56 protein-coding genes, 1 tRNA gene and 1 other annotated feature (2 of these 58 cut by a window edge) are annotated in these 57,671 nt (G+C 40.2%); of the genes, 11 read left to right on the top strand and 46 right to left on the bottom strand.

Going from position 1 to position 57,671, the window contains the following annotated elements; genetic code table 11:
- Nucleotides 1-148, bottom strand: partial view of a YueI family protein gene (locus tag FFM63_RS04680; RefSeq protein ID WP_137609162.1) — the beginning only. It extends 299 nt beyond the left edge of the window; only the first 148 of its 447 coding nucleotides appear in the window; its start codon is at nt 146-148; the stop codon falls past the left edge of the window.
- A gap of 216 nt (nt 149-364) precedes the next feature.
- On the opposite strand from FFM63_RS04680, the gene FFM63_RS04675 reads away from it, so the two are divergent.
- The 4 genes from FFM63_RS04675 (at nt 365) to FFM63_RS04660 (ending at nt 4,049) form a co-directional block, all read left to right on the top strand.
- Entirely contained in the window at nt 365-2,005 is a 1,641-nt protein-coding gene (locus FFM63_RS04675) for a SulP family inorganic anion transporter (RefSeq protein ID WP_137609241.1), read from the top strand.
- Nucleotides 2,006-2,340: 335 nt separating this feature from the next.
- The gene (locus FFM63_RS04670; RefSeq protein ID WP_137609161.1) at nt 2,341-3,030 is read left to right on the top strand and encodes a phosphatase PAP2 family protein; all 690 of its coding nucleotides are present in this window, start codon (nt 2,341-2,343) and stop codon (nt 3,028-3,030) included.
- 78 nt (nt 3,031-3,108) lie between these two features.
- Nucleotides 3,109-3,423, top strand: a complete 315-nt coding sequence (locus tag FFM63_RS04665; RefSeq protein WP_137609160.1) for a PadR family transcriptional regulator — start codon at nt 3,109-3,111, stop codon at nt 3,421-3,423.
- A 167-nt stretch (nt 3,424-3,590) separates the two neighbouring features.
- Nucleotides 3,591-4,049 carry a hypothetical protein gene (locus FFM63_RS04660; RefSeq protein WP_171000191.1) on the top strand — a complete coding sequence of 153 codons (459 nt, stop codon included), beginning with the start codon at nt 3,591-3,593 and terminating at the stop codon, nt 4,047-4,049.
- A 275-nt stretch (nt 4,050-4,324) separates the two neighbouring features.
- On the opposite strand, the gene FFM63_RS04655 is transcribed toward FFM63_RS04660, so the two are convergent.
- From FFM63_RS04655 to rpoN, 7 genes are all read right to left on the bottom strand, one after another.
- Nucleotides 4,325-4,696: a hypothetical protein gene (locus FFM63_RS04655; RefSeq protein WP_137609158.1), complete on the bottom strand. Its 372-nt coding sequence runs from the start codon at nt 4,694-4,696 to the stop codon at nt 4,325-4,327.
- A 170-nt stretch (nt 4,697-4,866) separates the two neighbouring features.
- The gene (gene eno / locus FFM63_RS04650) at nt 4,867-6,180 is read right to left on the bottom strand and encodes a phosphopyruvate hydratase (RefSeq protein ID WP_137609157.1); all 1,314 of its coding nucleotides are present in this window, start codon (nt 6,178-6,180) and stop codon (nt 4,867-4,869) included.
- Between the two features lie 112 nt (nt 6,181-6,292).
- Nucleotides 6,293-7,048 (bottom strand): triose-phosphate isomerase, encoded by a 756-nt coding sequence (gene tpiA / locus FFM63_RS04645; protein ID WP_137609156.1) that lies wholly within the window; start codon nt 7,046-7,048, stop codon nt 6,293-6,295.
- 104 nt (nt 7,049-7,152) lie between these two features.
- Nucleotides 7,153-8,343 carry a phosphoglycerate kinase gene (locus FFM63_RS04640; RefSeq protein WP_137609155.1) on the bottom strand — a complete coding sequence of 397 codons (1,191 nt, stop codon included), beginning with the start codon at nt 8,341-8,343 and terminating at the stop codon, nt 7,153-7,155.
- Between the two features lie 150 nt (nt 8,344-8,493).
- Complete coding sequence (gene gap, locus FFM63_RS04635; protein WP_137609154.1) at nt 8,494-9,495, bottom strand: type I glyceraldehyde-3-phosphate dehydrogenase; 1,002 nt, start codon at nt 9,493-9,495, stop codon at nt 8,494-8,496.
- 40 nt (nt 9,496-9,535) lie between these two features.
- Nucleotides 9,536-10,573 carry a sugar-binding transcriptional regulator gene (locus FFM63_RS04630; protein WP_137609153.1) on the bottom strand — a complete coding sequence of 346 codons (1,038 nt, stop codon included), beginning with the start codon at nt 10,571-10,573 and terminating at the stop codon, nt 9,536-9,538.
- Nucleotides 10,574-10,750: 177 nt separating this feature from the next.
- Nucleotides 10,751-12,052, bottom strand: a complete 1,302-nt coding sequence (gene rpoN / locus FFM63_RS04625; RefSeq protein ID WP_137609152.1) for an RNA polymerase factor sigma-54 — start codon at nt 12,050-12,052, stop codon at nt 10,751-10,753.
- A gap of 53 nt (nt 12,053-12,105) precedes the next feature.
- On the opposite strand from rpoN, the gene FFM63_RS04620 reads away from it, so the two are divergent.
- A tRNA-Arg gene (locus FFM63_RS04620) sits at nt 12,106-12,177 on the top strand.
- Nucleotides 12,178-12,332: 155 nt separating this feature from the next.
- Here FFM63_RS04620 and rpoE read toward each other — a convergent pair.
- Together rpoE and FFM63_RS04610 are read right to left on the bottom strand one after the other, a co-directional pair.
- Entirely contained in the window at nt 12,333-12,938 is a 606-nt protein-coding gene (gene rpoE / locus FFM63_RS04615) for a DNA-directed RNA polymerase subunit delta (RefSeq protein ID WP_137609151.1), read from the bottom strand.
- Nucleotides 12,939-13,011: 73 nt separating this feature from the next.
- Nucleotides 13,012-13,446 carry a YwiB family protein gene (locus FFM63_RS04610; protein WP_137609150.1) on the bottom strand — a complete coding sequence of 145 codons (435 nt, stop codon included), beginning with the start codon at nt 13,444-13,446 and terminating at the stop codon, nt 13,012-13,014.
- A gap of 141 nt (nt 13,447-13,587) precedes the next feature.
- Between FFM63_RS04610 and FFM63_RS04605 the strand changes: the two genes are divergently transcribed.
- Entirely contained in the window at nt 13,588-14,397 is an 810-nt protein-coding gene (locus FFM63_RS04605; protein ID WP_137609149.1) for a lipoate--protein ligase family protein, read from the top strand.
- Entirely contained in the window at nt 14,387-15,736 is a 1,350-nt protein-coding gene (locus tag FFM63_RS04600; RefSeq protein ID WP_137609148.1) for an HD domain-containing protein, read from the top strand. Before FFM63_RS04605 ends, FFM63_RS04600 begins: the two co-directional genes overlap by 11 nt.
- A 73-nt stretch (nt 15,737-15,809) precedes the next feature.
- On the opposite strand, the gene FFM63_RS04595 is transcribed toward FFM63_RS04600, so the two are convergent.
- Complete coding sequence (locus tag FFM63_RS04595) at nt 15,810-16,253, bottom strand: NUDIX hydrolase (protein WP_137609147.1); 444 nt, start codon at nt 16,251-16,253, stop codon at nt 15,810-15,812.
- Between the two features lie 136 nt (nt 16,254-16,389).
- On the opposite strand from FFM63_RS04595, the gene gloA reads away from it, so the two are divergent.
- Entirely contained in the window at nt 16,390-16,758 is a 369-nt protein-coding gene (gene gloA / locus FFM63_RS04590; RefSeq protein WP_137609146.1) for a lactoylglutathione lyase, read from the top strand.
- A gap of 71 nt (nt 16,759-16,829) precedes the next feature.
- On the opposite strand, the gene FFM63_RS04585 is transcribed toward gloA, so the two are convergent.
- The 10 genes from FFM63_RS04585 to FFM63_RS04540 form a co-directional block, all read right to left on the bottom strand.
- Nucleotides 16,830-18,188: a TrkH family potassium uptake protein gene (locus FFM63_RS04585; protein ID WP_137609145.1), complete on the bottom strand. Its 1,359-nt coding sequence runs from the start codon at nt 18,186-18,188 to the stop codon at nt 16,830-16,832.
- Nucleotides 18,189-18,219: 31 nt separating this feature from the next.
- Nucleotides 18,220-18,852, bottom strand: a complete 633-nt coding sequence (locus tag FFM63_RS04580; RefSeq protein ID WP_137609144.1) for a V-type ATP synthase subunit D — start codon at nt 18,850-18,852, stop codon at nt 18,220-18,222.
- A 4-nt stretch (nt 18,853-18,856) separates the two neighbouring features.
- Nucleotides 18,857-20,233 (bottom strand): V-type ATP synthase subunit B, encoded by a 1,377-nt coding sequence (locus FFM63_RS04575; RefSeq protein ID WP_137609143.1) that lies wholly within the window; start codon nt 20,231-20,233, stop codon nt 18,857-18,859.
- Complete coding sequence (locus FFM63_RS04570) at nt 20,226-22,007, bottom strand: V-type ATP synthase subunit A (RefSeq protein ID WP_137609142.1); 1,782 nt, start codon at nt 22,005-22,007, stop codon at nt 20,226-20,228. The genes FFM63_RS04575 and FFM63_RS04570 overlap by 8 nt, the downstream gene beginning before the upstream one ends.
- Before the next feature lie 13 nt (nt 22,008-22,020).
- Nucleotides 22,021-22,332, bottom strand: a complete 312-nt coding sequence (locus FFM63_RS04565) for a V-type ATP synthase subunit F (protein WP_137609141.1) — start codon at nt 22,330-22,332, stop codon at nt 22,021-22,023.
- Entirely contained in the window at nt 22,322-23,317 is a 996-nt protein-coding gene (locus FFM63_RS04560; protein WP_137609140.1) for a V-type ATPase subunit, read from the bottom strand. Before FFM63_RS04560 ends, FFM63_RS04565 begins: the two co-directional genes overlap by 11 nt.
- A gap of 97 nt (nt 23,318-23,414) precedes the next feature.
- Nucleotides 23,415-23,999: a hypothetical protein gene (locus FFM63_RS04555; protein ID WP_137609139.1), complete on the bottom strand. Its 585-nt coding sequence runs from the start codon at nt 23,997-23,999 to the stop codon at nt 23,415-23,417.
- 11 nt (nt 24,000-24,010) lie between these two features.
- Nucleotides 24,011-24,481, bottom strand: a complete 471-nt coding sequence (locus FFM63_RS04550) for a V-type ATP synthase subunit K (RefSeq protein WP_137609138.1) — start codon at nt 24,479-24,481, stop codon at nt 24,011-24,013.
- Nucleotides 24,482-24,499: 18 nt separating this feature from the next.
- A complete protein-coding gene (locus FFM63_RS04545; protein WP_137609137.1) occupies nt 24,500-26,461 on the bottom strand; it encodes a V-type ATP synthase subunit I in 1,962 nt (653 codons plus the stop codon).
- Nucleotides 26,451-26,771 (bottom strand): hypothetical protein, encoded by a 321-nt coding sequence (locus FFM63_RS04540; RefSeq protein ID WP_137609136.1) that lies wholly within the window; start codon nt 26,769-26,771, stop codon nt 26,451-26,453. Before FFM63_RS04540 ends, FFM63_RS04545 begins: the two co-directional genes overlap by 11 nt.
- A 45-nt stretch (nt 26,772-26,816) precedes the next feature.
- Nucleotides 26,817-26,864: a sequence feature (sodium ion sensor (DUF1646 type); this cis-regulatory element may regulate processes involved in with the transportation of sodium ions), on the bottom strand.
- Between the two features lie 216 nt (nt 26,865-27,080).
- Here FFM63_RS04540 and FFM63_RS04535 point away from each other — a divergent pair.
- The gene (locus FFM63_RS04535; protein WP_137609135.1) at nt 27,081-27,806 is read left to right on the top strand and encodes a gamma-glutamyl-gamma-aminobutyrate hydrolase family protein; all 726 of its coding nucleotides are present in this window, start codon (nt 27,081-27,083) and stop codon (nt 27,804-27,806) included.
- 101 nt (nt 27,807-27,907) lie between these two features.
- On the opposite strand, the gene FFM63_RS04530 is transcribed toward FFM63_RS04535, so the two are convergent.
- From FFM63_RS04530 to zapA, 11 genes are all read right to left on the bottom strand, one after another.
- The gene (locus tag FFM63_RS04530; RefSeq protein WP_137609134.1) at nt 27,908-29,353 is read right to left on the bottom strand and encodes an alanine/glycine:cation symporter family protein; all 1,446 of its coding nucleotides are present in this window, start codon (nt 29,351-29,353) and stop codon (nt 27,908-27,910) included.
- A 151-nt stretch (nt 29,354-29,504) separates the two neighbouring features.
- Nucleotides 29,505-30,320: an aldo/keto reductase gene (locus tag FFM63_RS04525; protein ID WP_137609133.1), complete on the bottom strand. Its 816-nt coding sequence runs from the start codon at nt 30,318-30,320 to the stop codon at nt 29,505-29,507.
- 87 nt (nt 30,321-30,407) lie between these two features.
- Entirely contained in the window at nt 30,408-31,664 is a 1,257-nt protein-coding gene (locus tag FFM63_RS04520; RefSeq protein WP_137609132.1) for an ABC transporter permease, read from the bottom strand.
- Nucleotides 31,657-32,556: an ABC transporter ATP-binding protein gene (locus FFM63_RS04515; RefSeq protein ID WP_137609131.1), complete on the bottom strand. Its 900-nt coding sequence runs from the start codon at nt 32,554-32,556 to the stop codon at nt 31,657-31,659. Before FFM63_RS04515 ends, FFM63_RS04520 begins: the two co-directional genes overlap by 8 nt.
- 11 nt (nt 32,557-32,567) lie before the next feature.
- A complete protein-coding gene (locus tag FFM63_RS04510; protein WP_137609130.1) occupies nt 32,568-33,032 on the bottom strand; it encodes a DUF6442 family protein in 465 nt (154 codons plus the stop codon).
- On the bottom strand, nt 33,029-33,238 hold the full coding sequence (locus FFM63_RS04505; RefSeq protein ID WP_137609129.1) for a helix-turn-helix transcriptional regulator: 210 nt from the start codon (nt 33,236-33,238) through the stop codon (nt 33,029-33,031). The genes FFM63_RS04510 and FFM63_RS04505 overlap by 4 nt, the downstream gene beginning before the upstream one ends.
- Before the next feature lie 86 nt (nt 33,239-33,324).
- Entirely contained in the window at nt 33,325-35,100 is a 1,776-nt protein-coding gene (gene uvrC, locus FFM63_RS04500; protein WP_137609128.1) for an excinuclease ABC subunit UvrC, read from the bottom strand.
- Nucleotides 35,101-35,222: 122 nt separating this feature from the next.
- Nucleotides 35,223-35,537: a thioredoxin gene (gene trxA, locus FFM63_RS04495; RefSeq protein ID WP_137609127.1), complete on the bottom strand. Its 315-nt coding sequence runs from the start codon at nt 35,535-35,537 to the stop codon at nt 35,223-35,225.
- A gap of 114 nt (nt 35,538-35,651) precedes the next feature.
- Nucleotides 35,652-38,012 (bottom strand): endonuclease MutS2, encoded by a 2,361-nt coding sequence (locus FFM63_RS04490; RefSeq protein ID WP_137609126.1) that lies wholly within the window; start codon nt 38,010-38,012, stop codon nt 35,652-35,654.
- A gap of 61 nt (nt 38,013-38,073) precedes the next feature.
- Nucleotides 38,074-38,622, bottom strand: a complete 549-nt coding sequence (locus FFM63_RS04485; RefSeq protein ID WP_137609125.1) for a CvpA family protein — start codon at nt 38,620-38,622, stop codon at nt 38,074-38,076.
- A 12-nt stretch (nt 38,623-38,634) separates the two neighbouring features.
- Entirely contained in the window at nt 38,635-39,069 is a 435-nt protein-coding gene (zapA, locus tag FFM63_RS04480; RefSeq protein WP_137609124.1) for a cell division protein ZapA, read from the bottom strand.
- Nucleotides 39,070-39,204: 135 nt separating this feature from the next.
- Here zapA and rnhC point away from each other — a divergent pair, with 135 nt between their 5' ends.
- The gene (gene rnhC / locus FFM63_RS04475) at nt 39,205-40,104 is read left to right on the top strand and encodes a ribonuclease HIII (protein ID WP_137609123.1); all 900 of its coding nucleotides are present in this window, start codon (nt 39,205-39,207) and stop codon (nt 40,102-40,104) included.
- A gap of 96 nt (nt 40,105-40,200) precedes the next feature.
- On the opposite strand, the gene FFM63_RS04470 is transcribed toward rnhC, so the two are convergent.
- The 7 genes from FFM63_RS04470 to FFM63_RS04440 all read right to left on the bottom strand — a co-directional run bounded on the left by FFM63_RS04470 (nt 40,201) and on the right by FFM63_RS04440 (nt 48,984).
- Nucleotides 40,201-41,391 (bottom strand): amidohydrolase family protein, encoded by a 1,191-nt coding sequence (locus FFM63_RS04470; RefSeq protein ID WP_137609122.1) that lies wholly within the window; start codon nt 41,389-41,391, stop codon nt 40,201-40,203.
- Nucleotides 41,392-41,492: 101 nt separating this feature from the next.
- Nucleotides 41,493-42,953, bottom strand: coding sequence for an amidase (locus FFM63_RS04465; protein ID WP_137609121.1), 1,461 nt, complete (start codon nt 42,951-42,953; stop codon nt 41,493-41,495).
- Nucleotides 42,954-43,508: 555 nt separating this feature from the next.
- Nucleotides 43,509-44,168 (bottom strand): amino acid ABC transporter permease, encoded by a 660-nt coding sequence (locus FFM63_RS04460; protein WP_137609120.1) that lies wholly within the window; start codon nt 44,166-44,168, stop codon nt 43,509-43,511.
- On the bottom strand, nt 44,168-45,004 hold the full coding sequence (locus FFM63_RS04455) for a transporter substrate-binding domain-containing protein (RefSeq protein WP_137609119.1): 837 nt from the start codon (nt 45,002-45,004) through the stop codon (nt 44,168-44,170). The genes FFM63_RS04460 and FFM63_RS04455 overlap by 1 nt, the downstream gene beginning before the upstream one ends.
- A gap of 289 nt (nt 45,005-45,293) precedes the next feature.
- The gene (gene abc-f, locus FFM63_RS04450; RefSeq protein WP_137609118.1) at nt 45,294-46,757 is read right to left on the bottom strand and encodes a ribosomal protection-like ABC-F family protein; all 1,464 of its coding nucleotides are present in this window, start codon (nt 46,755-46,757) and stop codon (nt 45,294-45,296) included.
- A gap of 261 nt (nt 46,758-47,018) precedes the next feature.
- Nucleotides 47,019-48,122 carry an alpha-hydroxy-acid oxidizing protein gene (locus FFM63_RS04445; protein ID WP_137609117.1) on the bottom strand — a complete coding sequence of 368 codons (1,104 nt, stop codon included), beginning with the start codon at nt 48,120-48,122 and terminating at the stop codon, nt 47,019-47,021.
- A gap of 541 nt (nt 48,123-48,663) precedes the next feature.
- Nucleotides 48,664-48,984, bottom strand: a complete 321-nt coding sequence (locus FFM63_RS04440) for a DUF4180 domain-containing protein (protein WP_212741165.1) — start codon at nt 48,982-48,984, stop codon at nt 48,664-48,666.
- A 304-nt stretch (nt 48,985-49,288) separates the two neighbouring features.
- Between FFM63_RS04440 and FFM63_RS04435 the strand changes: the two genes are divergently transcribed.
- On the top strand, nt 49,289-50,773 hold the full coding sequence (locus tag FFM63_RS04435) for an aldehyde dehydrogenase family protein (RefSeq protein WP_137609116.1): 1,485 nt from the start codon (nt 49,289-49,291) through the stop codon (nt 50,771-50,773).
- Nucleotides 50,774-51,089: 316 nt separating this feature from the next.
- Here the strand turns inward: FFM63_RS04435 and FFM63_RS04430 are convergent, their stop codons facing one another.
- The 7 genes from FFM63_RS04430 to hflX form a co-directional block, all read right to left on the bottom strand.
- Nucleotides 51,090-52,445: an alanine/glycine:cation symporter family protein gene (locus FFM63_RS04430; protein WP_137609115.1), complete on the bottom strand. Its 1,356-nt coding sequence runs from the start codon at nt 52,443-52,445 to the stop codon at nt 51,090-51,092.
- A 516-nt stretch (nt 52,446-52,961) separates the two neighbouring features.
- Nucleotides 52,962-53,267 (bottom strand): DUF1292 domain-containing protein, encoded by a 306-nt coding sequence (locus tag FFM63_RS04425; protein WP_137609114.1) that lies wholly within the window; start codon nt 53,265-53,267, stop codon nt 52,962-52,964.
- A 15-nt stretch (nt 53,268-53,282) separates the two neighbouring features.
- Nucleotides 53,283-53,711, bottom strand: a complete 429-nt coding sequence (gene ruvX / locus FFM63_RS04420; protein ID WP_137609113.1) for a Holliday junction resolvase RuvX — start codon at nt 53,709-53,711, stop codon at nt 53,283-53,285.
- Nucleotides 53,708-53,977, bottom strand: coding sequence for an IreB family regulatory phosphoprotein (locus FFM63_RS04415; RefSeq protein WP_137609112.1), 270 nt, complete (start codon nt 53,975-53,977; stop codon nt 53,708-53,710). The genes ruvX and FFM63_RS04415 overlap by 4 nt, the downstream gene beginning before the upstream one ends.
- 393 nt (nt 53,978-54,370) lie before the next feature.
- Nucleotides 54,371-55,711 carry a type I glutamate--ammonia ligase gene (glnA, locus tag FFM63_RS04410; RefSeq protein WP_137609111.1) on the bottom strand — a complete coding sequence of 447 codons (1,341 nt, stop codon included), beginning with the start codon at nt 55,709-55,711 and terminating at the stop codon, nt 54,371-54,373.
- A 47-nt stretch (nt 55,712-55,758) separates the two neighbouring features.
- Entirely contained in the window at nt 55,759-56,139 is a 381-nt protein-coding gene (locus FFM63_RS04405; protein WP_137603531.1) for a MerR family transcriptional regulator, read from the bottom strand.
- Between the two features lie 293 nt (nt 56,140-56,432).
- On the bottom strand, nt 56,433-57,671 hold the 3' portion of the coding sequence (hflX, locus tag FFM63_RS04400; protein ID WP_137609110.1) for a GTPase HflX. Its footprint extends 6 nt past the window's final position; only the last 1,239 of its 1,245 coding nucleotides appear in the window; its start codon lies beyond the right edge, outside the window — the gene reads right to left on this strand; the stop codon is at nt 56,433-56,435.

Here is a 57,671-nt window from a genome sequence, read left to right as displayed (position 1 = left end):
CTTGTTTGTTGTGCATCTCTCCTACGGTCATACTTACAAAACAACGCTCCCGAAATGTTCCCAAATATTTTCTCTGCTCCTCTGGATTGATTCGCGGCGAGCCATAACGTCCTTTATCTAAGTGCTGCTGTACTTCATCTTTTGCCAATCTGTTCACTTCCTTATAAATAAATTTTTCTTTAAAACTAGTATATCAAAAAAGCATAAAACTTGCTGACTCTTTGCCAAACGAACAAGAAATCCCTTTCACAGAAAAACTATCCAAAAACCATTGTACTTTTATTTGGATTATCTTATAGTTGAAGATGGTTTGAAAAAAGAAAATTTTTTATCAAAAGCCCGTAAACAAACGGGCTTTTGTCGTATTTTCGAAAAGGAGTGTTTTACGATCAAGCGTTATAAAAATTTGTTACAACAAGGGTTTCACCATTATTCAAAGGACAAGCTGCAAAAAGATCTATTGGCCGGGTTGACGGTCGCCGCTGTCGCATTGCCGTTAGCATTAGCCTTTGGTGTTTCCAGCGGGGCAGACGCTGCAGCTGGAATGATCACAGCTATCATTGCAGGGCTTGTGATTGGCAGTCTTTCCGGCGGGTTTTATCAAATCTCTGGTCCAACTGGTGCTATGGCCGCGATTTTAATGGGGATCATCGCTTCACAAGGACTTGCCGGTGTATTAGTCGCCACCTTCATTGCCGGAGTCATTTTGTTACTCGCAGGCTTATTCAAATTAGGCACATTGACTTCCTTCATTCCCTCGCCAGTCATTACAGGTTTTACTTCAGGGATCGCTATCATTATCGCACTAGGACAAATCGATAACTTCTTAGGTACGACGTCTGTCGGCGACACGGCTATCGCTAAATTGCTGAGTTATAGAACAGATTTTACACCACATTTACCTACTTTATTATTAGGACTGATCATCTTATTCATATTGATCTTTTATCCCAAAAAATGGAACCAAGTTTTACCAGCTTCTCTTGCAGTAATTATTCTAGCGACTATCGCTGCCTTCATTTTCGAACTGCCTGTAGCAAAAGTAGGCAAAATTCCTACCTCCTTGCTGACAAATGAGCGGCTGGATCTTACTACACTTAATCTTTCCGTAATCAAGCAATTATTTTTACCTGCCGTTAGCATCGCGATGTTAGGAATGATTGAAAGTCTGCTCTGTGGTGCTTCAGCCGGACGAATGACCGGAAAAGATCTTGACAGCAACCAAGAATTGATTGCTCAAGGGATCGGTAATATTATTTTGCCTTTTTTTGGCGGGATTCCCGCAACGGCAGCAATCGCACGAACTAGCGTGGCTATCAAATCAGGTGCCCAAACACGATTGGCTGGAATTTTTCACGCGCTCTTCTTATTTTTATCAATGATTATTTTCGCTCCCGTCATGTCACAGATTCCAATGTCCGCACTTGCCAGCGTCTTGCTTGTCACAAGCTGGCGGATGCATGAATGGTCTACGATCAAAACGATGATTCGGCAAAAAAATCGAACCGCGCTTTTGCTGTTTTCCGTTACGATGCTGAGTACGATCATTTTTGATTTAAGTATCGCGATTGTTATCGGTATTATTTTCAGCTGTATTTTCTTTATCGCAAAAAGCGCAAAAATCTCGATTATCACCGAAGAGATCGACTGGCAAAGAATCAAACTGCCACCTTCTGCTGCTGGTTCTGATTGGGCAGTCATCTATATTACGGGACCATTATTCTTCATGTCTACCAATCAATTAAAACAAGAACTCGATCAAGTCGTCGATAAAGAAGGCCTCATCTTTTCGCTTCGCGGTGTGCCTAGTATCGACTTGACCGCATTAGATACTTTTGCTGATTATTTTTCTATCGCCGCGCTGCACGATCAAAAATTAGTCTTTACTTCGATGCAACCAGAAGTAGAAAAACAATTCCAACAACTTTGGCAAAAGAAAGCGGATCGCCCTATCCAACATCCAACCGTTGCTCATGCCCTGCATGCGTTGCATCAAGAATATTAGATCTAAAGCTGTGGAGAAAATTCTTCACAGCTTTTTTTTGCGCAAATTTAACGCGGCTGTCAGTGAAAGTCGGTGAATGATGATGAAAGAATTTATTCACTTTCGCTGATTTTATTTAAGCATCGATAGTTGGGCGATCCTTTCCACGCAGCAAATTTTTGTTGCGTATCTTTTGAGTAAAAAGTTTAATCGAGCATTTCAATCAAAGCTATCGCCATTTTTGTCTGCACTCGTTAATAAAATCTTTAGAAATAAGTACCTTGCATTATTTAGTAGATTACTTTATATTGTTTAGTAGTTAAGTACTTAATAATATTTAGTAAAGGAAGTAAACTATGAACCTCATAAATTTTAAAAAGAAAGACATCTATTCAGCCTTAGTTTGTTTGTTGATTTTTACCATCACCGCTAGTTTGATTTGGTTACAAAATAAAACGATTCTAACGATCGATTCTTTTCTAACCAATCAGATTCAGCAAATTTTCGGCCACCCACAAATATCTTATCACGGAAACTTTTTTAACGATCTGATGACCTTTTTTGCTACTTACGGCGATGCGACACCGCTGGTACTACTTTCCTTTGTACTGTCCATTCCATTATTTATCAGCGGTTATCGGTTTTTAGTCTTTTGGTTTTTAGGTGTTGTTGCGACAGGCGGAATCATCGGCGTGATAATGAAATTGTTCTTTCAGCGAGAACGGCCCCTTGGACACTTATTAGAAGACGATGGTGGCTCTTTTCCAAGCGGTCATGCAGTTGGCAGTACTTTAGTTTGTTTGGCACTGCTAGTTGTTATCATCCCGCTACTGAAACAGCCTGCACTCAACTTCATTGCCAAAAGCCTTGTTTGGCTCAGCTGGATCAGTATTTTGGTTTCACGTTTATATTTCAGCGCGCATCATTTTAGTGATCTCATCGGCGGCGTCTCACTAGCAGCTTTTTGGTTTTTCTCGGCAGTAGTTACCTACAGTTTGACAGCCGATTGGTTTAAAAAAAGCCTCTTCAAAAAAAGCAGAATCTAAAATCTCAATCGCGTTGGTAATTTGATAAATTCTTAGGTATGATAGGAGGAGAGTTTATAAAAAACGTAGGAGTAGCCCATGAATAAAGAAATGTTAAAAGGAAATATCGACCTGCTTGTTCTGGCTGTTTTGAAAGAACAAGACAGTTACGGTTATGAAATTTCTAAGATCCTATCCGATAAATCGGGCAATGTTTTTGAGATCCAAGAAGCAACCTTGTATTTAGCTCTAAAAAGATTGGAAAAACAAGAAGTGATTCAGTCTTATTGGGGTGAAAAAACGCATGGTGGAAAGCGGAAATATTATCATATCACCGAAAGCGGCTTAGTACATTTTGAGGAAATAAAGAATGATTTTAAAACGTTGTCCGCTATCGTAAAAAAAATAATTTGAGGTGAATCATTTTGAAAGCGCGCATTATTGATTTTAAAGAAATACGGTACCGAATCCTTCTTTTGATTTCAATTCTTTTATTTTTTGGTTGTTATTTACTCGATATTCTTATCGAACCAAGAGAAACTGGCTTTCTCTTTATTTTGGTCTATTTTACAGCGATACTTTTGGCAGCCTCTTGGGCGATTCTAAATTATATTGATAATTTGCGAATAAACCCGTTATATAAAAGCTATCCTACCATCGAAACCTTCGTTGCATCTTTAACCGTTTCAAAAGACGAGCGTGAAGAAGTTAAGCAGTTGATGATCGATTATGTCGAAGATCAAGTCCGGAATGGCGCTGATCGAAAAACCGCCGAAAAAGAAATAATCGAACAATTCAGAACTAGCGAACTCCAACACAATCCAGCATTTTTCTATATCCATTCATTTAACTATCTAATCAAGCTGGGAATCTTATTTGTTGCGATTGGACTTGTCCTTGCACTGATCGATCTAGTTATTACAGGTACTCATATTCCAGCAATCGATGCTTTAGAAATCACATTGCTTGGCTTCGGATTTGGCTTCTGGCTGACGTTTATCTTGTATCGCTTATTAAACCAAATTTTGATGAAGAAATAATTTTAAAGTCGAGTTGAACAACTCGACTTTTTTGATATATTCTCTTACGTTATCAGCTGCGGTCAAATCGAATTATTCATCTTCAGTAAAGAAATCCAAATCAATTGTATGTACTTCAATAATTTGCTTAACGTCTACCCCGACTTTATGGCGAATCATTTCTTTGGCTAATTTCTCCCCATCAATTAGTATAATCTTCGCTAATTTTAAATGATTAACGTATTCTAACTATCTTTACTGGAAAATCTATATTTTATTACATTGAACAGATTAATTTATAAAATTCTATTCAACATATGCCCTTCAAACAATATTATTTTTTCTATTTTGTCTGCCTTGAATGTTTCAAATTCGTAATAGATCGTAAAATAATTCTCTTTATTTTTATTGGTCAATAACGCTAAGAAAAAGGCTTGCTTTCCATGTGAAACAGATGCGATAGAAGTTACAGTCTCTGCTTCTACGCTCCATTTTTCTATATCTGCTAAATTTTTGATTTCCTTTCCATCAGGTAGGATTATGGAAATATGACTTGTTGAGTCTAATTGTAATTCTGTTAGATTCTTTGTTAACAGATTAATTGAATAAATTTCAATAAATTTATTTTTTGGCGAATTATTACAATTATTATTAGTGACAATTTTCAAATTTCTTCTTCCTTTCAGCTGTTATTACTTATATAGTATCATATTTCAATTCTATGACTAACTACCGGCCTTGTACACTTATCAATAAATACTCAACAGTCCACCTTCATTTAAACACAAAAAAGCCTGTGAGAATTTCTTCTCACAGGCTTCTAGCTAAATAAACTTAATTATTTAGCGATGAATGGGTTGTTCTTTAAGTTGTAGAATGATTTGATACCTTTGTATTCTGCAACGTCACCCAATTGGTCTTCGATACGTAATAATTGATTGTATTTAGCAATACGGTCAGTACGTGAAAGAGAACCAGTTTTGATTTGTCCAGCGTTTGTTGCAACAGCGATGTCAGAGATTGTTGAATCTTCTGTTTCACCAGAACGGTGAGAAACAACTGCTGTGTAGCCAGCTTCTTTAGCCATTTCGATAGCGTTGAAAGTTTCTGTTAAAGTACCGATTTGGTTAACTTTGATAAGGATTGAGTTATCAACGCCCATTTCGATTGCTTTAGCTAATTTTTCAGTGTTTGTAACGAATAGATCGTCACCAACTAATTGAACTTTATCGCCTAAAACTTCAGTTAATTTCTTAGTACCTTCCCAGTCGTTTTCGTCTAAGCCGTCTTCGATTGAGATGATTGGGTATTTGGCAACTAATTCTTCGTAGAATGCGATCATTTCATCCGTTGTTTTTTCGCCTTCGCCTGAGTCAGCTAAAACGTAAACACCTTTTTCTTTGTCGTAGAATTCTGAAGAAGCAGCATCCATAGCAAGAACGATATCTTTACCAGGTACATAACCAGCTTTTTCGATTGCTTCGATGATTACTTCGAAACCTTCTTCGTTAGAACCAAGGTTAGGAGCAAATCCGCCTTCGTCACCAACTGATGTAGCTAAACCTTTAGCTTTCAAGATTGAAGCCAATGCGTGGAATACTTCCGCACCATAACGTAAAGCTTCTTTGAATGTTGGAGCGCCAACTGGCATGATCATGAACTCTTGGAAGTCGATAGAGTTATCAGCATGTGATCCACCGTTGATGATATTCATCATAGGAGTAGGCAAAACTTTAGTATTAAATCCGCCAAGGTAGTTGTACAATGGGATTTCTAAATAGTCAGCAGCTGCACGAGCAACGGCAATAGAAACACCAAGAATAGCGTTCGCACCTAATTTACCTTTGTTAGGAGTGCCATCTAATTCGATCATGGCAGCATCGATTGCAGCTTGGTCGCGTACATCGTAGCCAATGATTGCTTCAGCGATAACATTGTTTACGTTATCGACTGCTTTAGTAACACCTTTACCGCCGTAACGAGCTTTGTCGCCATCACGTAATTCAACGGCTTCGTATTCACCAGTTGAAGCACCTGAAGGAACCATACCGCGGCCGAATGCGCCGTCTTCTGTATAAACTTCTACTTCGATTGTTGGGTTACCACGTGAATCTAGGACTTCGCGTGCGTAAACGTCTGAGATAATTGACATGTTTTGTCTCTCCTTTAAATTTTGTTTTATTTATAGGGACAAAGCCCTTATAACCAATATTAGTGAAAATCACGAACAGTTGCAAACAAAAGCTGCGATTTTCTGAAAAAAATTATTTTGCGCCTTCTAATAAAGCTAAGAATGAATCAGCTTTTAAGCTGGCTCCGCCGACTAAAGCACCATCAACGTTTTCTTTTGCCATGTATTCAGCAATATTTTCTGGTTTAACAGAACCACCGTATTGGATACGAACAGCTTCAGAAACTGCTTTGCCGAAGATTCCTTCAACAGTTGAACGAACAACGCCGCAAATTTCGTCTGCGATTTGTGCGTCAGCAGATTTACCAGTACCGATCGCCCAGATTGGTTCATAAGCAATGACCATGCTTGAAACTTGTTCAGCAGAAAGGTCAGCTAAACCAGCTTTGATTTGTCCTTCGATCCATTCAGCAGTTTTGCCAGCTTCATAAGTTTCTAAAGACTCACCACAGCAAAGGATTGGCAACATGCCGTTAGCAAAGATTGCTTTGGCTTTTTTGTTGATTTCTTCGTCTGTTTCGTGGAAGTATTCACGACGTTCTGAATGTCCGATGATTACATAGTCCACACCAAGATCAGCTAAAGCTGCTGGTGAAGTTTCACCAGTAAATGCTCCAGCATTTTCCCAGTAACAGTTTTGAGCAGAGATTTTTAAGTCAGTGCCTTTTGCTGCTTCAACTAATTCTTGTAAGAATAAAGCAGGTGATCCAATTACTGAATCCACTTTATCGCTTGCAGGAACGTTGTTTTTTACTGCTTCGGCAAAATCTTTTGCTTCTGAAGCAGTTAAATTCATTTTCCAGTTACCAGCAATAATTGGTTTACGCATTTAAAAAAACTCCTTTTCCTATTAAGGTATCCGTTGACTATTCATTCAATAACCCAGCTCTTTGCAGAATCTATCTGCCTAAGAGCTGAATGAATTAAATTAGCTTATTTATCATTGATTGCTGCAAGACCAGGTAATTCTTTACCTTCTAATAATTCAAGACTTGCACCGCCACCTGTTGAGATGTGGGTGAATTTGTCAGCAAAGCCAAGTTGTTCAGCTGCTGCTGCAGAGTCTCCGCCACCAATAATAGTTGTAGCGTCAGTTAAGTTTGCGATTGCTTCACAAACACCGATTGTTCCATTTGCAAAGTTGCTCATTTCGAACACACCCATAGGTCCGTTCCAAACAACTGTTTTTGCGCCTGCTAGTGTTTGAGCGAATAAAGCGATTGATTCTGGTCCAATGTCAAGACCCATTTGTCCTGCTGGAACATCACCAGTATGTTCTTCAGTTGGGACATCATTTGAGAATTCAGCCGCTGTGATTGAATCAACTGGTAATACTAATTTATCGCCCGCTGCTTCAATTAATTCTTTTGCTAATTCTACTTTGTCGGCTTCTACTAATGAGTTACCGATTTCCATGCCTTTAGCTTTGTAGAATGTGTATGTCATTCCGCCACCGATCAAGATTTTATCAGCTTTAGGAATCAAGTTTTTGATTACGCCGATTTTATCCGAAACTTTCGCGCCGCCTAAGATAGCGATCATAGGGCGTTTAGGTTCTTCAACAGCTTCGCCGATGAATTTGATTTCTTTTTCCATTAAGAATCCAGCAACAGTTGGAATTCCAGTAGAAGCGATCCCTACGTTTGAAGCGTGGGCCCGGTGAGCAGTACCAAATGCGTCATTTACGAATACATCGCCTAATGAAGCCCAGTATTTGCCAAGTTCAGCGTCATTGCCGCTTTCTTTTTTACCGTCGATATCTTCAAAACGAGTATTTTCAAATACAACTACGTCGCCGTCTTTCATGTCTGCGATTGCTGCTTCTAATTCAGAACCACGAGTTTCAGGTACGAACGTTACGTTTTTACCTAATAATTCGCTTAGACGTTCAGCAACAGGTTTTAATGATTTGCCTGCTTTGTCTTCTTCTGTTTTCACACGACCTAAGTGAGAGAACAAAATAGCTTTGCCGCCTTGTTCTAAAATGTAGTTGATTGTTGGTAACGCCGCTTTGATACGAGTGTCATCAGTAATCACGCCATCTTTAACAGGAACGTTAAAATCCACACGGACTAAAACTTTCTTGTCTTTCAAGTCAAGATCTTTAACTGTCATTTTTGCCATGAAAGAAAACCTCCAAATATTTTTTTGAATCTCTATCATTATACAACTCTTTCTAATAAAAGAGCTAATGATAGACTTACGAAAAAAACGGAGAAGCGCGTTGCTTCCCCGCCTTGTTTCAGACAATGTTATTTTCGCTTAAACTAAATCTTAAAGTTTTGCGAAGTATTCTAAAGTACGAACTAATTGAGCAGTGTATGACATTTCGTTGTCATACCAAGCAACAGTTTTAACTAATTGTTGTTCGCCAACTGTCATTACTTTAGTTTGAGTTTCGTCAAATAATGAACCGAAAGTCATGCCTACGATATCTGAAGAAACGATTTCGTCAGTGTTGTAACCGAATGATTCGTTAGATGCTGCTTTCATAGCTGCATTTACTTCATCAACAGTAACTTTTTTGTTAAGAACAGTAACTAATTCAGTTAATGAACCAGTTGCAACAGGAACACGTTGAGCTGCTCCGTCTAATTTACCGTTCAAGTCAGGAATAACTAAACCGATTGCTTTAGCAGCACCAGTTGAGTTAGGCACGATGTTTGCTGCAGCAGCACGTGCGCGACGGAAGTCACCTTTAGGATGAGGTCCATCAAGAGTCATTTGGTCACCAGTGTAAGCGTGGATAGTTGTCATTAAGCCTTCAACAACACCAAATTCGTCATTTAAAGTTTTAGCCATAGGAGCTAAACAGTTAGTAGTACATGAAGCACCAGAGATAACTGTTTCGTCACCAGTTAAAGTTTCGTGGTTAGTATTGTAAACGATTGTTGGAACATCGTTACCACCAGGAGCTGAGATAACAACACGTTTAGCACCAGCTGTTAAATGTTTTTCAGCAGCGGCTTTAGAAGTGAAGAAGCCAGTACATTCTAATACGATGTCTACTCCTAGTTCTCCCCAAGGTAATTCTTCAGGGTTGCGGTTAGCAAGAACTTTAACTTCTTTTCCGTTCACGTTGAATGAACCTTCATGAACTTCAACAGTTCCGTTAAAGCGACCTTGAGTTGTATCATATTTTAACAAGTGCGCCAACATTTTAGCGTCTGTTAAGTCGTTGATAGCTACAACTTCCAATCCTTCTACATCTTGGATACGGCGGAATGCTAAGCGTCCGATACGTCCAAATCCGTTAATTCCAACTTTTACTGTCATTTAAGATTTCCTCCTTATGGAATCAAAAAATATATTTATTTTAAAGGGATGACCCTTTTAAAATCTCATTTGCAGCAGCTTCATCTGTGATGAGCCACGTTTGTTTTGGAGCATTTTTCATATATGCTGTGATGGCTTTCGCTTTGCTTTTACCACCTGCGACAGCTAGAACAATCGGCATCTTTTGAATATCTTCTAATGATAAACCGATACGCGGTACTTTATGAACGATCGCTCCATGTTCATCAAAAAAGTAACCAAATGATTCTGCTACAGCATTTTTTTGTTTCAAACGAATGATTTCATCTTCTGACATCTTTCGTCTGGCTGCCATGTGTACCGCCCGACCAATACTGTGTACAACACAATTTGCCTCTTTGATCATCGCCAAGACATTTTTGATCGAAGGTTCTTTCAGCAGTGTGTGATATGCCAATTCGCTCAACTGTTCCGGCACATACAACACGCGATGTTCGCCATGTGCATTAGCTGCCATCAAAGCACTCACTGAATTGGCTTGAATAGCTACCGCTTCACCGATACCGCCTCGGGCTGGAACAAACGTATTATGCCGTTTTGCTGTTTCTAATGGGCTGACGTGTCTAGCAACTTCCGCCATCGTCGTGCCGCCCATTACTGCGATTATGTTTCGGCCATCTGGTAATTGACGCTGTAAAGCCTCATCAATCAACTCGCCAAATTCACCGATCACTTTTTCCTGTTCATCACTGTTACCAGAAACAATCAGGCATCGTTCAATTTTAAATTGCGAAGCAAGCCGTTTTTCTAACTGATCCATGCCGGTAAATTGCTCCATCAAAACTTCTAGATGCTGCAATAAACCTTCGCCTTTTTCAGTCAGCAACATGCCGCTCTTCGTCGCATCAATCAAACGCTGATCTCTAAGATAATCTGTCTCACCACGTAAAACACGTTCGGTAAGACCTAATGAATCAGCTAAGTTTCTTCGACCGATTGGCTGCATCCAAAAAATATTCTGCATGATGCGATATCTTTTTTTTACAACCTCTAACACATCAGGGGCGATTGCTTCGAGTACTCTTAATTCACTTAACAAAGGAATCCCTCCGCTGGACTCAAGTAGTCCCTCATAGACTTTTAGCGACCCATGAATTCTAAAAAAAATGCAAGAAAATCAAATTGTTCATTTGAAATTTGCAAATTTCTTACATTTCAGAGTTTAACAGGTTTGAGGTTTCTATGCAAGGAAAAAGACCCGCTTTTTTTACTTGATTTAATCAAAACGTTTTCTTTTCGATGAACTGGGAATATTTAGTGCGTCGCGATATTTTGCTACTGTTCGCCGAGAGATCTTTTGCTCTTTTTCAGCAAGCAACTCGACGATTTTTTGATCTGATAACGGCTTGTGCTTATCTTCTTGTTCGATCAAAGCACTGATCAAGTGTTTGACCTCATCTGCCGACGTGTCTTCATCATTGACCTTATTGACAAAAAAACTGCGTAATTCAAATACACCAAAATCTGTCTCGATATACTTGCCATTGACTGCGCGACTGATCGTCGACTCGTGAACTGCCAATTGTTTAGCGACATCTTTTAACATCAACGGTTTCAAGGTGCCTTGTTTGTTTTCAAAAAAAGCTGCTTGATGTTGAACAATAATTTTTCCGACTTCAAGAATCGTGTCTTTTCGCTGGCCGAGGGTTTTGTTCAGCCATTCAAATTGTTGCAGTTTTTCTTTTAAATAAACTTTGGTCTCTTCGTCGGCCTGAAGTTTCAAGCGATTAAAATAATTTTCTTGAAAGTTCAAGCGCAGTTGTCCTCGTTTATTAGATAAAACGACTAACTGGCCTTCTCGCCTTACTAAAGTAAGATCTGGAATAATAAAATTTGAGTCTTGGCTCCCAAAACCTGTTCCCGGAAATGGATTCAAAGACCGAATATAGTCTAAGATCTGTTGAACTTGGGCTAAACTGATTTGGTAGTCTTTGGCGATTTGTTCAAATTTTCTTTTCGCGATCGCTTCAAAAGATTCTTCTAATAAAAGGTACGCCAATTCTGGCGCATAATCATCTTGTTCGGTTTGCAACATCAAACATTCTTGCAAGCTTCTAGCTCCCACTCCCGGCGGATCTAATTGCTGCAAGAGCGTTAAAGCATCTAGATATTGAATATCTGTCGCTTTCAATTCTTTTTTGATCTCTTCTTCATCGACCTTCAAATAGCCGTTTACATCGATATACTCTACTAACACCAGCATGATCTCACGAATAAACGTGTCCCGATAATTCAAATGGATCTGATGAATCAAATGTTCAAATAACGAGACCGGGTGATCGGCGATTTGGATAAAAGAGTCCTCTTTGATTGGTCCGCTGTGCATTTGCATCAAGTCACTTTGGATTTTTGGAGCGACCACATCAAACAACGGATTTTCTAAAGAGACTGTTTCAACATAGTCTTGCAACTCCTCAGTATTAAATTGTAAGATCTGAATAGCCTGCTGCAATTCTTGTGTCATCGCCAGTTTTTGGGTCTGTTGCTGCTTTTGCGAATAACTTTGTTGAAACTTCATATTACTTTCCCCTTGTTTTTTTTAAATTATATGCTAAACTAATACTCGTGCTTGCGCCCTTAGTGTAGTGGATATCACGTAAGATTCCGGTTCTTGAGACGGGGGTTCGATTCCCTCAGGGCGCATTTTTTTAGGACACTGCTCAATAGAGTAGTGTCTTTTTTTGATTCCAAGTAATAAACACGCGTGTTCCAGACCATTATACTTTTTTAGTGGACACTTATCAATTTTGAACGGATTCACTAAGTTAAGAAAAAAAGAAAAGAATAGATCAATCGATCTATTCTTCGTCCTCTTCTTCATCAAAATCATCGTCGTCATCATCGATAACACTTAGATCATCTTCGATTCCGCCTGGGACAACTTCTTCATCATCCTCGTTTGCATCTGCTCCAATTTCTTGTAAATCAGAGTTGTATGCTGCGATTTCGTCATCATCATCGTCGTCATCATCATCGATTTCATCTTCTTCATCGTCTGCCAACAAGTCTGTATCCTCTGGATCATCGTCGTTGTAGTCGATCGCATCGTCATCGCCGTTGATAAACGCATTGACTTTCTTACGTTTCTTGCGACGCGGTGCATCTTCTTCTTCATCTTCTAAGCCATGGTTGACTTCTTCATCGATTGAATCGATCGCGTACCATGAACGTAATCCCCAGCGGTTATCGCCTAGAGAAATAAAGCTTCCATCAATGTTTAAATCGGTATAAAATTGGGCTAATGCATCACGAATTTCACTGTCTGATTTGCCAAGATAATTTTGGATTTGATTTACTAGATCCGAAAAATCCATTACATCTGCACGTTCTTCCAGAATTGCGTGTGCCACTTCAATCATTGATAATTCATCTTTGTTCAAACCATCAAAAATACTAAGTTCCAAGTATGACACGTCCTTTCAAAGTCTACTCCTTATCATACAAAATCAAAAGCTAAAAAGCAAACCTTTCTTGCCCTCAGGTCGTAAATTCTAAGACCATTTGATAGTCGCCGACTTTTTCTTCTTTCATATAAAGAGTATAATCAATCGTGATGATTCCTGAAAACGGGCGATCTTTCAAACTGACATGCAAATTTTTTGCGTAAGTTGAAATGATGAACATGCCATAGGGTGTTTTATAATTTGTCTCCAGTTTTTCCCGATAGGCAAAACGCATCCGCATCCGCGCTTCACCCGAACGGATCAATTGGACTTGCGAATCAGGGGTCACTTTCACCGTAACGGGGGCTTCTTGTCCGTCAGGTTGAATCTCTTTGTAACGAATGTACAAGGTGTCTCCCATTTTGACGACTTGTCCAAGGAGATCAAATACGAAATCTTCTGACTCATTATTTTGAGTGACTTTCGTTTGAACTTTTATTTTTGCTGGAATGCCTTCTTTAATATTCACAGAGCTTCCACTCCTTCCACTATTTATTTTTGTCGGTTTTACTTTTTTTGTCAACTACTTCTGCTTTTAAGCGACTTAATTAGTTGCTTTTCATATTTTTGTTTATAATAGTAAAAAAATAAAGAACGAAAGGACGATTAGATGAAAGAAGCATTGCTTTTTGATCAAGGGATGCTCCCAGAAAATGATTTGTTCAGCCCCTTTGCTTTAACGGATGTATTAACCGCATTCAGCGGCGAACAGGAACAGCCGATCATTCATTTCTGGCAATTACCACAAACATTGATCTTAGGAATGAAAGACAGTCGCGTGCCTTACTTTGGTCAGGCGCTCAAAGCGGTCCAAAAAGAAAATTATCACTTGCTTTTACGCAATGCCGGCGGGTTAGGCGTGATCAGTGATTCTGGGATCTTAAATGTCTCATTGATTCTTCCGAAAAATACGATCTCCGCCCTGTCGATCAATGACGGATATCAAGCAATGATCGATTGGCTGGAACGGACTTGTTTCGGCCAGTTGAAACTAACTGTCGGTGAAATCGCCGATTCCTATTGTCCAGGGAAATATGATCTTTCAATCAATGGAAAAAAAATTGCGGGGATCGCGCAACGACGAGTAAAAGACGGCGTCGCGATTATGATGTATTTAAGCGTCAATGGTGAGCAAAATCTGCGGGGCAATATTGTTCGCAGTTATTATCAAAGCGGATTAGAAGAACGATTCGGAATCGATTATCCGCCAGTAGATCCGGCGAGCATGACGACACTACACGATGCGGCAGCTTTTGATGTCACGATTGATTCTGTCAAAAAAGAATTATTACAGGCATTGCCGTATCGCGATCAAACGACCTTTTTACCAAAATTCCAGCAGCTAGACGACTACCAACGCCGCATTCAAAATATGCACCAACGCAATTCAATTATTCAGGAGGCACTCAATGACCTATAAATATCAAATGCTCCCGCTGGAAAAGGTTTTCCGCGATCCCGTTCACAATTATATCCATGTCCAGCACCAAGTGATTTTAGATTTGATCAATTCAAGAGAAGTTCAACGTTTGCGCCGAATCAAGCAGCTCGGTACGACTTCTTATACTTTTCATGGAGCAGAACATAGCCGTTTTGCTCATTCTCTGGGGGTATATGACATTACTCGGCGAATCTGCGATATTTTTCAGCGCAACTTCTCCAAAGAAAAATACGGCAAAGATGGTTGGGATGATTCGCATCGCTTAGTCGCTTTGTGTGCGGCCTTGCTGCACGATGTCGGTCATGGTCCTTATTCGCATACTTTTGAACACATTTTCCATACCGATCATGAAGCGTTGACTGTCGCCATCATTACTTCACCAGAAACAGAAGTTTTCCAAATTTTAAATAATGTTGAAGACGGATTTCCAGAAAAAGTTGCCAGTGTGATCACTAAAACTTATGAAAATCCGCAAGTGGTACAAATGATCTCTAGCCAGATCGACGCGGATCGAATGGATTATCTATTGCGCGACGCTTACTATACCGGGACTGAATACGGGACTTTTGATTTGACTCGGATCTTGCGGGTCATCCGGCCTTACGCTGGCGGAATCGCTTTTTCGATGAATGGGATGCACGCTGTGGAAGACTATATCGTCAGTCGCTATCAAATGTATGTCCAAGTTTATTTCCATCCAGTTTCTCGCGCCATGGAAGTGCTGTTGGAACATTTATTGGATCGTGCTCATGAATTGCATCAGCGCAACGCAGATATCTTTACGTTTCATTCACAATTCTTGATTCCTTTTCTAAAAGAAGAATTCTCGTTAGCCGATTATTTAAAATTGGATGATGGCGTGCTGAACACCTACTTTGCTCAGTGGATGGAAGAACAAGACTTGATTCTAAGTGACCTAGCCGACCGCTTTTTAAATCGCAAACCATTAAAATCAATTGCAGTCGATACTAGCGATAATCCGCGTTTAACGGAAATGAAAACTTTAGTTGAAAAAGCCGGCTTTGATCCGCGTTACTATACCGCAATCAATTCCAGTTACGACTTGCCTTATGATCTGTATCATCCTGAAAAAGGCAGCCACCGAACACAGATCGAATTGATGCAAAAAGACGGCTCGCTAATTGAATTATCAAAAGCCAGCCAATTAGTTTCGGCGCTGACTGGTCAAGGACAAGGCGATGTCCGTTTCTACTATCCAAAAGAAATGACGCAACAAGACAGCAAAAATTCTGATCTTTTTGAAGATTATTACCAAGCCTTTGCTAAGTACATTCACAATGGAGAATTAGTCAATTAAAAAAGCTTTCTGAGAATAAACTGGCCCCCAAAAGTTAAACCAAAAAGCTAACATTTGAGGGTCATTACAAAACTCAGAAAGTTTTTTTCTTTAGCCATTCTTCTACTGCCCATTTATGGCTGCCCCGCTTTAATAATTCAAGCGCTTTAGCTGGCGATTCCCAGCTGCTGTTGTTGCCTTCTTCTAACGGTTCAGATACTTTTTTCCAACTTTTTGTAGAATAAAAATAGCCGGGATTATAAAAGAAAGTCGTGCGGTGACGAGAATAAAAATATTCATCCGCCTGCCCCAGATAATCGGATAAAACGACTTCAAAGCCTAATTCTTCCAACATCTCACGAGCGATCGCTTCTTCTTTAGTCTCATTACCTTCGATTTCTCCTCCAGGTAAAAAGTAGGCGCCATTAGGAGCTTGGACGAGCGCGATATTTCCTTCATCATTTATTAAAATTGCGTAAGCTGCATAACGTGCTTGATAATTTTTTTCAGTTTCTTTTACGCCAAACACTGGGATCATTGGTATCCTCCTGCAAATTGTATTTACTAGTTAGTTTACATTAAAAAATCCTCATAAACAACCACTGAACATAAATGCTGCAACTTGAAAATTTATGTTATCATGAAATTATCAATTATTAGGAGGCTGCTTATTTATGAAAATGGCACATACTTGCGTCCGCGTAAAAGACTTAGACGCATCCGTAAAATTTTATCAAGACGTATTTGGCTTTGAGGAATCACGCCGCCGTGATTTTCCAGAATCAAAATTCACTCTTGTTTACTTAACTTTACCAGGGGACGATTACGAACTAGAGTTGACTTACAACTATGATCATGCTGCATATGACTTAGGAGACGGCTACGGTCACATTGCGATTCGTTCAGAAAATATCACACAACTTCATGAACAACATAAAGCCCATGGTTTTACCGTCACTGATATGAAAGGCTTGCCTGGAACAGATCCCTCATATTATTTCATTACCGATCCAGATGGCTACAAAATTGAAGTAATTCGTTAAAACATAAAAGGTTGCGGCAGTTGCCGCAACCTTTTTTTATACTTATATGAACTTTTTTAAACAACGGACTCTTAGCCGATGATCACACTTTCTTCTGGAAGTTTGTAGCGTCCGCCTTTGGCTTTTATCAAACGCATCGTTAAGGCAAAACCAACAGTCAAAACACCGACTCGCCCAAGATACATCAACCCGATAATCAAGAGCTTTCCTATCAAACTTAGATCCGAAGTCAATCCCATCGTAAGCCCCACAGTTCCAAAAGCTGAAAATGTTTCAAATAATAAATATTCAATTCCACGAAAGCGCGGCAAGATTTCGGTAGCTGACATCAGCATCGTCACACCAATACACAAACTTAACGTAATAAAAAATAAAGTGAGCGCGCGTGATACAATCGATGGACGAATCGTCCGCCGAAATACTTCCGCATGTTCTCTTCCTTTTAAGAGAGAAATCGCCTGGACCAGCAAGACTCCAAACGTAGTTGTCTTTAACCCGCCGGCCGTCGAGCCTGATGTTCCGCCAATAAACATCAACACAATTGTAAATAAGATTCCCGCCTGACTGACACTTCCATAATCAACTGAAAAATAACCAGCCGTTCGAGCCGTCACCGACATAAAAAATATGTTAGCAAAACGATCAAGCGCAGAGGCATTTCCGACGATTGTCTGTCCGCCTGCTTCTGATACATAAAAAACGATCGTTCCGATAATCAGCAGACTGCTCGATACAGTCAATGCCAACTTACTATGCAAACTCAATCTTCTTGTTTTACGGAAATTCAGCAAATCTCGCCAAACAATAAAGCCCAATCCGCCAGCAATGATCAAGCCGGAGATTACTAATAATACATACGCGTTGTTTTGAAAACCTACTAGACTATCTCCAAACAAATCAAATCCAGCATTGCAAAACGCTGAAACAGAATGGAACAACGCATACCAAAGACCTTTTGATATTCCATAACTAGGGATAAAATCTATTGCCAGCAACAAAGTCCCAACTAATTGAAATCCTAGCGCAAAACGAAGAATGTAAAACATCAAGCGCATCACGCCTGATAAAGTATCTAAATTTAATGACTCTTGTAGAATAATCCTAGTCAGCAAACCGACTTTTTTCTTCATGAATGCAAAGAAAATAAACGGCATCATCATAAAACCTAATCCGCCAACTTCGATCAAGCTTAAAATGACCCATTGCCCACCCATATTCCACTGTTCGCTAGTGGTCAGTGTCGTCAACCCCGTTACACAAGTTGCTGATGCGGCAGTAAATAAAGCATCGATGAATGGAGTTGCTTTTCCTGATTGTGTAAATATCGGCAAGGTCAGCAGCAGACCGCCGAATAAAATCACTACAGCAAATCCTAAGGCGATAAATTGGATTGGATGAAGTTTGATGGTCCAATATTTTTTTCTGTTCATACTTCCTACCTTCAAAAAAAGGAACTACTTTTTAAGTAGTCCCCATATTTTTAACTTTGATCATGCGCGTTACTTCCGCCCGCTCATTTTCTTCTAGCTTCATTTGGATAAAGTAAATTGTCTCCTCCAATTGCGGGATTGTCATGTATTCTAAGGCGTTTACGCGTCGGCGTGTCTTTTCGATCTCTTTTGCCATCAATTGACACGTTTTTTCGATTTCAGTCAGCTCCAGCAATTCGGGCAAGACTTCTGTAAACTTTTGAATACTTTGATCCAGCTCATCGTTGGAATTCAAGAACCCATATTCCAGCGGTCCATCTGACAATTCCGATTGATGCTGAAAATTCATTATCGGTACTTTGACACTCATGACATCTTTTTCGATCACATCCAGTGTGACCCGTTCTTTGGGAACAGCTAGCAATTCTTCGATATATTTATCATTTAGCAGCGCATCCGCTACTGAAAAATTCTTCATTGCTTGCTGCAGTTTTACTTCAACTTCTGCGCGCATTTGATCGTTCTTTTTGACTAATAAAATAAAACGGCGCATCAGCTCATCTTGCTTATCTTTTAACAGTTTATGCCCACGACTAGCTGTTGTTAATTGTTTCTTCAGTCGAGTGAGTTCCATCCGAGTTGGATTGACATTTAATTTCACCATAGGATCAAACTCCTTCTGTTAAATATTCATCCAACATATCATCTTTGATCCGTTTTAACTCTGTACGCGGCAACATCGCTAAAAGCTCCCAGCCGAGATTCAACGTTTCTTCGATCGAGCGGTTTTCATAAAATCCTTGATTGACATATTCTTCTTCAAAACGCTCGGCAAATTTCGCATAGATTTTATCGACATCTGACAATGCTGAATCACCCAGTACTACCGCTAACTCTTTAGCTTGCTTTCCTTGCGCGTATGCGGCAAACAGCTGGTTCATCGTCGGTGCGTGATCTTTCCGCGTCTTGCCTTCACCGGTTCCTTTATCTTTCAAACGTGATAAAGACGGCAATACATCGATTGGCGGCTGAATCCCATTTTTATCCAATTCACGGGATAAAATGATTTGGCCTTCTGTAATATAACCAGTTAAGTCAGGAATTGGATGCGTCTTGTCATCTTCTGGCATCGTCAGGATCGGGATCTGCGTTACAGAACCTTTCAACCCGCGAATTCTGCCGGCACGTTCATACAATGTCGCTAGATTCGTATAAAGATAACCAGGATAGCCTCTTCGACCAGGGACTTCACGCCGAGCGGCTGAAATTTCACGCAACGCTTCACAATAATTAGTCATATCCGTCATAATAACTAAAACGTGCATCCCTTTTTCATAGGCTAAATATTCCGCGGCAGTCAAAGCCATCCGCGGTGTGGCGATTCGTTCGATTGCCGGATCATTCGCCAGATTCATGAAGACTACGGAACGATCGATCGCACCAGTTTGACGAAAATCTTCCATGAAAAATTCTGCTTCTTCAAACGTAATGCCGATTCCTGCAAAAACAACGGCAAAATCATCGTCTGTATTCAATACGGTCGCTTGTCGAGCGATTTGAGCGGCTAATTCTTTATGCGGCAAGCCAAAGCCGGAAAATACCGGTAGTTTTTGGCCACGAACTAACGTATTCAAGTGATCGATCGCGGAAATTCCCGTTTGGATAAATTCATCCGGATAATCCCGCGAAACAGGATTAATCACTTCTCCGTTAATATCAACATTTTTTTCAGCTAAGATCTCTGGCCCACCGTCTTTGGGACGACCAAGACCATCAAACACCCGTCCGACCATGTCTTCTGAAACACCTAACTCTAGCGGGTGCCCTAAAAAACGTGCGGTCGATTCTTTTAAATTGATCCCGCTGGTTCCTTCAAAGATTTGGACTAAGGCTTTATCTTCGTGAATCTCTAAGACTTGGCCGCGGCGAATTTCGCCATTGCTCAAACGAACTTCCAGCAACTCTTCATATTTGATTCCTTCTACTTTATCAATCGCCATCAAAGGACCGACCACTTCATTGATCGTTTTGTATTCTTTAATCATTGGTCATGCCTCCTTCTGCAACGATTGCTTGGATTTCTGCAACGATATCTAAATTGATTTGATCCAATTTGGCTAATTCTGTTTCCGGGATGTACTTGCTTCGTGCGATTCGATCGCGTAAAACAAAAGTCCCATCCATGATTTCTTTCAAATACGTTCCCAACTCTAACGCACGTTGGCCTTCTTTGTTAAACGTCAAAATATTTTGGATCATTTTGAATTGTTTTTCCCGTGAGGTGAATGTATCGACATCATCAAAAGCATTTTGCTGCAAATAATCCTCCCGTAAAGATTTCGCGACTTCAAGTGTCAGTCGATCTTTTTCGGATAAAGAATCAATCCCGACTAGCCGAACGATCTCATTTAATTCAGATTCTTTTTGCAGCATTTTCATTCCTTCTGCGACCATTTGCGACCAATTTGCCTGCAACGCGTTATCTAAATATTTCCCGACTTCTGCGGAATATAAAGAATAACTTTGCAGCCAGTCGATCGATGGAAAATGGCGTTGTTGGGCTAAAGTTGCACTTAAGCCCCAGAAAACTTTTACAACCCGCAATGTGTTTTGCGTTACAGGCTCAGAAGTATCTCCACCGGAAGGGGATACGGCACTGATTGCTGTAATCGAACCTTCACGTCTATCACTACCTAGGGCGATCACGCGGCCAGATCGTTCATAATATTCTGCTAGCCGGCTGCCCAAATAAGCTGGATACCCTTCATCGCCAGGCATCTCTTCCAAGCGTCCGCTCATTTCACGCAAGGCTTCTGCCCAACGTGAAGTGGAATCTGCCATGATTGCAATATTGTAGCCCATATCCCGGAAATATTCCGCGATTGTGATCCCAGTGTAAATGGAAGCTTCCCGTGCCGCTACCGGCATGTTTGAAGTATTGGCAATCAAAATCGTGCGTTCCATTACTGATTCGCCAGTCTTAGGATCAACCAATTCAGGAAATTCATTCAGTACATCCGTCATTTCATTTCCGCGTTCACCGCAGCCAACATAAACTACGATATCGACATCGGCCCATTTAGCGATTTGATGCTGAACAACTGTTTTCCCAGCGCCGAATGGGCCCGGAACTGCAGCGGCCCCGCCCTTTACTACAGGGAAAAACGTATCGATGACTCGTTGACCGGTAATCATCGGTGCTTCAGGATTTAATTTTTCTGAAACTGGACGCCCGCGTCGAACCGGCCATTTTTGCAACATTGAAAATTCTTGCAACCCGTTGGCTGTTTCGATTACATAAACAGACTCATCGATCGTAAATTCACCTGATGAGATTTTTTTCACTATTCCTTTGACACCATTAGGAACCATGATTTTATGAGTGATGATCTTCGTTTCTTCGACTGTTCCAACTATATCGCCAGCTGATACGGTATCTCCTACTTCAACTGACGCTTCGAACCACCATTTTTTTGTATGATCCAAAGCGGGGATTTGAACTCCGCGATTAAGAAAATTACTATTTGTTTGTTTTTTAAACGTATCTAATGGCCGTTGGATACCATCAAACATTTGTGAAAGGATCCCTGGTCCTAATTCAACGGAGAGTGCTTCTCCGGTCGTTCTAACGGGTTCACCAGGACCGATCCCTGCTGTTTCTTCATATACTTGAATGGAGGCGACATTGCCGCGCATCTCGATAATTTCACCGATAACTCCAAGGTCACCAACATAACAAATATCTTGAATCGCTGCTTGCTCCATATTTTCTGCCAGCACTAGTGGGCCAGAAACTTTTATTATTCTTCCTTCTTGCAAGACATTAGCTCCTTTATAAAATATTCTGTCCGACTGCTCGTTCAACTTGTCCTTGAATCATAGACTTGCCGATCCCTAGCGTTCCTTCGTGATTAGGAATCAGTACGATCGCCGGGATCATCTCTTGTTCATAGCGTTTGATCGTATCAGGAACAAGTTGAGCAAATTCTTCAGTGATATAAATGACGCCATATTCATTCTTAGCCATTTCGTCAATCTGCTGACGAATAATTTGTTTATCCTTTATAGTACGAGTATCAAAATCAAAGAGCCTGAAAGGTAAGATCGAGTCTTTATCGCCAATCGCGCCGATTTTATGTGCCATAAGTCTCTCGCATCCTCTCTCTAATTTGTTCATCCGTTAGTCCTACTCGTTTACCGGTAATGATCAGCCGCAGATTTTTCACTTCGATCGTTTTTGCATTCAGCAACGCCAAAACAGGCAAAGGACCAAAGGCTTGGGTCTGAGCTGTTTCATAAAAACTCGTCAAGTAGTCATCACAAAGCCGTTCCAGCTGACTTAGCTTGATCGTATTATTTTGTATGATTGGTTCGATCACTTCAGCGTAAGAAGTTGTTCTTAAGTAGTTGATCAGTTGCTCCAAACCGATTTCAACAAAAGCTAATAATTCTTCTTTTGGAATACTCCCTTGACTGGACAAGACGGTCAACATGAAGTTCCGGCTTCTCTGCTGTTTGATCCCGCGTGCAGTCATCAGCATATTTGTAAAATCGATAAAACTCGTCACTTCTTCTGTTAGTTCTGGTTCGCCGATTTTGTCAGCGATCGTTCTTTGTGCATTTAGATAATTACGATCTAAAATAATATCGATTCCTTGTAAACTATTCGATTCTTCGAAATGCTCCCGAACTTCTTGGATACTTTCTAGTAAAATATCCGCCAAGCCGCTTGCTTGACCCGTTCGAATAGCGGTCTTGATCTGTTCTAAGGAATAGAAACCATCATAGATATAAAGCGCGTCAAAATTTTGCTCTAATAAATCGGCTTTGAGCAGTGCCTTGAGATTATGGAAGGTATAGCGCATCGTATAGATCCAAATAACATTAGGATCAGGAATTATTTTTACTAATTCCGTTATTAAACTTGCTTGTGCCTGCCCTAAGGCCTCTTCAAAGCTCTCATAAAAATTATCCGTCAAATACTCACCGTAAATCGTTCCTCGAAAAAGTGTCTCGATTTCCGTCAAATCCTCGGATTTCACCATTCTCGTCAGAAGCTCTGGCGACAACAATTCCAATTCTTTTAAACGAACCAGCGGATTCAATTCATGATACGTCGCTTGTTTCATTCAATGCCTCCTAATTCGTAGTTGCTACATTACTTTCTAGTAAAAAATCTAGCCAACATAACGTTACTGATTTGATTGACGTTCGCATTGCGCTTGCTTAATCAAACAGTGCTTGAGCAATGGCAAAACTTTCTCGTTCTTGAATTTCTCTAACTAAACTTTGATAAAGAAAGTTATATTGAACGCCGTTTTTATCTAAAATAAAACCCGCTTGATCAGCAATAGTCGTATCAGCTAACTTTAATTGATACGCCAGCTGTTGATTTTGCTCGAATAGCCATTCTTTGGTAAAAACTGACTGCGACTTTTTACCTGGAACAAAGGTCAGTTCACCTTGTAAAGGGATTTTAGTCAACGCTCGCTGAGCAAATTCTTGCTGTTGTTTTGCAGAGCGGCTTTCCATTTGGCTGACCGCTTCAGCAAATACTCGTTCTAAAACAGCCTGTTTCTGGTTTAAGATCTGCTGTTTTTGCATCACTTGTTGACGATTTGCTTCCTGCTTATAATTGTTCTCTAGATTTTGTAAGTTTTTCTCCAAACGTTTCTGATGATCTGCTATTATTTCTGCTTCCGCTGCTTGAAATTCTTGTTCGATCCGGGCCCGTTCAGTTTCTTTTAACTGGCGCTGTTCCAAATCAGCTTGTTGCTTTAATTGTTCGACTATTTTTTCGATTGCTTCCATCAAAAAACTCCTTATACTTGTCCTACTAACAAGAATGAGATAACGAAACCTAAGATTGCATAAGTTTCAACCATCGCAGCATAGATAATTCCCTTTGTCGCATGTTCTGGTTTTTTCGCTAAGATCTGAATACCGGCAGCGGCCACTCTTCCTTGAGCGATCCCTGAAAACAACCCAGTAAAAGCAATCGGTAACGAAGCGCCTAGGTAACCTAATCCTTGGACCACGGTCAAATCACCTGACAAGTTTGTAAAAATCAAGAAGGCAATAACGAACCCATACAACCCTTGTGTCCCTGGCAATAACTGCAAGATCAACGCTTGACCAAATTTTTCCGGTTGGCTAGTTGTCAAAGCTGCTGCTGCTTCCCCGGTCATACCGACACCTTTTGATGACCCGATTCCAGAAAAGATCGTTGCTGTTGCCATTCCTAAAATCGCAAAAATAATACCGCCACTGTTGTTAATCAAATACTCCATCATTGTCTAAAATTCCTCCAATTATTTTTCTTGTTCAATATTTATATATTTTTCTTCTGTCTTTAATGGACGAAATGCCCGCCCGCCGCCTTCGTAAAATTTGCCAAAAAATTCGACATACTGCAACCGAGCACCGTGAACATACGCTGATAGTAACGATAAGAAAATATTCAAGCCATGCAAGGCTACCATCAATAAAATTCCGACACTAAAACGGGCAATTGGCGGCATATATCCTACTAGCATATTGAATGCCGCAGCGATACTCCCACCGGAAATACCTAATGCCATCAACCGCGTATAACTAACTAGATCGCCGATATAACTGGTGATCCCATATAAGTTATATGCACCTTTTGCTAAACCTTTGATTTTTGACTTTGACTGCAGCATCGGTGTAAAGATGATCATTAATGCACTCACTATTGCCAAAACGACTCCGACCATAAATAACGGCTGACTATTCAATAACATTTTTCCTAAACCGCCGACGATCGCGCCAATCATGATCCCTTGCCAAGCGAAGCCGTCAGAGACCGCGCCAAGATAATTTTTAGCTTTGATGTTTTCTTTTGCCGCTAAACCTAAGCCGATAAAAATTTGGATTACACCAAAAACGATCGATAGAATCAAAATACTGATGACATCGTCACTTGTCGAAAGAATCGGCGGATAGCCTAACGAATAGCCGAAAAACGAATTATAGATCAAGCCCCACATAATGGTAGGCACAGCTAAGATTTGGAAAAAATGCATGAACCGTTCCATTCCTCGCGGCAAAACCGTTCGCAATGCGATCGTAGTCGCCAATAACATCAAAGCTCCGTATCCTGCATCTGCCACCATCATGCCAAAAAATACGAAATAAAAGGGCATGAACCACGGCGTCGGATCGATTTCGTGATATTTGGGCAAACTGTACATCTCCGTCAACATCTCAAATGGCTTGACTACTGCATTGTTTTTCAATTTCGTCGGTATTTCTTCAGCAATCTCGACTTCTGTCGGTTCTTCAATTTCTAAATAGAGATTTTCTTGACCAATCAAATCACCTATGAAAGCTTCGAATCTTGTAAAGCTTGTCGTTTCCAGCCAACCTTGGATCAAAAATACTTTATCATCTTTGATGAAACGATCATGGATCAACCAGCGATTTTTATAAGCCAGCAGGACTTCTTCCGCCATTTCTAAGTTTTCGATGCTGATTTTCTTTTGACCGATCAAGCGTGCCAAGCGTTTTTGCTCTTCTACTAATTCAAGCAATACTTGCTGGATCGCAGCCAATTCAACTTTAGGCAATTCTTTTTCCTTATAAGTAAAAGTGATAACACTGAATTGGTGGATCAGCTCTTGGATTTTTGGTGCCTCAGTACACAGATAAATCAATGAAAAATTAACGATCTGCTCGTCACTATAAATTAGTTCATAATGGATCTGCAGTTCCTTTATCTGCTGTTCAAGCAATTCCCAGACACTTGCATCCACTGTTCCTAAAAAATAGTTAGTAGAGCGCAATGAAAAATCTTTGGGTAAGAAATCTAATGCTTGCCACTTTTGCAAAAGACTTTCTCGTTCATGCAGCACTCGTTGTTTTTCATTGATCTCTGTAAACTGCTGTTCTAATTCTTGGATACTTGTTAATTCAGCCAATAAAGCCGATTCATCAAATTTTTCTTCCAACGTTTTCAGCGTGGCTTGCTGACGCTTGAGATGCATTCCTTTTTCACGACTGCTGCCATGATGTTCGATAAATTGAATGGCATGCGCTATTTCTTCTAGTTGTCGATCGATCCTTGAAAGTCCATCTTGGCTAGGTAGAGGAGCTGCTTCTTCAAAATATTTTTCCACCCATTGATTACTGACAGTCTGCTGAAAGAGGTCGCGGATCTCTACACCTTGAAATCCCTGGATCGCAGAAAGAATCTGTTCGCTATATCCTTGTTGAGCAATCAAAGTCAGCTTGCTCATTTTGCTAACTGCCATATTCTGAGATCACCCTTTCAATGATTGCTTGGATCGTCTGTTCTTTCTTTTCAAGATAATTTTTTTCCATCAACTTAATCGCCGCTTCGGCACTATCCGTCAACTCTTGCTCTTCTACGGCCAATTTTTCCGTCAAGTTCTTTTCTTTTTCTGCCGATACCTCAGAAAAAGTATTTTTTAATTCTGCTTTTTTTTCTTGCAGTATTTTTTTTTGACTTGCTTCATAAGCAGCCAACTCTGCAATCAATTTTTCTTTTTCGCGCTCATTTTGTTCTTCTACAAATTTTATTCTTTCTAAAGCTTCTAGCACACAAACCCTCCTTTGTATGAAAAAAAGCGCAAACTAACAAGGTCGTTCTTCTCACCCCTTGAAGAACCCGATCCTTGAAGCTTGCGCCCAACCGTTTTGTTTATATTTAACAACTACAGTATACCAAAAATTGGTATATCCGTAACTAGTTTTCAACAAAAAACATAAAAATCACTTGCATTGATCAAGCAGATAAACGTAATATTATAGAAGTTTTTTTATTTAGCTAAATAAAAGAAAATTTAATAATCGAAATACTTGCTTTTTAAGTTTTGACTGTGGTATCAAATGATAGAGGAGTGATCGTTCATGAAAAAAAATATCATTGGAATTGCAGCAAATCAACTTTATCAAAACAACCAAGCGTTTTTTGATCAACAACTTACTTATACTCCGCAAGGTTTTATCGATGGCGTTCATCACGCAGGCGGGATCCCGATAGTATTGCCGATCAGCGAACCTGAATTAGCTAGCGACTATGTGGCGACTATCGACAAATTGTTACTAGCTGGCGGACAAGATGTGACGCCTTTTCTTTATGAAGAAGAGCCCCACCCAAAATTAGGTCCGACAAGTACTGAACGCGACTCTTTTGAAATGGCGTTGATCAAAGAAGCCATTCGCCAAAATAAACCGATTTTTACCGTTTGCCGCGGCACACAATTGCTGAATGTGACACTTGGGGGAACGCTGTATCAAGATTTGTCTCAATATCCTAAGTGGGAAGTAAAACACGATATGTTTCCTACTGTTCCAGATTTTGGTCTGCATTCAATCACAGTTAAAGCTAATTCAACCTTGGCCCCGCTTTTTGGCGAACAAGCAAAAGTTAATTCCTATCATCATCAAGCTATCAAAGACCTCGCTGAAAGTCTCGTGCCGATTGCTTGGGCTCCTGACGGGATCGTTGAAGCGGTTGAAAGCCGCGATAAAAATACAAAGATCCTTGGTGTGCAGTGGCATCCCGAATTGACTCGCAAAAAAGATCCGAAAGAACAAAGTTTGTTTGATTATTTTGTGCAAGAATTTGAGTAGTCAGTCACTGGCCTTTTTTTGAAGCTCATTATTTTCGAATTATAAAAAAATCAAGTGTCAGCAAAATTAGTTTTTTGCTGACACTTGATTTTTCATTTATGTTATTCATCATCAAACGATGTATCCAGCGATACCTCGGATAAATCATCCGTTTCACTCACCGCTAAGCGAGCAAAGTAAGATTTAGTTTCCTTGAATACGACCGGACTTAATAAAATCAAGGCGATAATATTAGGAAATGCCATCAAGCCGTTGAATATATCCGCAATTGTCCAAACGGCTGATACTGTTAAGTACGGGCCGATAAAGACTGCTAAAATATAAACGAAACGAAAAGCGGAAGAAAATTTGGTGTTTCCTCCTGTTAAGTAACTTAAACAGCGTTCTGAATAATAATTCCAGCCTAAGATCGTTGTAAAGGCGAAGAAAGCTAAACAGACCATCAACAGCAACGATGCGACCGTTTGAGAAATTGGCAAAGCTTCGGTAAAGGCATAAATCGTCACTGCCGATCCTTCTAAGCCGGTTTTCCAAGCGCCTGTTAAGATGATTGCCATTCCGGTCATATTACAAACGATCAATGTATCGATAAAAGTTCCGGTCATTGAAACAAGCCCTTGGCGTACAGGTTCTTTTGATTGTGCGGCAGCAGCAGCAATCGGTGCGCTCCCTAAGCCAGACTCGTTTGAAAAGATCCCCCGAGCGACCCCCTTTTGCATCGCAATCATCATCGCTCCCATCGCTCCACCGGAAACAGCTCGCATGCCAAAAGCGCTTTGAACAATTTCCACAATAACCGCCGGCAATTTGGTGATATTAATAATGATCATGAACAAACACAAACCAACATAGATAACGATCATCACCGGCACAATGATTTCAGAGACGCGCGCAATTCGTTGCACGCCGCCGATCAATACAATCGCGACTAAAACGGTAACGACGATACCAGAAATAATTACCGCCCAAGAATATTGATTACCAAACAATGTGACCGTATTTATTTTTTCTGGATCAAAAAATGTTTCTGCGGCTGAAGTGATTCCATTGATTTGAGCAATCGTCCCGATTCCGATCAATCCGGCAACCGCTCCGAAAAAGGCGAACATTTTTGCCAGCCATTTCCATTTCTGACCAAGCCCATTTTCAATGTAATAAAATGGTCCGCCCAAGGCTCTACCATGATCATCGAACGTCCGATATTTGACAGCCAATAATCCCTCAGCATATTTCGTTGCCATTCCTAATAATCCAGCAACTTCTAACCAAAATAAAGCTCCCGGTCCCCCTGCGACGATCGCAGTAGCGACTCCTACAATATTACCTGTACCAATCGTAGCTGACAAAGCTGTACACAGTGCTTGGAAACTTGTGACATCCCCTTGTCCGCCTTCTTCATTTTTTATCATATATTCTAGTGCTAGCGGCAAGCGGCGAATTTGGATCATGCGTGAACCAATCGTTAAAACAATACCGATTCCTAAAATTAAAACGATCATCGGGGCTCCCCAGATCAGAGAATTAATTTTCACTAAATAATTACCCATCAAAAACCTCCTATTTTTTTGCTATTTTATCATATAATTAGCAAAAAACGAATTATCTTTCAAAAAAAAAGTTTTTATTGACTTTTATTGCCACAAAAAAACACACGTGAGATCAAATTAGACCAATTCTCACATGTGTTTTTATAACAATTTAGAAATTAAAATTATCTGGATCTGCTCCAAGTCGTTCATTGATATTTAAATGATCGATTTGTTTCATTTCGTCCTCACTTAGTTCAAAATCAAAGACGTCGAAGTTTTCTTTGATCCGTTCCTCATGGACCGATTTAGGAATCACGATAATATCGCTTTGTAAATGCCAGCGGATAATTACTTGTGCCGCTGTTTTATTGTGTTTCTTGCCGATCTCTGTCAGTGTCGGATTTTGCAAGATCTTGCCTTGCCCCAACGGCGACCAGGCTTCGACTGCAATTCCTTCTTTAGCTAAGTACTCCCGTAAATTTTCTTGTGTCAGTGTTGGATGAAGTTCAATTTGATCTACCATTGGTTTGATTTTAGCGGTGGTCATCAGCTCTTCGATATGGTGTTGATGGAAATTGGAAACCCCGATTGCTTTGGCACGGCCGCTCGCATAAATCTCTTCCATTGCCCGCCAAGAATCATTGAATTTCCCTTCAACCGGCCAATGGATCAAGTATAGATCTACGTAATCCAAACCTAAGCGTTCTAAGCTGTCATTGAAGGCTTGATGAGCGGTCTCATATCCTTGATCATCATTCCATAGTTTAGTAGTAACAAATAAATCTTCTCGTTTGATTCCCGATTGAGCGATTCCTTTGCCTACACCTGTTTCATTTTTGTAAATCGCGGCGGTATCAATCAAATGATAGCCATTTTCGATTGCCCACTTGACAGAATTTGTGGCATCCGTTTCTTCTACGCGCCAAACACCTAAACCTAAGCGAGGCATTTCGAGCCCATTTGCTAATTTTTTTGTTTTATCCATCAAATTTCCTCCTTGTTCGTTGTGCTGCAATTTGTTCAATGCTACCTTAATTGTGAGAGACTTTGATTCAAGGGTCAACTGATTTGTTTACTTCTGACGATTATTCCGCATGATCGCGATTGATTGTTTCAAAGCGCTAAGCGTACCACCTTCGCTGTAGACTAAGACATTTGATTTGTATAATTGGGCAGAAAAAATAGTTAACAAGCCGGTGAAAAGTACGAGAATCCCTAATGAAATAAACGCGCTGGACATTGCGGCGGTACCCGAGGCTAAGCGGATCGGCATACTGTAAGAAGATAAAAATGGAATATATGATGTGACTTTGATGATCACATTTGTTGGATCCGAGCTTCCTAAAATCAAGCCCAACATATATCCAATCATCGAAAGATACATGACCGGCTGGATCGCTTTAGCTGTATCTTCAGGTTTGCTGACCAATGAGCCGCACAGAGCTGAAAGAACCGCATACAAGAAAATCCCCACTAGCATGAAGCCGACGATGATCAATATGTTGCTGCCAAATATACTTGTTAACGACACATTTTCAATCATTCCTTTCACCATCGGAAGATTTTTGAACTGACGATACCCTACGACCAGCGCAACGCCATAGATCAGTAACTGAGTCAGCGCGACGAGTAAGACGCCTAGTAATTTCCCATAATAATGAGTCTTCGCCTTCATACTTGAAAGTAAGACTTCCATGATCCGTGTTCCTTTTTCTGAAGCGATCTCTTGCGCAATGATTGACGAATAGCTGATGATGAAGACAAACATGATGATTGTCGTTAAGAAACTAAATACATATTGAGTATCTGAATTGCCGCCATCACTTTCCATCTTGCCGTTTTCAAAACTGACTTTTGCAGCTTCAAACTTTGCCGGTTCCATGACTTCTTGAACTTGAGCGGTCGTCAAATTCAGCTGACTGGCACGAAGAGTCGTTTGCATCGAGCTCAAAATTTGCTGCAGCGCCATTTCAGTAGAAGTCCCTAAAGAGGCTTTACTGTATAATTTTCCCGAAACTTGATGCTCATCCAGTTTTAAATCAAGATACGCATCGATTTTTTTATCCTCTAGTTGTTCCTGAGCTTTTTTATCACTTGCTACTACTTTGAACGTGTAGTCTTCATTTTCAGTTTTAGCTAGTTGTTCGGCTGCAGCGGGTTGATTGCTGACAATCCCGATTTGATTGATTTCATTCGCATCGCCGAAGAAATGTTGGGATAAATAGAAGATTCCCATAACAAAAAATGGTGCTAAGATCATGATAGCGAAAGCAGTCGATTTTACATTCTTTTTATAAACGTCCTTGACGATGATTCCTAGCTTATTCATTTACGACACCTGCTTTCCATTTGAAGATTTCTTCTAAAGTCGGTGGTTGCTGATTGAACATTGGAATATAGCCATTCTTGGTCACTTCAGCAAAGATCGCCTGCCCCGCAGCCGGATCTTCTAACGTGATATCAAAACTGCCGTCATCTTTTTGCAGAACGGTGCGGACACCAGCAAATGCCTGCAACGCTTCTTTCGTCACTGGTGCTTCCAAATATAATTTGCTGCGGCCGTAAGATTCTCGAATCTCATGGACCTTGCCGTTCAACACCGTTTCTCCATTTCGCAGCATGATCAAATGGTCACAGATTTTTTCGACATTATCCATATTGTGACTAGAAAAAATGACACAAGATCCTTTTTCTTTTAATTCAATGATGCCGTTTTTTAATAACTCCGCATTGACAGGATCCAAACCACTGAATGGTTCATCTAAAATAACCAACTTAGGCTCGTGGATCAACGTCGATATCAATTGGACTTTTTGCTGATTTCCTTTTGAAAGAGATTTTACTTTGTCCGTTTTCTTCCCTTTGACTTGAAATTTTTCCATCCACTCATCGATTTTCGGCAAAATTTCTTGTTTGCTCTTTCCTCGTAATGAAGCGAAAAACAATAATTGGTTTTCGATTGTGACTTTGGGATACAAGCCGCGTTCTTCCGGCAAATAGCCGATCAAATTATAATCTTTTTCCGACATTTCATGACCATTCCACTGAACACTTCCGGAATCTTTTGATAAAAAGTCCAGAACCAAACGAAAGGTTGTCGTCTTCCCTGCACCATTTTGACCGATCAATCCCAAAATTTTCCCGTCTTCAATTGTAAAGTTCAGATCATTCAACGCTTTATATGAGCCAAAACTTTTGCTTAAATGCTCTACTTGTAACATTTTCTCACTCCTTATAATTTCTTTCTAAAATAAAAATAACCAATCAAATAACTGCCTAAAAATACATAAAGCAGACCGCTGGCTATAGACATCAAATCTGCTGAAATGAAGCTGCCAATCATGGTCAAAAGTAATAACACGATCGCCATAACATAGCTGGTGATTTGCAACGCCTTGCTTGAGATTGCTAAATTACGTTCATCCGTTTTAGCGATTCGATGCTGTTTTAATTTTTCCGGATCATTCATCGTATGGCGATTTCTTACGATATAAATCAAAAATACAAAACTTAGTGTTAGGAAAAACCCTGATAAAAAACCGACTGCACGATCATTTATCGCTAATTCATACCAAGTCGTTCCAATCAATAAAATTCCTAAACATGCTAACATGAAAACTGTTGCGGCTGAATAGATCAGCGTTTGTTTTTGTAATTTTTTTCGATACTCGCGGTCAATTTTAGCTAACGCTTTCACAACTCTTCCTCCCCCTCATCAAAAATAAATACGTCTTCGATCGTTAAGTCGAAAAAGCGAGCGATTTTATGAGCTAAGAGCAAAGACGCGTTGTAGCGACCACTTTCCAGTGAAATAATCGTCTGTCTGGTGACTTCTAATTCCTGCGCTAAATCATTCTGGGTCAGCTTATGTTCTTTTCGAAGTATTTGAATTCGATTCTGCATGTGACCACCTCTTAATGTATAGTATCCTTTACATTATTTGACAAAAGTATAGCATCCCCTACTTTTTATGTAAAGGATGCTATACTTTATTTTTTCTGTAATTGATTATACGTATTTTCTGCCACTACTTTAGGCAAGCCAACTTTTTGCAGTTCCTCGATCGAAGCCGCTTGGATATTTTTCAATGATTTAAATTCTTTCAGCAACATTTTTCTACGTTTTGGACCTAAGCCGTCGATATTATCAAGTTTTGAGGCAAAACTATTTTTACTGCGCAGTTGGCGATGGAAGGTGATCGCAAAGCGATGGACCTCATCTTGAATACGCTGCAACAAGAAAAATTCTTGCGAGTTTCGTTCTAACGGCACAACACTTAATTCCGGACCAAAAAGTAGTTCACTGGTTTTATGTTTGTCATCTTTTGCCAGACCGGCGATTGGAATATCGATCCCCAGTTGATTGGCTAAAACATCTTTGGCCACATCGACTTGCCCTTTTCCCCCATCGATCACGATCAAATCAGGAAATGGCAATCCTTCTTTCAAAACCCGTGAATAACGTCGATAGATCACTTCCCGCATCGAAGCATAATCATCCGGTCCTTTGACTGTTTTGATTTTATATTTACGGTATTCTTTCTTTGCTGGTTTTCCATCAATGAAAACGACCATCGCAGAAACGGGATCCGTCCCCATGATATTCGAATTATCAAAGGCTTCGATTCGGATTGGTGCCGGAATATTCATTGCATCGCCTAATTTTTCTACCGCGCCGATCGTTCGCGCTTCACTGCGGCCGATCAAATCAAATTTTTCATTCAAGGCGACGTGGGCATTCTTTCCAGCTAATTTCACCAATTTTTTCTTTTCTCCCCGTTGTGGTTGCAACACTTTTGTGGCTAACAATGCTTCCACACTAGCTTTGTCGATATTATCCGGGATCAAGACTTCTTTAGGAATAAAGTGTTCATTTTCTTGATAGAACTGACCGATATAAGTCAAAAAATCTTCTTCCGCATCATTATAAAATGGGAACATCGACACATCTCGTTCAATCAATTTTCCTTGACGAACAAAAAAGACTTGGACACACATCCACCCTTTATCCGTTGCATAACCAAAAATGTCGCGATCGACTAAATCCGTAGTCGTCATTTTTTGCTTAGTCATGACTGTTTCGATTGCTTTGATCTGATCGCGGTATTCGGCAGCTTTTTCAAATTCCATATCCGCGGCGGCTTGATTCATTTTTTCGTTTAATTGTTCTTGGATCTCCGTATGGCCGCCAGTCAAAAATTGTTTGATTTCTTCTACCATGTCCTTATACACTTGCGGATCGACATGAAACGCATACGGACAAAGACATTGCCCCAGATGATAATAAAGGCAAGGTGTCTTTTGCGACGGTTTGCATTTGCGTAACGGAAATAAACGATCCAATAGTTTTTTCGTTTCGTTTGCGGCATTCACATCAGGATATGGACCAAAGTAATGGGCCTTATCTTTCAAGACCTTTCGTGTGATCATCAGGCGCGGATATTTTTCATTGGTGATTTTTAAAAAAGGATAGGTTTTGTCATCCTTCAACATGATATTGTACTTTGGATCATTTTTTTTGATCAAATTAATCTCAAGCAATAACGCCTCGATATTAGATTCTGTTACGATATATTCAAAATCCACGATTTCACTGACTAGCCGTTCAGTTTTTGTATTATGGCTGCCAGTAAAATAGGAGCGGACTCGATTTTTCAAAATTTTTGCTTTCCCTACATAAATGATCGTACCGTTTTTATCCTTCATCAAGTAACAGCCGGGTTGATCAGGCAAAAGCGCTAATTTATTTTTAATTCGTTCGTTCATAAGCTGTTTCCCTTCACCGCTCTCTTGTAATTGACCGCCGCTTTTCAAATTTTATTCCGTAAAACGGGCTGGCAAAGCTGAACTGACAAAAAAGCTGGACATAAAGTCCAGCTCAGTAATTCTTACATGTGAGCTTGGATAAGCTCTTTTAATTGATCTTTCGTGTGAACGCCGATCACTTTGTCAACGACTTGTCCGTCTTTTTTCAAAACAAGCGTTGGGATGCTCATGATCCCGAATGATGCAGGAGTTTCTGGATTTTCATCCACATCCATTTTTACGATTCTGAATTCATCTTCATCGTATTCCTCGGATAATTGTTCTAAGATCGGTGCTTGCATCCGACAAGGACCACACCATGTAGCCCAAAAGTCGATCAAAACAAGTCCGTTGTCTGTTTCTTCATTAAAAGTTTTATCAGTAACTACTTGTGACATTTGAATTCCTCCTATATTCGTTTGGATGCTTAATAAATAGGCATCTATTTTCTTGATAAAAATAGTATAGCACGCGTGCTTTTTCTGCGCTACTCTTCTGCTTACACTTGTAAACTATTTAAATGTTACCACGGTTGCACCGCTGCCGCCTTGATTTGCCGGAGCAAATTCAAAGTTTTTAACATTTCGATTATTTTTCAAATAATCCGTGATTCCTTTACGCAAAGCGCCAGTTCCTTTTCCATGGATGATCCGAACTTGAGCAAAATTGGCGAGCAGTGCTGCGTCGATATATTGATCGACTTCCGCAAGCGCTTCTTCATATCGCTTCCCGCGCAAATCTAATTCTGGCTTTACTCGAGCACTGGCGCCGCGTTGCACACCGGTGACCACACGCTGTTTCGGTTCTTCTATTGGTGTAGTCAGCGTCATATCATCTTCTGCAACAGTCATCTTCAAAATGCCTAGTTGAACTTGCCAGTCATTGTCGCCGACTTTTTGGATCAACGTCCCGCGTTGACCGTAAGTTTCTACGATGACTTCATCGTTTGGTTTAAATTGTTTTTTCGCTTTTGCTTTTTGTAAAACTTTATTTTTCTTTAATTGTTCGTCTTGTTTCAAATCAGCCAGCTGTGACTTTGCGTCGATCAAGTGATGTTCTTTCACATTCCCTTGACCTGTCAGCTGCATTTGACGAATCTCTTTGATGATTTTTTCAGCATTTTCTTCGGCTTCGTTGACAATCGCATTCGCCTTTTTACGTGCTTTATCCATTTCTTGCTCTCGTTCGTCGAAGAAATAAGAATACGCCGTTTTCAAATCACGGTACAACTTTTCTGATTCATCCACATAATGACGGATCTCCAAATATTCGGTCTCGGTTGCTTTTCGTTGATTTTCTAAATCCGCGATCATTTCATTGAGATCTTGGCTTTCCTCATCGATGATCTGTTTGGCGCTTTCGATGACTAACGGATCCAAACCAAGTCGGCGAGAAATTTCAAAGGCATTGCTTCGACCGGGAACACCAATCAAGAGCCGATACGTCGGACTCAATGTATCTACATCAAATTCCATACTGGCATTGATCGTATTAGAACGATTGTAGCCATAGATTTTCAATTCTGGATAATGGGTCGTCGCCATGACATAAGCAGATTTTGCTCCAACCGCATCTAAAATCGCGATCGCTAACGCCGCGCCTTCTTGCGGATCAGTTCCCGCACCAAGTTCATCGAATAACACTAAACTATGCGCGTCGATTTTATCTAAAATCGATACGATATTAGTCATATGAGAAGAAAAGGTCGATAAACTTTGTTCAATGGATTGTTCATCGCCAATGTCCGCAAAGATTTCTGTAAAAATTCCCATTTGACTTTCTTCAGCAACTGGCAAAGGAAAGCCTGCTTGTCCCATCAATTGCAGCAGTCCTAAAGTTTTCAAAGAAATTGTCTTACCACCAGTATTCGGTCCGGTGATCACTACGGCTTGAAAGTCTTGTCTGATCATCAGATCATTCGCTACCGCTTTTTCTTGATCTAATAATGGATGGCGGGCTTGTTTGAAAGTGACATGATTTGCTTGATCGATTTGAGGAACTACGGCTTTCAGTGTTTTAGCAAACCGTGCTTTAGCATTCATTAAATCAAACCGACCTAAGACATAGGCGTTATGCAAAATATCGTGACGAGGCGCTACTAATTCTCCAGACAACTCTGCTAAAATACGTTCGATCTCCGTACGCTCAGCGATCTGCTGCTGACGCAGACGATTGTTTAATTCTACAACTTGTTTAGGTTCCATAAACAATGTTTGTCCTGAAGCACTTTGATCGTGGACTACTCCGCCAAAAACTCCGCGGTATTCTTGTTTCACTGGGATCACGTAACGATCATTTCTCATGGTGATCAAGCTATCGCTTAAATATTTCGCATTTTTTCCACGAATCAATCCGTCCAGCTGTTCGCGGATTGTTTGTTCGCTGCGGCGAATCTGACTACGAATCGTTCGCAATTCTGGCGAAGCTTCATCCCGTACATGACCGTCTTCTTCCACCGAACGACGTAGTTTTCCGCTTAATTCAGGTAATGTCGTCAACTGTTCTTCCCAAAAATATAGCCGCAAAAATTCCAGCTCGCTGTCTTTTAAATCTTCAATGAAACGAACCAATTCGCTCGTTGTTGAAAGAACTCGCGAAACTTCTGCTAATTCTAAGCCATTCAGATTCGCACCAATTTCGATCCGTTTCATATGCGGTTTGATATTATTTAATTTAGGAATTGGAAGCCCACCGCGCAAACGTTGAACCTTCATCCCGTCTTCTGTTTCATCCAGCCACGCTTGAACTGTCGCTTCATCGCTAGAAGGTGCCAATTGACGCAGCTCTTCTTCTCCTTGTTCAGTCGTTAAAAACTGTTGAATCATTTTTGTAACTTGTTCAAATTCTAATGTTTTAAGGATACGTTCATTCATTTTTTCACCTTCTGTACATAAATAAACCGAAACCTGTCAAACAGCGTCCCGGCTTTTTACTTTATCCAATAATTTTTGTGACCCATAAATTGTCAAACTGCGAGCTTAGAAACAGCGAATGTTCAATGATAAAACGTGCAAACCAGCTTTCTTCTAACTGACCTTGGATCAGAGCCATCGGTACAAAACTGACCAGCTTCAAAATCAAAAAGATCGCCACGTAACAAATAATCAGCTGTAAGACACCCGCGATGATTCCATCATATTGAGGAACCGCCACTTTGAACAACAGATTTTTAAAAAAGATCGCAATCAAATGTGTCAAGAGCCAGCCGACAACTAAAATCATTACAAAAGCGACGCCGGCATAAAACGACTTATCTAAATTGAACGCTTGTTCAATAGAATAATAGACCATCTTCGACTCATTTGTAACCGATGGGTACGGTACGAATAAATCCAGATGTGCGCCTAGCCGCTGATAAAATATTCGTGCAACAATAAATGCTAGCAGATAGCCGATTGAAAATACTAGCTGATAGGCCACGCCTCGGCGATAACCAGTATAAAAAGATAGCAGTAATGCAAATAAAATTATCAATGTTAACATAATATCCCTCACTTATTTATTTGCCGCTCTTTTTTGAATCTCACGTTTTCGATTTTCATTAACGATCTGCTGCGCTTCTACGTGATTCCGGATTGGAACATTTTCTTTGCCATTTTTCCGCATGATTTCCTTCGCTTCGGCTTCAATGGCTTCGATTTTTTTTATCCGATTTTCTAATTCCAAATTATGAGCAGCCTGCCCATCAAGCGTATGTTGCTGCTTTTCTAATTTCATTAAGGCCTCTTGCTTTTTCAACTGGTCTGAGATCGCATTGATTGCCAGCAGCATTGCAGCTTTTTCCGGTGTAATCGCTGGTGACAACGATAGAATCTCTTCTAACTGTTCATTGACCAAAGCAGTCACCATGTCCATATGTTGCTTGGATTCCTGTCCAATGATAGTATAAGTCTGACCGGCAACGATTGCCTTATAGCGATTCTGCGCCATATCGATCAACCTTCCTAAAACAATTTTTTTAATAGTTTCGTAACAAAAACACTAATATATTATATGCTAAAATCTTTGATATGTACAACTTTCATCAATTAAAAGCGAATTAACTTAAAGAAAAGAGAAAAAACTATGAGCTCTGCTGTTTTAAAATTATCAAAAGCTGAAATTCAAAAACTCAAAACGTATTATTCCGATCACTTATTGAACAAAAAAGTTCCTTACAGTGAATTTTCCGCCAAGAAAAATGGTACAAGCATTACTGCCTACACTTCAGGCAAAGTCTTATTCCAAGGCAACAACGCTGATCAAGAAGCAGCTCGCTGGGGAAAAACAGCTGCTGCGCCTAAAAAAAGCAGCATGTTACCTGAAAATTTTGCATCACTCGCTGTGCTTGGCAGTGATGAAGTCGGCAACGGTAGCTATTTTGGTCCTTTATGTGTTTGTGCGGCTTATGCCGATAAGGAACATCTTGCCGCTTTGAAACAATTAGGTGTCAAAGACTCAAAAATGTTGACCGATGAGCAGATTCGTAAAATGGCGCTGACGATCAAAGAATTGATTCCTTATAAATTATTAGTCGTCAATCCTGAAAAATACAATGAGATCCAGCCTAAGTACAATGCTGTTCGGATGAAAGTCGCGCTCCACAACCAAGCAATCCGGCTGTTGCTGGAACAAATCAAACCGACGAAACCGGATGCGATCTTGATTGATCAATTTACTTCAGAAGCAAATTATTTAAAGTATGTCAAACAAGAACCGCAACGTGTCGAACAAAAGATCTATTTCGTCACTAAGGGCGAGCAATACCATCTTTCTGTTGCGGCGGCTTCGATCATCAGTCGCGCCAGTTTCCTTGAAGAATTGGATAAAGCCTCTTTAGAACTTGGAACCAAAGTCCCTTCTGGCGCTGGCAAACCTTCTGATGAACTTGCGGCAAAATTATTGCGGCAAGGGGGGCTAGATCTACTGCGCAAATACGTCAAATTGCATTTTGCTAATACTGAAAAAGCGCAAAAAATGATCTAGAAAAGCTTGCGGCAAACAATCTATTGATTGAACCGATCCCAAAAAGTTAGACCAAAAATCTAACTTTTTGGGGTCATTACATTTGCCGCGAGTTTTTTAAACTTCTTTTCCGGCTAAGAGCACTTGTCGAATGTTTCTTAAATCTTGGATATTTTTGGTCACGTCACCTTCTGCCACAACGATATCTGCTTGCAGACCGCTTTTCAATTCGCCAGTAACTTCCGACAATTCAAAGACACGAGCAGGATTTTGTGTCGCTGTTTGAATGGCTTCGATCGGAGTTAAGCCGTAACGAACCATCAATTCTAATTCTTCGACGATCGGTACACTTGGTGCTTCTAACATCACCATGTCTGTTCCCGCAAGAATCGTTACCCCTTCATCATAAATAGCTTTGAAATTTTCCGAATAAGCTTGTACAGAACTTTCAAAGAAATCTAAATGATGCGAATAGGTTTCAGTTGATTGATTGGAATGATCGATCCCGACTTCTTGAACTTTCTGATTGTATTCTGCCAGAAAATGATAGGCAAACATCGTCGGCGTCCATGACTGCTGATTTTTCACCATTTGTTTGGCTTGATCCACCGTTAAGAAATTTCCATGTTCAATCGTATCAAAACCAGCATCGATACACATTTGGATTCCCGGCTGTGTGCCTGAATGGACCACACATTTCATTCCTAATCGGTGGGCTTCTGCTACGCCTGCATCTAATTCTTCTTGAGTAAACTCACAAATATCATCACGGTTGGTCGTCAACAGCTTGATCCAATCCGCTCCGTCTCTTTTTTGACGCCGAATCGTGTGACGGATATTTTCTGCCCCATCGACTTCCTCGATACCATCCTCATGTCCATGTCCGCCGGTAATACAAATTCCGCGATCCGTATGCAAAATTCTTGGTGCTTTGACAAACCCTTTTTCCGCTGCTAAACGTAATGTTTCTAATAAAAATTGCGGGCCGCAACAATCCCGGATCGTTGTTACTCCCTTTTTTAGACAGGTTGCTGCTTGCTGCTGTGCATAATAAGCAATCATGAAATCATTGTAATGATGCAAGTCTGGTTGCGTCCAATAATAGCCTAGATGAATATGAGCATCCATCAAACCCGGTAAAATCGATGCTTCGCCATAGTCGCGAATCTGTGCTTGCGGAAATTCTTTCTCCAATTCTACCGCTTTGCCTACAGCTAAAATAGTATCTTCTGCATAAACCACTCCGCCATCTTCAATAACCGTTTTGCCATCACCTGTAATCACGTGGTGCGCCTTTAATAAAATCATTCTCTTATCCCCTCCCGTTGAACCGTTTTCATAACTTTGTTAAGTGTACCAAAAAAACCATCAAGATTGATAGCCCAATTTGATGGTTCTAGTGAAACAACTTATTTTTCTCGATAATACGCGGGCAATTGAAAACCATACTCCGCTTCAAATAATTTTCCAACTTGTAAAAGCAAATCTTCTCGTCCCCGTGCGGCGGTAAATTGAATACCTAAAGGCAACCCGTGCGCCAAATGCGTTGGCAAACTGATTGCCGGTTGTCCTGTCAAATTCGCTAACTGAGTATACGGTGTGATTTGAAGACTTCTTTCAAACATTTGATCAACTAGTTCTTGTAATTCATTTTCTGATAAATTTTCGGCGTTAGCCAATGCCGAACGGATAGCCTCACTTTGCAAGTCTTCACCTATCTTAGGCGCTGTTGCCGCAGTTGTCGGAGTCAACAATAAATCATAAGCTGTAAATAATTCTTCCATTATAAAAGCCGCTTTATCCCACAAATTTAACGCGTTGATATAGTGGCTGGCAGGAATTTTCTTGCCGTATTGATAAATGCCCCACGACATCAATTCCATGTCATTTTTCCCAACAGCACGGCCAATCCCTTGTTCGATTCCCGCAAACATAGCGGCCGTTTCGGCACCATTCATCAAATAATAACTAGCCATTAGCACTTTTCCATCGATTGGATACGCAATCAGCTCCACTTGATGACCTTGCGCCAACAAAAATTCATAAGCTTGCTCTACCGCCTGGATTGCTTCAGCAGAAACGATTGAATCAATTGGCGAATCGATGATAACCGCGACTTTTAACGTTTTTTGTTGAGCCGCTTCTTTATGCCGCCAAGCTTTTTCTGGTGCTTGATACGGCGCTGCGCTATTGATTTTTCGCATTCCATAGAAAAGTTTTTCAGTGTCACGCATTGAGACAGTCAGAGCAAAATCAATCGCCGCTCCTTGCCAACCGCGCCAACCACTTGGTCCTACCGGCATCACACCGCGAGTTGGTTTCAACCCGATTAAACCACAAAAAGAGGCAGGGATTCGGATCGATCCGCCGCCGTCACTTGCTCCGGCAATCGGTACGATCCCCGCTGCAACCGCACTAGCTGCCCCGCCGCTCGATCCTCCCGAATAATAAGCAGGATCCCACGGATTTTTTGCAGGTCCATAGACTTGGGCATCCGTGATATTTTTAAAGCCGAACTCCGGCGCATTCGTTTGAGCAAAGGGGATCAAACCATTTTCCAACAGCTGATTCGTGAAATTACTATTGCGGCTTGCACGCTGTTCCAGCAATAATCTTGAACTCGATGTACTCAACCAATCTTTTTTAGCTTGTCCCAACATTTTTAACGGGATCGGCAGCCCGGCAAAAGGCCGCTCTGCGATTTTCTCGTGTATGTGATATTCCGCAAGCGCCTCCTGATCCATCATTGTTACAAAGGCATTCAAATTCGGATTTTGTTGGCGTGCCTTTGTTTCAAAAATTTCTAATAATTCTCGAAAACTAATTTCTTGATTGCGCAATTTTCCCGCCCAGTACAGGCCGTCTTTCATTGTCAGCACCTCTTGTATATTTTTATTTAACTAGTATAACTGCTAAATCTATTCGCAAAAAAACTAATGAAATAGTCAGCCTTTTCATTAGTTTTCGTCATTGCACAATTAAAGTTTCTCCAAGATGTCAGACTCAGGGACATGCAAAAAAGAACACCCGCGCTCTTGCACAAAAATTCCGTAAGAATGGTACTTTTTGCTAGAAAAACGAGCAAAGTCTGTAAGCTCAATCACACCCGTTATAATGTCATCAGCGACTCTAAATTGCACACTGTCATTTAACGCAAATTTTGCAGGTGGTAGATGTTTCATAGCTTCACTTCCAATCTGTTCTCGCTCAATTACCAGATCCCTTGAGTTAACTTCATATTTTACCTGAAGTTAGTTGAAAATCAAGCGAAACAGATTTTCAAGTACCGCGGATAAGAAAAATATTGTCTTAATAATCGCGGCCTTTTTTAAAATAGCTATAAAAATCGCAAAAAAGCCAGCTTAGGAAAAGTCTTTTAAATGAAAAGCCAAGAACTCAACCAGCTGCTTGAGTTCTTGGCTTTTTTATACGTATTTCTGTTGAAAGTAACGTTCTAAGTGATGCTGGATCTGACCGATTCCGATACAAAGCAACCAATAAACCAAGGCGACTAAAATATACATCGACAAATAATCAAATGTCCGGCCGCCAATAATCTTAGCTTTTTGAAAAATATCTGGTACAGTGATCATTGCTGCTAAAGAAGTTCCTTTAAGCAGATCCATCGCGACATTACTTAGCGCCGGAATCGAGATCCGAACGGCTTGCGGTAAAATAATGTAGCGCATCGTCGGAAAAAAGCGATTGCCTAACGCGGCGGCTGCATCCCATTGACCTGCACTGACACCTGCGATCGAACCGCGATAGATTTCGCCGATAAAGGCGCTGCTAGTCAAACTAAAACAAATAACGGCTGCGACGACCGCATTTAATTGATACGGCAAGCCAAAATATAGCAAAAATAGTAAAACCAAGGCTGGCGTTCCTCGTAAAAAAGACAGATAGAAACGGACAAAAACTTTAACCGGCCGCCAAGGCGCAAATCCCAGCACAGTCAGGATGACACCAAGGAGATTGCCAAAGATAAATGCTGTCAGACTGATTCCTAAAGTATAGCCCAATCCGCTCAAAAGAAAAGGAATCGACTCCAGCATCAACGCTAAATCGATTGTCGGAATGTACATTATTCCGCCGAGACTTTCTCAGATACTTCTTGTTCAGGTTTCACTGAAACATCCGTTCCAAAATATTGTTTCGATATTTTTTCTAATGTCCCGTCTTTTTTCAAGGTAGCCAATGCCTCGTTGATTTTCGCTTTTAACGTTTGGTTGTCCTTATCAAATAAAAAGCCGGTAAAATTCGCGTTGAAATAGACGTCTTCTAAAATCTTGACTGGAATATCTGGCAGAGCCGCAACAGACATTTTTTGAAGATAGTAATCATTCAAGATCACATCGGTGCGACCGTTTGCTACATCGGTCAAGTATTGATCATTGGTTGCGTTATCATAAGTTACTGCTTTTGCGCCATATTTTTCTGCGATCTTCATGTAACTTGTATTCGGTTCGCCAGCAGCTTTCTTACCTTTGAGATCTTCCAGTGAATGGATTCCCGAATTGTCACTCTTTCTTACGATCATACTGTCAAAAGAATGTTTGATCGGTGAAGACAGCGCAAATTTCTTACTCCGTTCTTTCGACATTCCAAAATCATTAGCCGCAAAGTCAGCTTCTCCGCGATTGACTGCTGTTACTTGTCCGTCAACGTTGTACTCTTTGAATTTGATTTTTAAATCCAACTGTTTTGCGACCGCTTTTGCCACATCTACATCATAGCCGACTAATTTATTCTCATCATTATAGTAAGAAGAAGGAAAAAGTGTGCCAGAAGTTGCTACTGTCAGTTCTTGTTTCTCCTCCACTTTTTTCCAACTGTTATCCCCCTCAGTTTGCTTAGTCCCGCAGGCCGCTAAAATCAAGCCTGCCATTACAAATGTTAACCCTACCAACCATTTTTTCAACGCTATCGTCTCCATTCATTCTTCAATTTTTAACTACCATTTCTTTTATACCATATAAAAAACAGATGAATATAGAAACTTGCTTATGAAAAACAGTTGTTAATACAGTCGCAGCAAACACAGGTGTGTCGTAATACAACTATTTAATAACGAATAATTGATAAAAAAAGAGCATGATCTAACTATTCAACAGTAAAAATATAGCGAAGTGTTGAACACTCCACTCCGCAAATGAATCGCCTAATAATTTTTAAGCGTTAAATACCGTAGCACGATTTAACGCTTGCAGCTAGCTGAGCTGCAAGCGAAAATCTTTGATCTCATAGATCTCATCTGCTGTTTTTTCAACAAAATAACGATCATGGGAAGTAAAAATCACGGTTCCAGGATAAGAGCGAACCAATGTTTCTAGTGCCTCAAGTGTCTTGAGATCAATAAAATTTGTCGGCTCGTCAAGGATCAGCACGTTTGAAGGTCTCGTAAACAACAAGGCGATTTGCAATCGGGTGGCTTCCCCGCCGCTCAACCCATTGACCGGCTTGGTCATCTCCAGTTGAGAAAAACCTAAATTATGCAAAATACTGCGAATGAGCGCTTCTTTATATTCAGTTTGCTCCATCAGATAAGCTAAAATCGTCTGTGTCCCGCTTAATTTATAAGCCATTTGATGATACGTCGAAAACACAACTTTAGGAGATACGATGATCCCTTCATCGTCGTTCAAGATACTTTGCAGCAGCGAAGATTTCCCGGCACCATTTTTTCCAGTGATCGCGATCCGTTTGCCTAAGCCAAACTGAAAATCACAGCGATCAAACAAAACTTTTTCTCCTTTTTTCAACTGAAAAGTATCTCCGCGAATCGGAAATTTATTATGCAGTTCAAGGGTTTTGGAAGGTGGAAAAATGATGGCTCTCTCGTCTTGAGAAACTTTTCTTTCTTCAAGCTGCGATAAGCGACTCGTCATCGCTTTGGCAGATTTCTGAAGATTTTTCTGCACAGTATCTTTTTGTTTAGACGACGATAATCGATCAGGCCGAATATTTTGCTGTTTTTTCTTCAGTGAAACTTTTTTATTTTGTTCAGCCTGCGCCTTCTTTTTAGCAATCGCTGACTCCAAACGTCCCTTTTCCTTCACGAATTGTTCAGCTGCTCGCTCATTTTCAAGTTTTTCCAACTCTTTTTGTTTACGATAATCATCATAATTTCCACTGTATTCCGTGATTTTCCCAGCTTCGATTTCCCAGATCTTCGTTGCCAATTGATTTAAAAAGTAACGATCGTGGCTGACAAACAACAATGTTCCATAATAATAGCGCAGCTCTTCTACCAACGTCTGAATACTTTCTTGATCAAGATGCGTCGTCGGTTCATCCAGCAGCAGACCTGTTTCATAACTTGATAGTATTTGCGCTAACCGAAACTTCGTCACCTCGCCGCCGCTCAATGTGTCCACTTGATTTTTCGGCACAAAGAAACGACCCATCAGCTCCCAATCGATAGTTGCTGAATTAGTTTCAGCAACTTCAGCACTTTGTCGAAAGAAATTAAACTCGCCCGCTCGTTGCACCCTTCCTGTGTCAGGTTTTAGCTCACCTTGAATTATTTTCAATAAGGTTGATTTTCCTTGCCCATTAGGACCGATGATCCCAACCTGATCACCTTGATAAACAGTCAATGAATCAAGCGAAAAAAGTTCTTTTGCGCCGAAACTATGCCGGATATTTGTTAATTTTACAGATAAATTTTCCATCGTATTCGATTTCCTTTCTTGCTAGGAAAGGAAAAAAGTGTATAGAAAAAGGCATAGCCTAAGACTATGCCTTGCATTTGCTTTAGAAAAGTATACACTCATCCCTTGAAATTGCCGCACCTAGACTTTTGAATTGATATTTAATTAGTCATTCAAAAGTTTATTCCACAATTTCATCGATGCTGTCATTACTTTTCCTCCTCTTGTTATTTATAATAAAAAGATACCATGCAAAAAGAAAATAGTAAAGTCACATTGCTTTTACAAATAACCGTTCTCTCTTAAACGAGTCTGTTTGATATCTGTGACTGTTTGTGTCCCGGCTAGTTGCATGACCATCTCCAATTCTTTTTTGAAAAATTCAAAGACCTGCTGCACACCGGTTCCTCCGCCTAGCGCTAACCCATAAATAACCGGACGACCGATTGCTACTAAGTCAGCACCAGAAGCCAGCGCTTTAAAGACATGATGTCCACGGCGAACGCCGCTGTCAAAAATAATCGGTGCCCTTCCTGCTACAGCCTCAGCTACATATTGCAACGAATCAAATGCTGCCGGTCCACCGTCAAGTTGCCGGCCGCCGTGATTGGAAACCCAGATACCCGAAGCGCCAGAAGATAGTGAGCGCTCCACATCTTCTTCCGATTGGACGCCTTTGACATACACTGGAAGATTGGAATGGCTGGCAATAAATTCGACATCTTTAGGACTTAATTTTTGTTTAGATGATCCATATACTGCATCCATTGTTTGACCGATACCAGATTGATATGCTTGAACGATCGGCATCGCTAATGGAAAAGTAAACCCATTGCGGCGATCCGTTTCACGATTTCCGCCGACTGTCGCGTCCGCGGTTAATACAATCGCCTTTGCACCATTACGTTTAGCCATCTCCAATATGTCGCGATTGATACCGTCATCTTTGCTCATATAAAATTGAAACCATTGCGGAGCTTCCATTCCGCTGGCTGTTCGAATTTCTTCAAGTGTACAGGAGGCATAAGAACTAGCCGTATAGATCGTTCCAAAACGAGCGACACCTTTAGCAGAAGCTTTTTCAGCTGCAATATTTGCTAATCCATGAGCTGCGACTGGTGCCATAATGATCGGAGCCGTCAACTGTTCGTCTCCAAATTTAGTCGTTGTATCTGGCAATTCGACATCACGTAATACATGCGGAATAATCAATTTATGATTAAAAGCCCTTTCATTTTCTTGATAGGTAAAAATATCCCCCGCCCCGCTGCTGATATAACCATACCCGCCTTTAGGTATAATCTCTTTAGCAGCCGTTTCAAGATCCTCCATATTAATAAAATCAATCGCACCTTCTGCTGTACTCGCTTGATAAATTTTCTCCACTTTGCATCCCTACCTTTAAATTGATATCGTTTACAAAAATAATGTTACGCTTTCAGTCGAATGGTGACAAATAATCTGTTTAGCAACTATTAAGGCGTGATTGAATAAATTCGTAATCAATTTTTTTATTTAAAATCTAATGTATTGAAATCCATTTTCCGAGGACTATTTGCGTATTGTTCAGTTTCTTCGTTGATTGGTCGTTGACATGTCAGCGACTTCTTATCCAAACTTCTTCAACTATCATAAGCTTTTTATCTATTTCACAGATACTCTCACTACATATTGACAACGCTTTCTTTTGCTCCTATAATAACTATCAGACTATCTGAAAGGAAGCGACGCTCTTATGTATGCAATTATTGTTTTACATAGTTACATTACCGCTAAGGGCAAAAGGACGTATGATAAAAATCTAGCGTGGCGTTTTAATTCCAAGGAACAAGCGATGAAACTTGCGGATAAACTAGGCGGGAGTGTAGCTAAAGTTGGGTAATCTTAAAAAATAAACGAGATCAGCTTGATTAGCAGCTGATCTCGTTTATTTGCTTAAATGGCTAATAGCATCATCTAAATTCGGCACGAAATAAAAGTTGCTTCCCTTGTTACTTTCACGAATAAAATCTTTTAACGCCTTGCTTCCCTCACTAAATTCACCAATAATGGCTAAGCGTATGCCGTAATTTATATAGGCTTGTAAAATTTCCCCTGCTAGTTGCGAACTCAGATCAAAAAAATTATCGCTGATCGCGGCTTTTGGCAAGATGATATTACTTGTTCCATACTGATCGCCTATCGTCATCGCAAAATCCAGTGCAGAATCTTTATCAAAAATTATTGGTTCCTCTTTGTCATACCTCACTACTACCATCTTACTATCGTTTCTTTCCAGCTCTGAAATAAACAGCGTGATCACCTCGCATTATTTAATACAACTAGCATATCATACTCCATGAATTATTCCTTGAATTATCACTACGATACTTTCGAAATTTCCTCACTAACAGCAGAAAAACTGACAATTTTATATTGGGTTACAGTTAAAAAACACACAAATAAACTAATGCTAAACTCATAATTATGTGCAGATTTCACAAAAAATAATTGTAATCTTTTATGAAAGCGGTATACTTGAAAGTAATCTAGTGAGAAAGAGAGGTTTTTTAATGAGTTATCAAGTAGAATTACAAGATCAATATGGTTTATTTATAGATGGAGCATGGACCACTAGCGAAAAAGATCGGTTGCTTTCCGCAACAAATCCCGCGGATGGTCTAGAACTTGCAAAGTTCGTGGATGCAACTGACGCTGAAGTTGATTTAGCTGTCGCTGCTGCACGTGCCGCTTTACCTGAATGGCGGAAAGTTTCGATTGAGGACCGTTCACGAATTCTTTTGAAAATCGCTGATATCATTGAGGAAAATGCGGAACATTTAGCGTTAGTAGAAACATTGGATAATGGGAAACCTTTACGTGAAACTCAAATTATCGATGTTCCTTATGGCGCGGATCATTTCCGTTACTTTGCTGGCGTGTTGCGTTCAGAAGAAGGAACAGCTCAGCAATTAGATGAAAATACATTAACCATCAATTTAAAAGAACCGATCGGTGTCGTGGGGCAAATTATTCCGTGGAATTTTCCATTCTTGATGGCGGCTTGGAAAATTGCGCCAGCTTTGGCGGCTGGTAATACGATCGTTATCCATCCATCATCTACAACTTCTTTAAGCGTTTTAGAATTTGCGCGTCTCACACAAGAAGTTTTACCTAAAGGCGTTTTAAATGTTGTTACCGGAAAAGGCTCCAAGTCAGGCGAATACATGCTTCATCATGAAGGAATCGATAAATTGGCGTTCACTGGTTCAACTGAGATTGGTTACAACGTAGCGATCTCCGCTGCAAAACGATTGATTCCAGCCACTTTAGAATTAGGCGGCAAATCAGCAAACATCTTCTTTGACGATATGCCTTATGAAAAGGCTTTAGATGGTGCGCAGTTAGGGATCTTATTTAACCAAGGCCAAGTTTGCTGTGCAGGTTCACGAATCTTTGTTCAGTCAGGTATCTATGATCGCTTTGTTGAAGACTTGTCAAAAGCCTTTGATAAAGTAAATGTTGGTCTGCCTTGGAAAGAAGGCATCCAGATGGGGGCTCAGATCAATGAAAATCAAGTCCAAACCATTTTGAAATATATCGAAATCGGTAAAGAAGAAGGCGCAGAAATCAAAGCCGGCGGCAAACGACTTACAACTGGTGGATTAGATAATGGTTGCTTCGTAGCCCCTACTTTGATTACGAATGTGACGAACGATATGCGCATTGCCAAAGAAGAAATCTTCGGTCCAGTGGCGGTTGTCATTAAGTTCGATACCGCTGAAGAAGTCATCGAATTGGCTAACGATTCTATCTACGGATTAGGCGGCGGTGTTTGGACTCAAAATATCAACACTGCATTAACAGTCAGCCGGGCTTTAGAGACAGGACGTGTTTGGGTAAATACCTACAACCAAATCCCAGCAGGCGCACCATTCGGCGGGTATAAAAAATCTGGGATTGGCCGTGAAACTTATAAATCTATGCTAGAAGCGTATACCCAAACAAAAAATATTATGATCGATACAAACAGTGCACCATCAGGATTTTTTAGTTAATAGTTAGCTTTTATAGCAAAATGTTCAAAAATACGCAGCCAATTTTGGTTGCGTATTTTTTAGTTTGTTTTTCAAGAATACTGAAAACAATTCGAGCCAAAACTCTTTTCACAAAAAATCTTCAAAGTCATTTAAGTTCCACTTAAGCTTCAGCTATTATATTGTATTCAACCCAATAATCTTTTTCATTTTGCCAGTTGCATTTGTGACTGGCACCCTTTTTCCCCGACAAAAAAGGTTAGGAAAATTGCTGAAACAGCATTTCCTAACCTTATTCTTACTCTCTAAAACCTACCGTTTAAAAAACGATTTCGTTCTATTTAGCAGATAGCTCATATTCTTTTGTAGCGATGACGATTTTTTTATAAAGAGCGAACATGGCAGCGATATTAGGAATAATCATCAGCCCATTAAATAAATCAGCCATCGACCAGACCAACTCTACCTTTAAGCCACTGCCGATCGCAATAAAAATTGCGACTAAAACGGCATAGATCGGAACTGCTTTTTTCCCGAATAAATATTTCACATTAGCTTCTCCAAAAAAGTACCACCCTATCAAAGTCGCATAAGCAAATAGCGTCACACATATCGCTATGAATGGATAACCAAAACTACCCAGCGTTTGAGAATACGCATGTTGCGTCAATTCAATGCCATCTAAAAAGACCCCGTTTTTAGTTGTCCCAAGTGATCCGCTAGTCAAAATTACAAAAACTGTCATCGGCAACAAAATAATCGTATCAATAAAGACACCCATCATTGCGACCAACCCTTGTTTTGCCGGATGTGATACTCTGGCTAATGCATGGGCATGCGGAGTAGATCCCATACCTGCTTCATGAGTAAATAACCCGCGTGCAATTCCGAATCGAATACTTTCCTTCACTCCAACCCCTAAAATACCGCCCATCACACCCTCTGGTTTAAATGCACCGACAAAGATCTCTCGAATAGCTTCAGGGATCATTGCAAAATTGATGATTACAACGATGATCGAAACAAGCGCAAAGAAAACAGCCATCAAAGGAACAATTTTTTCCGTCACAGCAGCGACTCGCTCGGTTCCTCCAATAAAAACATATAAACTCGCTAAACCTAAAACAACACCAGTCACTAGTGGCGGGATATTGAACGCTGCCTCCATGGCTTGTCCTACCGAATTTGCCTGAACCATATTTCCCATAAATCCTAATGCAAGTATTAATAAAACAGAAAATATTGCAGCAACATATTTACCGACGACTCCATCGAAAGCAGTTTTTATATAGTACACAGGGCCGCCGACAATCTCATTTCCTTTTCGTGTTCTGTAAATTTGCGAAAGAGTCGCTTCTGCATAAATAATCGCCATTCCCATCAACGCGCTGAGCCACATCCAAAAGACCGCTCCCGGACCACCCATCACCATTGCAGTAGCAACACCCGCCAAGTTTCCCGTTCCTATTTGGGCAGCGATAGAAGTCATCAGAGATTGGAACGAGGTCATCCCTTCATCGCCCGCTTTATTTCCTCTCAAAGTTATATTCCCAAAGGTCAATTTAAAACTCTCTTTTAGTTTTCTAAACTGAACAAACCGCGTTTGAATTGAGAAAAAGACCCCCGCAAAACATAAAAGTGCAATAATAATGTAATCCCATAAAAAATCCCGTAAAGCGTTTATTATTTCCATCGTTTCATCCTTCCATTTTTTATTAAATATTTATCTAAATGATAAACCTTTCATACACACTAAAAAACAAAGCCTATCTACCACCTAGGATATAAAATTTTTCTCTCCGCTCCGCCAAAAAGAACAGAAAAGTCTGAATGATTTTACTAAAAACAACAAAAACGGACAAACTCATGATACTAGCTATTATGGCGAACTCTTTTTTTAGAAATTAATTACAACTATATTAGATTTAGTATACCAAAAAAGCCCCGTTACTAGGTAATCATTCCAATGCCATTTTTCCAATTATATTTGGAATAATTACAGCTTACTCAATCATTTTTCTGCTTATTTTTCGTTTCTTTGCCACAGGTAATCTAGATAAATCAGGTGAAAATTTCTCATAGTAAAAATTCTGACTTTAACCAACTGACTATACTTCATAACCATTCTCTAATTTTTTTAATTAACTTAGCCAAAAAAGTACAAAAAAAAGAAACCCCATCATATCAGGGTTTCTCCAGCTTTTTTAGCTTATTGTTCTTCTTCAGTCATGAATGTGTTGAAGACTTCTTCAATCATGTCCCACTCAGCATCTGTTTCGATTTGTTCTAATTCGCCTTCGCTGCCGTCTTCGTTTTCAAGATAGGCATAGGCTTGTAATTCAACATCTTCATCTTCAGGAGCGCCTGCTGGATAAAGAAGTACATAGTTGCGTTTAAATTCTTCTTGACCATCGATCGTTAAAAGAATTTCGTAGAGCGTTTCATTTCCTTCATCATCTACTAAAGTAATTACTTCACGTTCGTGGTCGTGATCATGTGTGTGTTCGTGAGCCATCTTCATTCCTCTTTTCTAAAATTTGTTGCTCGCGCGATCAAGATAGTTTTGCAAAATCATGACTGCTGCCAGCTTGTCGATAACTTTTTTTCTTTTCGAACGTGATACGTCCGCTTGTTCGATCAACATCCGTTCAGCTTGAACTGTCGTCAATCGTTCATCTTGAAAATCAACTGGCAAATCAAAAAGCTCTTTGATTTTTTCGGCATAAGCGATCGATGCTTCCGCCCGTGGACCAATCGAGTTATTCATATTTTTAGGGAGTCCTACTACAAATTTGGTGACTTGGTATTCTTTGACTAGTTCGCCTAAGCGTTCAAAGCCAAATTTCCCTTGTTCTTCGTCGATTCGGATGATCTCGACTCCTTGAGCCGTCCAGCCAAATGGATCACTTACCGCGATCCCGACAGTTTTCGAGCCGACATCTAATCCCATCACTCTCATCGAATCTCTATACCATGATCCTTCAAGTAATATTTCACCAAAACTTCCATAACTTCATCGCGTTCATGACGACGAATCAAGTTTCGAGCATCTTGATAACGAGGAATATACGCAGGATCGCCTGACAATAAATAGCCGACGATTTGGTTGATCGGATTGTAGCCTTTTTCAGCTAACGCATTGTAGACAATCGTCAATGTTTCGCTAATCTCTTTCTTGCGATTATCATCAAAATCAAAACGGACTGTTTCATCTGTGTATCCCATTTTCTCACACCTCTCCTTGGAATTACCAACAATTACATTTTACTAGAAGAAGACAAAACTTACAAATTTTGTAAGTGGCCGATTTCTCGACTTTAGAAAATCTTCCGAATTATTATAACATGCTTTTGTGAAGAATATACGCTTTTTGAGATCATCTTGCTGCGTTTAAAGATTATCTGCAAAAAACTAACGATTCTTCAAACTTAGCCAACAAGTATCGTTACTATGATTTTGACCACACTTCTTCTTATTAAAAAATAGCCCGCAGATAAAATAATTTTTCAGCCAAAAGCATTTCAATAAGTGTTTCAATCGGCTATGTGCATAATTAATAACTATTTCAACCTGCAAAAAAACTCTTGGGAAAAAACCCAAGAGTTTTGCGAGTTAGGATTAATAGAGCTCTAAATATTGATCACGTTCCCACTCTGAAACAGTTTGGCGGAAAGCAGCCCATTCCATCCGTTTTGCTTCGCTGAAGTTTGTATAGATATGATCACCTAACGCATCGACCATCGTTTGGTCTTTGCGCAATGCTTTGATCGCATTGTGAATCGTTGAAGGCAAATCATAAATTTCAGCTTCTTTACGTTCTTCTTCAGTCATCACGTAAATATTACGATCAACTGCTTCTGGCGGTGTCAATTCATTCCGGATACCATCTAAACCGGCTTCTAATAATACAGCCATCGTTAAGTATGGATTAGCCGCTGGATCGACTGAACGTAATTCTAGACGGGTTGATAGACCGCGTGATTCAGGGACACGAATCAATGGTGAACGGTTGTGTCCGCTCCAAGCAACATAAACTGGTGCTTCAAAGCCAGGAACTAAACGTTTATAAGAGTTTACGATTGGGTTGCATACTGCCGTGTATGCGCGTGCGTGTTTCAAGAGACCTGCTAAAAATTGATACGCTGTTTTGCTCAACTTCATTGGACCATCTTCATCATAGAAAACATTGCCTTCATCATTGAATAATGACATGTTGCAATGCATACCAGAACCGTTGATCCCATAAAGTGGTTTTGGCATAAAGGTTGCGTGAAGACCGTGTTTGCGTGCAATTGTTTTAACAACTAATTTGAAAGTTTGAATGTTGTCGCAAGCTTCAACTACATCTGCATACTTGAAGTCGATCTCGTGTTGTCCTGGTGCAACTTCGTGGTGCGAAGCTTCTACTTCAAAGCCTAAACTTTCAAGTTCTAACACGATATCACGACGACAATTTTCACCTAAGTCAGTTGGAGCGAAATCGAAGTAGCCGCCTTTGTCGTTCAAATCTAAGGTTGGATCGCCATTTTCATCTAATTTGAATAAGAAAAATTCTGGTTCAGGTCCTAAATTAAATGAAGTGAAGCCAAATTCATCCATTCCTTTTAGCACACGTTTCAAGTTTCCGCGAGGATCTCCTGCAAATGGTTTGCCATCTGGTCCATAAATATCACAAATCAAACGTCCAACCTTTCCGTGATCATTTTCCCATGGAAAAATCATCCAAGTAGACAAGTCTGGATACAAGTACATATCGCTTTCTTCGATTCGAACAAATCCTTCGATTGATGAACCGTCGAACATCATTTTATCATCCAGCACTTTTTCCATTTGACTAACGGGTACTTCAACATTTTTGATAGTTCCCAAAATATCTGTAAACATCAGACGTAAGAAACGGACATTCTCTTCCTCGACAATTCGTTTGATATCCTCTTTACTTAGATCTCTTTTCGGCATAATAACTAATCCCTTCCTCGCACTTCATTTTTTATTTCCTATAATCACTACAACTTTGGCCCTTGTGATTGATATGGATTTTGTTGTTGTAAGCCGCCTTGAGTCAACATCTCGTCATAAAAAATACGGCGGACATCTTTATCAGTCAACGGCGGCTTTTCTTTGGCAGCTTTGACTTCTTCTTGACGCATCTGATAGACCCGTTTGATTCCTGCCATGTTGAGTCCATCGGATAAATAATCTTTGATTTCTAATAACACATCAATGTCGTTTAGAGAATACATCCTACGGTTACCCTCACTTCGTTCCGGGTGGATCAATTCTTGCTCCTCATAGTACCGAATCTGTCTTGCAGTCAAATCTGTTAATTTCATAACCGTACCAATTGGAAAAACGGCAAGTGAACGACGCAATTCTTTTTCCCGCATAACAGCTCCTCCTTGTTTTTTGATGTTGAAAAAAGGATACCACCCAATAGACCAATCGTCAAGTGTTAATGTTACATTTTCTTACATTGATTTTATGAATGTTCGTTTTTTAGAAAAGACCGCTGAAATCAGTATTTTATCGTAAAAAAATTTCCTATTCTAGCTAAAAAAATCGACGAGTGAACTTTTTATTTAAAATTAGCAAAGTTGCTAAATAAAAATGAACAAAAAAATTCCGCAATCAAAAAAGATTGCGAAATTTTTATTTGTTCATTCTAAACTTTAGCACTGACTTAGTTATCCAACTCATCTTCCATTCTTCGGATCCAAAGCGATTTTTTCTTCGCGAATCCACGAACGATATATTGTTCTTTCTCTTCATCAAACGTCTCGCTTAAAACAAGTGTTTCTCGTTTCAGTTCACTTAATGCCCGTCCTTCATCGGCACCTAAAGTCAACAAATACGGTTCCAGCAAATTCATAACTTCTCGTTTGATTCCATCAGCTAAAAGTTCTTTTCCTTTGATTGTTTTGGCTGAGATCAAGATATTAGGAAATAGTGTCGGTGTAAAAGAAAATTCATCGATCCGATCCGCTTTGTTGTAGATCGTCAACATTGGAATATCGTCCATCTTGAGTTCTTTCAATAAGTCGATCACGGTCTTTTCTTGTTGCTGCCGGTCTTCCGCACTAGCATCAACGACATGCAGCAACAGATCCATGCCTCTGCTTTCTTCTAGCGTTGATTGAAAGGCATCGACTAATTGCGTCGGCAAATCTTGGATGAAACCTACTGTATCAGTGATCGTTGTCTCCATTCCTTGCGGCAAATGCCAGCGTTTGGTCAATGGATCTAAAGTGGCAAATAATTGATCTTCAGAATACGTATCCGCATTAGTCAACAAATTTAAAATAGTCGACTTGCCTGCGTTAGTGTATCCAATCAATCCCATTTGAAAAATGCTGGACTGTTGTCTTTTTTGACGACTCCGCTCACGATGAGCTTCCACTTCTTTTACCTCTTTTTTGATAGCAGAGATTCGTTGGCGAATATGGCGACGGTCCGTTTCTAATTTTGTTTCACCTGGTCCACGTGTACCGATCCCCCCACCCAGACGAGATAAACTTTGACCTTGCCCGACTAGACGCGGCAATAAATAATCCAATTGCGCTAACTCAACTTGCAGTTTGCCTTCTTTAGAACGGGCACGCGAAGCGAAGATATCTAAAATCAATTGAATCCGATCTATGACTGGAACACCCACTTGCGCCTCAATCGTTTGACTTTGTCTCGGAGTCAATGCGTGGTTAAAGATCACAAGCTCCGCTTCATGTGCATCGACTAATTGTGCCAGCTCTTCTAATTTTCCTTTTCCGATGATCGTCTGCCGATCAACTTTGGGACGCTTTTGCGTTAATGAAAAAACTATCTCGCCATGAGCCGTCTTGGTTAGTCCAGCCAACTCATGCATCGATTCTAAATAATTGTAATTATTTTCGTCTGTTTCGACGCCGACTAAAATGACTCTTTC

Source organism: Enterococcus pingfangensis (genome assembly GCF_005405205.1).
Taxonomy (GTDB): domain Bacteria; phylum Bacillota; class Bacilli; order Lactobacillales; family Enterococcaceae; genus Enterococcus_A; species Enterococcus_A pingfangensis.
This window is presented reverse-complemented; position numbering and strand designations above follow the sequence as displayed.

Bases quoted from the DNA above. Each gene is read 5' to 3' on its own strand.
- rnhC (WP_137609123.1), top strand. From the start codon at position 39,205: ATGAGCTCTGCTGTTTTAAAATTATCAAAAGCTGAAATTCAAAAACTC.
- FFM63_RS04600 (WP_137609148.1), top strand. From the start codon at position 14,387: ATGACCTATAAATATCAAATGCTCCCGCTGGAAAAGGTTTTCCGCGAT.
- gloA (WP_137609146.1), top strand. From the start codon at position 16,390: ATGAAAATGGCACATACTTGCGTCCGCGTAAAAGACTTAGACGCATCC.
- FFM63_RS04545 (WP_137609137.1), bottom strand. From the start codon at position 26,461: ATGGCAGTTAGCAAAATGAGCAAGCTGACTTTGATTGCTCAACAAGGA.
- FFM63_RS04435 (WP_137609116.1), top strand. From the start codon at position 49,289: ATGAGTTATCAAGTAGAATTACAAGATCAATATGGTTTATTTATAGAT.
- FFM63_RS04525 (WP_137609133.1), bottom strand. From the start codon at position 30,320: ATGGATAAAACAAAAAAATTAGCAAATGGGCTCGAAATGCCTCGCTTA.
- trxA (WP_137609127.1), bottom strand. From the start codon at position 35,537: ATGTCACAAGTAGTTACTGATAAAACTTTTAATGAAGAAACAGACAAC.
- uvrC (WP_137609128.1), bottom strand. From the start codon at position 35,100: ATGAACGAACGAATTAAAAATAAATTAGCGCTTTTGCCTGATCAACCC.
- FFM63_RS04425 (WP_137609114.1), bottom strand. From the start codon at position 53,267: ATGGCTCACGAACACACACATGATCACGACCACGAACGTGAAGTAATT.
- FFM63_RS04640 (WP_137609155.1), bottom strand. From the start codon at position 8,343: ATGGCAAAAATGACAGTTAAAGATCTTGACTTGAAAGACAAGAAAGTT.
- FFM63_RS04595 (WP_137609147.1), bottom strand. From the start codon at position 16,253: ATGATCCCAGTGTTTGGCGTAAAAGAAACTGAAAAAAATTATCAAGCA.
- FFM63_RS04485 (WP_137609125.1), bottom strand. From the start codon at position 38,622: ATGTTAACATTGATAATTTTATTTGCATTACTGCTATCTTTTTATACT.
- FFM63_RS04515 (WP_137609131.1), bottom strand. From the start codon at position 32,556: ATGTTACAAGTAGAGCATTTAAGCAAAAGTTTTGGCTCATATAAAGCG.
- FFM63_RS04520 (WP_137609132.1), bottom strand. From the start codon at position 31,664: ATGAATAAGCTAGGAATCATCGTCAAGGACGTTTATAAAAAGAATGTA.
- FFM63_RS04670 (WP_137609161.1), top strand. From the start codon at position 2,341: ATGAACCTCATAAATTTTAAAAAGAAAGACATCTATTCAGCCTTAGTT.
- FFM63_RS04565 (WP_137609141.1), bottom strand. From the start codon at position 22,332: ATGGCACATAAAATCGGCGCGATTGGCGATAAAGACTCGATCTTACCT.
- FFM63_RS04405 (WP_137603531.1), bottom strand. From the start codon at position 56,139: ATGCGGGAAAAAGAATTGCGTCGTTCACTTGCCGTTTTTCCAATTGGT.
- FFM63_RS04560 (WP_137609140.1), bottom strand. From the start codon at position 23,317: ATGAAACAAGCGACGTATCATGAATTGAATCCGCTGGTTCGTTTAAAA.
- FFM63_RS04535 (WP_137609135.1), top strand. From the start codon at position 27,081: ATGAAAAAAAATATCATTGGAATTGCAGCAAATCAACTTTATCAAAAC.
- FFM63_RS04665 (WP_137609160.1), top strand. From the start codon at position 3,109: ATGAATAAAGAAATGTTAAAAGGAAATATCGACCTGCTTGTTCTGGCT.
- FFM63_RS04580 (WP_137609144.1), bottom strand. From the start codon at position 18,852: ATGGTGAAATTAAATGTCAATCCAACTCGGATGGAACTCACTCGACTG.
- FFM63_RS04505 (WP_137609129.1), bottom strand. From the start codon at position 33,238: ATGCAGAATCGAATTCAAATACTTCGAAAAGAACATAAGCTGACCCAG.
- gap (WP_137609154.1), bottom strand. From the start codon at position 9,495: ATGACAGTAAAAGTTGGAATTAACGGATTTGGACGTATCGGACGCTTA.
- FFM63_RS04490 (WP_137609126.1), bottom strand. From the start codon at position 38,012: ATGAATGAACGTATCCTTAAAACATTAGAATTTGAACAAGTTACAAAA.
- FFM63_RS04470 (WP_137609122.1), bottom strand. From the start codon at position 41,391: ATGATTTTATTAAAGGCGCACCACGTGATTACAGGTGATGGCAAAACG.
- zapA (WP_137609124.1), bottom strand. From the start codon at position 39,069: ATGGCGCAGAATCGCTATAAGGCAATCGTTGCCGGTCAGACTTATACT.
- FFM63_RS04555 (WP_137609139.1), bottom strand. From the start codon at position 23,999: ATGGAAGCAATCGAAAAAATAGTCGAACAATTAAAGCAACAAGCTGAT.
- glnA (WP_137609111.1), bottom strand. From the start codon at position 55,711: ATGCCGAAAAGAGATCTAAGTAAAGAGGATATCAAACGAATTGTCGAG.
- tpiA (WP_137609156.1), bottom strand. From the start codon at position 7,048: ATGCGTAAACCAATTATTGCTGGTAACTGGAAAATGAATTTAACTGCT.
- ruvX (WP_137609113.1), bottom strand. From the start codon at position 53,711: ATGAGAGTGATGGGATTAGATGTCGGCTCGAAAACTGTCGGGATCGCG.
- FFM63_RS04415 (WP_137609112.1), bottom strand. From the start codon at position 53,977: ATGGGATACACAGATGAAACAGTCCGTTTTGATTTTGATGATAATCGC.
- eno (WP_137609157.1), bottom strand. From the start codon at position 6,180: ATGTCAATTATCTCAGACGTTTACGCACGCGAAGTCCTAGATTCACGT.
- FFM63_RS04585 (WP_137609145.1), bottom strand. From the start codon at position 18,188: ATGAACAGAAAAAAATATTGGACCATCAAACTTCATCCAATCCAATTT.
- FFM63_RS04465 (WP_137609121.1), bottom strand. From the start codon at position 42,953: ATGAAAGACGGCCTGTACTGGGCGGGAAAATTGCGCAATCAAGAAATT.
- FFM63_RS04550 (WP_137609138.1), bottom strand. From the start codon at position 24,481: ATGATGGAGTATTTGATTAACAACAGTGGCGGTATTATTTTTGCGATT.
- FFM63_RS04575 (WP_137609143.1), bottom strand. From the start codon at position 20,233: ATGATTAAAGAATACAAAACGATCAATGAAGTGGTCGGTCCTTTGATG.
- FFM63_RS04430 (WP_137609115.1), bottom strand. From the start codon at position 52,445: ATGGAAATAATAAACGCTTTACGGGATTTTTTATGGGATTACATTATT.
- FFM63_RS04605 (WP_137609149.1), top strand. From the start codon at position 13,588: ATGAAAGAAGCATTGCTTTTTGATCAAGGGATGCTCCCAGAAAATGAT.
- FFM63_RS04460 (WP_137609120.1), bottom strand. From the start codon at position 44,168: ATGTACATTCCGACAATCGATTTAGCGTTGATGCTGGAGTCGATTCCT.
- abc-f (WP_137609118.1), bottom strand. From the start codon at position 46,757: ATGGAAAATTTATCTGTAAAATTAACAAATATCCGGCATAGTTTCGGC.
- FFM63_RS04530 (WP_137609134.1), bottom strand. From the start codon at position 29,353: ATGGGTAATTATTTAGTGAAAATTAATTCTCTGATCTGGGGAGCCCCG.
- rpoN (WP_137609152.1), bottom strand. From the start codon at position 12,052: ATGAAGTTTCAACAAAGTTATTCGCAAAAGCAGCAACAGACCCAAAAA.